This window comes from Desulfovibrionales bacterium, assembly GCA_028715605.1.
In the GTDB taxonomy this organism is placed as follows: Bacteria; Desulfobacterota; QYQD01; order QYQD01; family QYQD01; genus QYQD01.
Map to the genome: position 1 here is coordinate 1 of JAQURM010000001.1, position 57,671 is coordinate 57,671.

Here is a 57,671-nt window from a genome sequence, read left to right on the forward strand (position 1 = left end):
GCCACTTTGCCGGGGCTATAGGCTGGGATGCGGTTAACCTCTTCTTCGCTCCCTACCTGGTGGGCATGAGTGATAGAGAAGTCAAACAGATAGCCCAGATGCTGGTCTTTGAGTTTTCTCAGCAGGCCGTCGCCCGCGGAGGTCAGGCTATATTCTCGGACATCAACCTCTACTGGGAAGTCCCCAAGCACTTTGCGGACGTACCGGCCATCGGTCCAGAGGGGAAATATACCGGCAAGACCTATGGAGAATACGAACAAGAGGCCCAGCGTTTTGTCTGGACGATATTTGACGTCTATAAAGAAGGTGATGGGGCCGGACGTCCGTTCTTCTTCCCCAAACCCCTGGTACATATTACAGAGAAATTTTTCCAGACACCGGGACACATGGAGTTTCTGCATCATATCTGTGATGTGGCCTCAAGTATGGGAAATACGTATTTCGTCTTCGATCGAGGCGATACGGCCAAAATATCCGAGTGTTGCCGCCTCAGCTTCAAACTGGAGGCCACGGACCTTGAGGATGCCCGTGAGCCTTGGCGCATGCGTTATTGCGCCCTGCAAAATGTTACCATTAACCTGCCGCGTATTGCCTACGAGGCGAACGGTGATGATACTAAATTTTTCACGCTTCTGAACGAAAGGATGAAGCTCGCAGTAAATGCCCATCGCCAGAAAAAGGGTTTTATCGAAAAGCTCCTCTCATACGGGGAAAACGGTCCCCTGGCCCTTTTGATGATGGATCAGGACGGGTCCCCCTACCTCCGTCTGCAGCGGGCCACCTATCTTCTGGGCATGGTAGGACTCAATGAGATGATCCAGTATCATACGGGCGACGAGCTCCATCAGTCACCCGCAGCCATGAAGTTCGGCCTTAAAATCATCGCCCACATGAAGCTCCTGGCAGACAAGTTATCAAAGCAGCATAATATGCGGTTCGTTCTGGAGCAGACGCCGGCCGAGAGTACCTCTTACCGCTTTGCCAAACTGGATCAGCGTTATTATCCTTCGGCTGCACAGAAGGTAATCAAGGGAACCCTTGCCTATGGTGAGATTTATTATACCAACTCCACCCTGTTCAATGTCTCCCATCCTATGAATCCTATAGAACGCGTCCGGGCAGAGGGACTTTTCCATCCGCTCATCGAGGCCGGGTCGCTTACCCATATCTGGTTGGGCGAATCCCATCCTGATCCCAAGGCCCTAGCCGATTTTGTCATAAAAGTCTTCCGCTGGACACAGAATGATCAGATCACGTTTTCTCCTGAGTTTACTTCCTGCCGTGACTGCGGGAAGACCAGCCGGGGCCTCAAGGAAGCGTGTCCTTACTGTCAGTCGAAAAATGTGGATGGCATTACGCGCATCACCGGTTATTTCACCAAGGTATCCAGTTGGAATAAGGGCAAGCTGGGAGAACTTAAAGACCGTTACCGGAGTACGATGTAGGACAATTAATAATTTGAGATTTCAAATTTGAGATTTATTTAGGGAGGTATTCAGTATGACTCTCTTCACCAAGTCGGACTGTACCCGCTGTATGGAATTAAAAAATCAGTTTGACATGAGGGCCATGGGCATTAAGGTCGAGAAATTAGACTCTGATAATGCCGAGGCCTTGTCGCACCTGGCCTGGCACGGGCTGGTAGAGGCCGCCCGGAAGCATCTGCCGATACTTGTCCTCGATGATTGTTCTTCGCTGACCGACTATAACGAGATCCGCAATCACCTTACTCAGGAGGCCCAGAAAACCGGAATTGCCTGCGTCAACCTGTTCGTATAAGATCAAGGGGTTTATTGAGACCTCGTTTATCGATTGGCCGGGCCGGCTGACCGCCGTCCTGTTTCTACCGGGCTGTAATTTCAGGTGTCCTTATTGCCATAATGCCGACCTGGCCCTGGGCGGTCGAGGGCTTCCCACCTGGCCCATATCATCCATATTGGAGCGTCTCAAGCAGCTTCGGGGCTGGGTGGATGGCGTTTGTATAACTGGAGGGGAGCCTACCCTTCATTCCTGCCTTCCGGAGATCTTTGCCCTTCTTAAAAATCAGGGCCTTAAAACCAAGCTCGATACCAATGGCTCAAACCCTGAGATGCTGGAAGGGCTTATTGACGGAGGCCTGGTGGACTATGTGGCCATGGATGTCAAGGCCCCCCTCAACAGATTTGCCTATGCGCAGTGTACCGGTGTCTTACCCCCACTGGATAATATCCGGGAAAGCATCCATATCCTGATGAAAAAAGATATTCACCATCAGTTCCGTACGACCATTTTACCAAGACTGCACTCCATAGAAGATGTCCTGAGTTTAGCCTGTCAACTGCGCGGAGCTATGGATTACAAGCTTCAGAATTTCAATCCGGGAAATACCCTTGATCCTGCCTTTGAAAAAGAACCCCCTTATGACCATACGATCTTCCGCGAATTACAGCGAAGGTCTCAAGATATAATATCCCTCTCCGGCTTGTCACTGGCAGGCCGTGGCTTGGAGGCCAGCCTTCAGGCGTAGCGGAGGTCTTTGCATAATATCCACGCTGTCATTGCGCGAGGCAATCTCGTCCTCAGATTACTTCGTTCGCAATGACAATTTGGGAAAGGGTAACGCTTAAGCCCTAAATTTAGAAGCCCGGGGCCGTCGGCCCCATAACACCAACAAAAACAAGGAGGAAAAGGCATGGCTACTAAGACAACGACCAAAAAGACAACGACCAAAGCCAAAAGCACGACCAAAGCCAAAACCGCTGCTAAGCCCAAAGCCAAGAAGAAGTAATGCCAACCCCCGGAATCCCCCCTCCCTCGCCCGCCTCTGGCGGGACGAGGACGGAGGGGGGAGGGCCGGGGTAGGGGTGTACGCGCACTTAACGCCCCGCCGCCAAACCACAGCCTGCCCGCCAGGCCACGGCCCGCCGCAGGCAAAGTCAGCGTTTTTGTATATGCCTCAGACGAAGGGCCTGGACGGCTGTAGGCAGGGAAGGAGGATTCGAAGGGAAAACTTCAGGAGAAAATCTAAACAAGATTGGAAACGGGTAAATTATAACCCATTTAACGCAGTTAACTGTTTAATATGGAAACGGCTCCGGGCTTGATTAAATAATAAAACAGGATTCAGCGATCTGTAATCCGCACGGCAAAAGGTTTGTAGGATACAGTCAACATCCTGTATTTATTAGATTTAGTACTTAGATGCCATAAGATAATACCGCAATTAGGTAATAGGGAATGTCCGTGAACTAACTGAAATATTGACATTCTTTTGTTTTGTTACTGAATAGTGACCATGCTATGTAAAAGCATGTCAGGAGAATGGGAATTTTTGCTGTATCCTTACGTCACCGATAGAATGGTACATAGCGCCATTAGCGTATTAGGGTAACTTGTTAAAAATATCACTTTTCAACGGAATGCCTCGTTAAAACAATAAATTCCCCCTCCCCTTCATACCCCCCCGCCAGTGGAAGGGAGTTTCCGGATGGGGACTAACTGGTAACTATGTCTATGCCTACTTTTTGCGATGCCTTTTTCATTGACATATAAACGTCCTTATCCCTATACTCTCCAGCCAAAACCGAATCCTGTCACTTTAATATACAAATGAACTACACTGCACGCAGCAAGCTGCGAGGGATTATCCGGTTAAACTATACCTCAAAACAGGTTTGCCAGTAAAAACAAGCCCTTGTGCTTGTTCTGAGGGGAGCAAAATGAAGGTTGGTGTGGGATACTGCAACGAAGAAGACGCCAGTTTGTCGGGTAGGACAGTAGCGGAAAATGCAATAAAAAATGGCGACATCCATAGACCTGAGTTTGTGTTTGCCTTTTGCCATGGACAGCTTAATCATGATGAATTTTTTAGAGGGCTACAATCCGTTGTGGGGGATAAGGTCCCAATAATCGGCGGTTCGGCTATTGGTATAATCACTAATGATTGTCTGTCGTACGAGGGTTGTCCTGCAGGTGCTGCGGTATTCCAGTCAGAAACACTCCAATACAGGGTTGCTGCAGTAGGTGATCTTGATAAGGATGAAAGACTGGCCGGAATAAAATTAGGAAAAGAATTATCCGGCGAACCAGAAGGCAAGCTTTTATTTGTCTTATATGATTCGATAAAAATTCCTGCAACAGATGAGGCCCCGCCGCTTCTAAACGCCTCATCGCCCTTAATTGAAGGAATAGAACAAGGCCTCCCGTCAAGTGTGCCTATTCTAGGTGCTGGTGTGGTAGGAGATTATGCCCTTAGTAGTCCTACAAGACAGTTTTGCGGGAGTTATGTCGGTAAACAACATGTTGCAGGGATTATGCTAACCGGAGATTTCAAGCCCTATTTTCGAATTATGCATGGTTGTACCCCATTGGATGGCGTCTATCATCGAATTACAAAAATAGAAGGTCCGGTCATTTACGAAATTGACGGCAAGCCCATTGTGGAGATGATTGATGAGTTATATGGTAATCAGGATTGGCGACGTCAGCACCCTGTCAATCTTTTAACAATAGGTGTAAACCATGGAAGAAGGTTCGAGGAGCCTAAAGAAGGTAACTATGTCAATAGGCTGATTACCGGCGCTTTGCCGAATGGAGAAGGTATTGGTATTTTTGAACCAGACCTTGAACCGGGTACAGAGATACAATTTATGTTAAGAGATACGGCAAAGATGATAGAATCCGCAAAGAGAAATTCCGCAGAATTAATGGAGCAAATAAAAGCAGGTGGGAGAGAGTCTCTTTTTGGAATGTATATTGATTGTGCAGGACGGACAGCCACTTATTCAAATACCACAACCGAGGAAGCCTCAGTAGTCCAGGAAGTGTTTAACCAATATAATACTCCGTTATTAGGTTTTTATTCTGGAGTTGAAGTTGCCCCCCTCCTTCAAAAAAGCAGGGGACTAGATTGGACGGGGGTCTTGATTGTCTTAGCTAAGGAATGAGAATATGGCGGAAGAATATAAAACCCCGGAAGAAAGATGCGCTGAACTGGAAAGGCTGTTAGAGGAAGCAAGAGAAGAGGCCAGGTATTATCATAAGATCGCAGAGGACACGGGAAGGCGGCGTTTAAGGGAAATAGATCAGTTATCAAGACTCATCACCGAGCGCAAGCGGGTAGAGGAAGAAAAGAAGAGGCTTGAAGCTCAATTTCATCGCGCCCAGAAAATGGAGGCCATCGGTACTCTGGCTGCAGGTATTGCCCATGACTTTAATAATCTGCTTATGGGTGTCCAGGGTAATGTCTCATTGATGCTTTTGGACATCGATTCCTCACGCCCGCATTATAAAAAACTGCAAGACATCCAAAGACAAGTTCAAGGCGGGGCTAAGCTGACCGGGCAGCTTCTTGGATACGCCAGGAAGGGAAGATATGAGGTCAAGCCCATTGACTTAAACAGGTTAGTAAATGAGGTCTCCGAAACTTTTGGCAGAACCAGAAAGGAGATTAATATTCATTGCGAACTTGCGGAAGACCTTCTGGCCATAGAGGCAGATCAGGGGCAAATAGAGCAGGTACTATTAAATCTATTTGTGAATGCCGCGGATGCCATGCCCGGAGGTGGGGATCTTATTTTAAAAACTAGAAATACAACCTACGAGGAGATGAGAGGTAACCCATACGATCTAAAACCAGGCCATTATGTCCTGTTAACGGTTACCGACACAGGCATAGGGATGGACAAAAAGACCATGGAGCGCATTTTTGATCCCTTTTTTACGAGCAAGGAGTTAGGCCGGGGCACAGGTCTCGGATTGGCGTCTGTTTACGGCATCATAAAGGGCCATGACGGCTATATTGGCGTCGATTCCAATAAGGGGTACGGGACTACCTTCAGTATTTATATGTCTGCATCAGAAAAAGCGGTCCAGGAATCTGTCAAAACTACCGAGGATTTCGTTAAGAGAACTGGAACCATCCTCGTGGTAGACGATGAAGAGGTAATCCGAAAGATAGGCCAGGCTATGCTGCGGGCGACGGGCTACCGGGCACTCACAGCCAGAGACGGAATAGAGGCTGTCGAAGTTTATAAAAACCACCGGGATGACATAGACCTGGTCCTTTTAGACATGGTTATGCCCAACATGGGTGGCGGGAAAGCTTATGACACCCTTAAAGAAATTAATCCCGATATAAAGGTACTCCTTTCAAGTGGATACAGTATTGAGGGCCAGGCGACCGAGATATTGAATCGGGGTTGTAACGGCTTTATTCAGAAGCCGTTCACTATAAAGCAGTTGTCTAAAAAAATAGGAGAGATTCTGGGGAATGGATAGATTTGACTATATGAACATACGGAGGAACAGATGGAACTAAAAGGAAAGAAGGTCATCATCCTCGTGGAGGAGATGTTCAACGATCAGGAGTTCTGGTATCCCTATTACCGGCTTAAGGAGGCTGGAGTTGAAGTGGTGGTAGTTGGATCCGGCAGCGCCAAAGAATACACCGGAAAATCAGGAACGCAGACCAGGGTAGATGCTGATGCGGACAAGATTTCATCTTCAGAATTTGACGGCATCCTCATCCCCGGCGGATACGCGCCGGATCATATGCGCCGTTATCCAGCCATGGTCAGGTTGGTGAAGGACGTCTATAAAGCAGGAAACGTTGTAGCAGCCATCTGCCATGCCGGCTGGATGCTCGCTTCCGCTGGCATACTTAAGGGCCGCACTGTGACCTCATTTTTTGCCATTAAGGACGATCTCATTCATGCCGGCGCCAACTGGGTAGATCAAGAGGTAGTTGTGGATGGAAAACTGATCACCAGCCGGAAGCCGGACGATCTCCCGGCCTTTATGAAGGCCATTCTCCATGCCTTAACGTAGGTCGGTCTTTGCGGCCCATAGCCATGGCAACATTTCGCTCCGTCACCACAGGAAGGGCGACCAAACATCCCTGCCTTACTCTTTTAGGAATTTAAGCAACCAGCCTTCTTAATTTCTATCGGGCAAAATAATTAGTGCTCATCCGGAAACTACCGTTTCCGTCTTCATGCGATCAGCGATTAGCTGTCAGCGAAAACCTAAGACAAACGACATATTAAGCTGAACGCTGATAGCTCCATCCGGAATTTTTAGGCTTCCGGATGGAAACTAATTACCCAGGCAGAACTTCTTTAGCATATTTAACATATTGCCGATAGTACAATATGATGAGAACACTACTCTTAATCGAACCCGCCTAGGGATAAGGGGACTGAGATTGCGGTCTAATCCGGCTGGTAATGAAATGAAAGCTGAAGATAAGGCAAAAGAACGGCTGATAGATGAGTTGTTGGAATTGCGCCGGCAAATCGCTCGACTGGAGGCAGCACAGACCGGGCACAAGGAGACGGAAGAGGCGCTGCGGAAAAGCGAGGAGAGATATCGGCGCATCACCAGGGCAGTAACGGATTACATCTTCACAGTCCGTATCGAGGATGGGCGCCCGGTAGAGACCATTCATAGTCCTGCCTCTGTCGCTGTGACCGGCTATACCCCTGAGGAGTATGCTTCCAACCCCTACTTATGGTTTCGCATGGTACATGAAGAAGATCGCTCCGCCGTTCAGGATCAGGCCACACAAGTCCTTTTAGGGCAAGATACTCAGCCCATTGAGCACCGCATCTGGCGAAAGGATGGCATCCTCCGTTGGGTAAAAAACACGCTCGTTCCCCATTACGACGCACAGGGCAGGCTCTTATCCTACGATGGCCTGGTCAGCGATATCACCGAGCGTAAGCAGGCCGAGGAAGCTCTCCGCAAATCAGAAGCGCTCTTGCGTAATACCTTTGAGGCCATCCCCGACCTCCTGACCGTTCATGACAGAGATCTCCGCATTGTCTTAAGTAATTGGCATGGGCATGAATTCGTGCCCATGGAACAGCGCGATAAACGGCCGCATTGCTACCGGGCTTACGTGCACCGCGACACCCCCTGCGAGCCTTGCCACGCACTCGAAGTGTTTAAAACCGGCAAACCCAAGACGGTAGAATTCTTTAACCCGGAACCCGGGGTTGGATTTCTGGAAATCAACGTTTATCCTGTATTTGATGACCGTGGGAATGTCGTTATGGTAACAGAGTATGTCCGCAATATCACTGAGCACAAGCGGGCGGAGGAGGAAAAGAAGAAACTGGAAGCCCAGCTCCAGCGTGCCCAAAAGATGGAGGCCATCGGCACCCTGGCCGGAGGAATCGCCCATGATTTTAACAACCTGCTCATGAGCATCCAGGGCAATGTTTCTTTGATGCTTTTAGATATGGATCCCGAGCAGCCCCATTATGAAAGGCTGAAAAGGACTGAAGAGCAGGTGCAAAGTGGGGCGAGGCTGGCCAAACAGCTTCTCGGCTACGCCAGAAAGGGACGATATGAAGTCAGGCCAACCAGTTTAAACCAACTGATAGAAGAGACTGCGGAGACCTTTGCTATGACAAGAAAGGGAATCACTGTTTATAAAGAGCTTGCCGAGGGCTTATTTGATATAGAGATAGACCAGGGACAAATAGAGCAGGTCCTGTTGAATCTGTTTATCAATGCTGCTGATGCCATGCCTAAAGGTGGAAAGCTTATGTTAAGAACCAGAAATACGACCCACGAGGGTATAAAGAACATGGTATATGATGCCCGGCCAGGGAATTATGTCCTGTTAACAGTGACTGATACCGGCACGGGCATGGACAAAGAGACACAGGCACGCATCTTTGAGCCATTCTTTACCACCAAGGAGATGGGCCGGGGCACTGGTCTTGGCCTGGCCTCAGTCTATGGTATCATAAAAGCCCATGCAGGATATATCAACGTTGAGTCTGAAAAGGGGCATGGAACTATTTTCAGTATTTATCTGCCTGCATCAGAAAAAAAGGCCCAGAGGACGGTAAAAACGGTCGAACAATGCGTCAAAGGAACCGGAACCATCCTTATGGTGGACGATGAAGACGCGCTCCGGGAAGTAGGCCAGGAATTGTTAACGGCCATGGGCTATAGGGTACTGGTAGCCAGGGATGGAAAAGAGGCTGTCGAGGTGTATAGAAAAAATTGGCATAACATAGATCTGGTTCTTTTAGACATGATTATGCCCAACATGGGTGGTGGTGAGGCCTATGACTGCATGCAGGAGATCAATCCGGATATAAAAGTCTTGCTTTCCAGTGGTTATAGTGTTGCTGGCGAAGCCGGTGAGATATTAAAACGAGGATGCCACGGTTTTATTCAAAAGCCCTTCAAGGCCTCGGAACTCTCCAGAAAAATAGAGGAAATCCTCCAGATGTAGTTGACGTATCCGTTCACCGTCCATAAATAAACATTGACAGTCGGCTGCTGATTTATGTTATAAACTGGGCAATCACCATTTCGTCGGGTAACTTATCATCTATAAACAAAAGATCGAGGAAGGCTCCTTATGGGCGCGGAAGAACTCTTAGAGATAGTCGACAGACATGGCAATACCATAGACATTGCCCCCCGCTCTGTAATTCACGGGAATCCCTCATTGATACACAAGGTAGTCCACGTGCTGGTCTTTAACGAACGCGGCGAACTCCTCCTGCAAAAACGCTCCGCCAATAAAGACGTGGCCCCCGGGAAATGGGATACCTCCGTCGGCGGCCACGTAGCGCCGGCCGAGAGTTTGCTCGTAGCGGCCCGGCGGGAGATGCAGGAAGAAATCGGTATTATTACCGATAAAATAAGCCCCCTTTATTCCTACGTCCTTTCAAATTCCTATGAGACAGAGTTGGTCTATTCCTATGTGTGTATCCATAATGGGCCGTTTTCGTTTGACAGGGAAGAGATAGACGAAATCCGGTTCTGGGATATCCCGGAGATAAAAAAGGTAATCGGACAAAAAATCCTGAGTGATAACTTCGAGTTCGAAATAAACAGATGCCTTTCATTTTACCCTCATATTTCCTCTACTCCGGCTGGCGGGCCGATGCCGGACATCTTCAGGGGCACGCCTTTCCCGCAATCCAGATAGAAGACTGATCAGCTGTCAGCGCTCAGCTTTCAGATTTGAGCCTTCAGCCCCGAGCTTTGATGCCTCCCGATTTCTGCCATGAAAGACATAAAATTTAAAATCAGCAGGTTATGGAGTATTACTGATCACCAGCAAGATATTAGATGCAAGGCGCCGAGGAGCGACGACGGAGGCGTATGGAGCAATACGCCGCAAGGAGGAGCGATCGAAGGCAACGCCGCAGATGATGTCTTGATGGTGGATCAGGGCCCCGTGCTTGACAACGAATGGATAATAACATAGAATCAGCAGCTAAAAGTCTTTAAAAGAGGTTATTTCAGGTGGCCGGCGAGGGGAGGCTCAAAAAAATACGCAATATCGGCATCATTGCCCATATTGATGCCGGCAAGACAACGGTTACCGAGCGCATCCTCTTTTACACGGGCCGCATCCATAAGATGGGCGAGGTACATAATGGTCAGGCCGTGATGGACTGGATGCCCGAAGAACAAGAACGGGGTATCACCATCACCTCGGCCGTGACTACCTGTCATTGGCTGGGGCACGAGATACATATTATCGACACACCCGGACATGTCGATTTCACTATCGAGGTAGAACGTTCCTTGCGCGTATTGGACGGGGCCATCGGTGTTTTTTGTGCCGTCAGCGGCGTCGAGCCCCAGTCTGAGACGGTATGGCATCAGGCAGATAAATATAAAGTCCCCAAGATTGCCTTCATCAATAAGATGGACCGCATTGGCGCTAATTTCTCCGGCGCCGTGGAGATGATGCGGGAGCGGCTGGGAGTGAGGCCCGCATTACTCCAGTTACCGATAGGAGCGGAAGACAGTTTTCGCGGGATAATAGATATTATCGACCAAAAATCCCTCTACTGGGATGAGGGCACACAAGGCGCCGTCATCCGCCATGAAGAAATCCCCCCTGATTATCGGGAAGAGGCATTAAAGCAGCGCAACCAGCTCTTAGAAACCTTGTCCGAAATAGACGACGTCATCCTGGAAAAGTACCTGGATGATTCGGAAATAACCAGAGATGATATCCTTCGCGCGGTGCGTCAGGGGACCGTCTCCCTCAAAATCGTGCCCGTTTTGTGCGGCTCTGCCCTGAGAAATAAAGGGATACAATCTCTGCTGGATGCCATCGTGCAGTTTCTCCCCAGTCCTCTGGACATAAAGGCCATCACCGGGGTTAATCCGAAAACCGGTGAGACAGAGGAGCGACCCGGCCGCGACGACGCCCTCCTGGCGGCGCTGGCCTTCAAAATTATGATGGAGCAGGGACGAAAAAGGACCTACGTGCGCGTCTATTCCGGTGTGTTACGCGAAGGCGCCGAGGTTTATAATGCTACCAAGCAGATAAAACAAAGGGTAGCCCGCATACTGAACATCCATGCCAATAAGACAGAACGCCTGGATGAGGCGCGGGCGGGTAGTATTGTCGGAGTTATGGGCCTTAAGGATGCCTCTACAGGCGATACCTTATGCGATCCGGATCATCCCATTCTCCTCGAAAACATAGATACCTATGAGCCGGTCATATCTGTGGCCGTGGAGCCCAGAACGAGAGTCGATCAAGAAAAGGTGTCGGAGGCCTTGAATAAATTGGCGGATGAAGACCCCACATTTCGGGTGCGGGTTGACGATGACACCGGCCAGACCATTATAGCGGGCATGGGAGAGCTGCACTTAGAGGTATTGGTACACCGCATCCTGCGGGAATTTGGTGTGCCGGTAAACGTGGGCAAACCCCAGGTAGTCTATCGGGAGACCATCGAACATGAAGCCACGGCAACGGAGAAGTTTGACCGGGAGATAGGCGGAAGCCGCCAGACAGCAGACATAACCATAAAAGTCTCGCCGCGTCCCCGCGGCGCCGGCAACATCGTAGAAAATGGGCTTCCTGCGGATAAGATACCGCCGCAATTTGTACCGGCCATTGTGTCCAGTTTGAATGAATCCCTGGAAGGCGGCGTTATACAGGGTTATCCTCTATTGGATGTCGGTGTGATCTTACTTGATGCCTCTTATATCGAAAACAGTTCCACCGAACTGGCCTACCGGGCCGCGGCCTCCGTCGCCCTAAAAAGGGCTTGTAGCGCTGCCTCGCCGGTCCTGCTGGAGCCAATCATGCGGGTGGAGGTAACCACCCCGGAAGAGTTTATGGGAGAAGTCATCGGCGACCTGAATTCGCGCGGCGGCAAAATAGAGGCCATCACGCCCAAGGGGCGGGTACAGGTGATAAAGGTGGTTGTGCCCCTTTCCAGCATGTTCGGGTACTCGACGGCCTTACGCTCCGTTACGCAGGGACGGGCTACATTTAGCATGCACTTCTCCCGTTATGACCGGGTGGGTAAGGAGAAAAGGACGCCCTGATACCGTCTATTGCCCGGTGGAAAACGCCTCCGGTGATATTTGTCCCTTGCTTTAAAGCCTGCATTATGGTAGTTTCATAATGACATTACCATAAAGGGTCTGCCGAATGTCAAATCCGTTTTGTCTATACACTCTTCTGCCCGACGCCCCTTTTTGCAACAGAGAGCGGGAGATCAAAGACCTCTCGTCTTTTGCTGGGTCTGGAACTAATGTTGTTCTCTATTCTCCTCGCCGTTATGGAAAGACCTCTTTGGTGAAAAAAATACAATACAAATTAAAAAGGCAAGGCGCCATTACGGTGTTTGCGGATTTTTTTGGAGTTACTTCAATTGATGATATCGCCGCTCGCCTGGCCAAGGCAACCTTTTCCGTAACTCACAAAAACCGCTCCCTTTGGAAAACGGCGCTGCAAACCATAAAGTCATTTCGTCCCGTGCTCAAGCCTGATCCGCAAAGCGGCGTATCTCTTAGTGTGGAGCCGGCATCCGCCGGCACGCGGGGGATAGAACTCCTCAGCGAAACCATGGAATCGTTGGGGCAGTTTATTGAGGCCGGTGGTAAGCTGGTTCATATCGCTCTTGACGAGTTTCAGGAAATTGTCGAGCTGAAAGAGGCTTTGCAGATAGAAGCGACCATGCGAACCCATATTCAGCATCACAAGGGTTCCTATTTCTTCATCGGAAGCCGGCGCCGCGTTCTACTCGGGATATTCAACGAACGGCAGCGTCCTTTTTTCCAAAGCGCAATCAATTACGAACTGGAGCTTCTTCCCGTCGATGAGCTTACTTCCTTTGTAAAGGAGCAGTTTGAATCCGGCGGTCTGAAAAAATGTACGGCTGAAACAGCGCGCAAAATTGCCGTAAGCGTTTCCTGCCACCCCTATTATGTGCAAAAGCTTGGCCATTTTATTTTTGAACTATCGGGGGAAACAGTAACCGCAGACGACATTACAGCGGCGATGGCCAGAGTCCTTCTATCAGAAAAGCCGGTTTTCGAGGCCATACTCCAGGGTCTGTCCCTGCAACAAAAACTCGTTTTACGTACAATTGCTGTAGAACCCACCGCCACACCGCTGGCGCATGCCTATATTGCGAGGCATCGATTGGGATCGACCGGAGGGGTGCAACACTCGCTAAGGCAGCTAACGTTATTGGACGTAATCGAAAAAGAAAAGGAATGGCGGGTTGTAGATCCGGTTTTTGCCATGTTTCTAAAGATGCAGGGTGAGGATTATTTGCAGTAGTTTAGCCCCTTGGGAAGACCTGTGTTCCTGTATTAATGAAACAAAACGCAGTATTTTGTTTCACGTGGGCAGGAGAAAGGCAGGAAATTACCCTTCAATTATCCTCTTGGAAAGCCTAAAATGAAACACTTTTAAAAATCTGTTTCACGATGACAAACATGGCTCCAAAGAGAGTCAGCTTTAACTGCTTGCGAGATCGCCTTCTGCTGAACACAACAACTCATAAACTACAGAAGCTCCTGTGACGTTGGGATGGCGGGTGTAACCACGGATCATCCGGTTCTGGATGAAGTCCATGAGCGTCAGATTCTTCTCGATATGTATCTGCGTTAAAAACTCGATAGCTTCAGGCCGTTTTGCGTTTATATCTTTCCTGAGGGCCATAATCTTGGTCCTATCCCGGACGAACAGGTTAATCATGTCCTCTACTTGCTGGTGCCAAAGGAGGATTCCCCTGGTATCTTTCAGCATCAACTCCATAACCCCGGCAGTAGTTGACCGGCCCGAGTGAAAGCCGCCGATTATTTCTTCCGGCTTATGGGGATAAAGGTCCAAATAAAAGAGCGTCTCCTTAAAACTCCGGGGATAGTACTTTTCGATATAACGCGCAAAGGCGTTTCTTTCCCGAGTCCACTCAGCCACGAAGGATGGGTTTATTAGGGTCCCGTATATGAGTTTTATCTCGCTGGTTCTTTCCGTGTAAATGCAGTAACCATAAAATTCATTTCTTATAGCCCAGTCCAAGGCTTTTTCAGAGAAAAACCGCCGGAGCCAGGGCCTGCTGTTTGCGGGAAATATCTCCTCTTTAATAAAGCTCAAGGTCTGCCTGGAGATCGGGTGCTTTCCTTCATGTATATCCCCTGTAACGTCGTCGAAGTTCAAAATAGAGGCAAGGCCGCCACCTACGACAGTCCTCAAAAAATCCCTTCTGTCCAGCATCACAAAACCCTCCCTGGATATTTTGTCGGCGGTACTCACTATAACACAGGACATAGGACAGATAGCGTCCGAGGAGGAAATTGATTTAAGAAGGATGGGTTAAGATTAAGACGCTGAGTGGATCGACCCCTTTATCTTGGTAGCAAAATCCGGAAGGTCCCAGAGGGGCCCTTGTTCTTGGGTTGACCTGATACCTGAAGGATGAAGAAATGTTTTTCAGCTGGAGGTGAAGCAAGAAATTCGAGATACTGCGAGATATTACAAGTAAGCGCAGGACCTTTTTTGTGGGGTTTCGGTAGAGACGTTTGGAGCACTGTATGCCGGGAAAAATCCTGGCTTTAGTTATTGAGGCACGTCCTTCATGTCCTCCAGGATTCCCTGGATCTCTTTTCTATTTCCTGGAGATAGGGTCTTGTCCTGCAGGGCCTGTTTCAGGTGGGTTACGGCGCTCTGGTGTTCGCCTGTCAATTTGTAGTACATCCCCAGATTATACTGGGCCGGGCCGTTTTCCTTTCGCCCTCCATAGATGAGGCCGAGATGATAATAAGACTCCGCATAATCCGGGAAGTCCTGCACGATCCTTTCCAGGCTGCGCACGGCCTCTTCGACCTGCCCCAGCTCTTTATATGTCCTGGCCAGATATAGCCGGAATCGGGCCCTGGCCGGATCATCTTCCACGGATTGTTTAAGGAGGACCAGAGCCTCCGATAGCCTGCCCTCAGCAAAGGCGTTGATGCCTCTTTCGCCTTGCAGGACAGATCCGGAGACTCCCAGAGAAGCGGCCCGGTCGAGGTAGCTGTTGGCCTGTCCGTATTGCTTTTCAGCCTGGTAAGTAAGGGCTATGCCGTAGTAGCAATAGGAATCTTCAGGACTTTTCTTGAGTTCAGCCTCCCATTTTTCCCGAAGCCGGGCCGGGCTTTGCATAGCCAGGGAGAGGTACACCTGACAGCGGCGGAGTTCTGCCGTATCTCCTTTTACCACAGGAGTCGGTCGGGTCAAAATAAGGTCTTCCAGATAACCGATGCGTTCTTCCAGGGCCGGATGGGTGGTCATGTAAGATGGAATGGTGGGGGAACCCAGAAAGCGATAACGCCGGATCTTTTTAAAGGTGCTTATCATACCCCGCACGTCGTAACCCGCACTCTGAACCCACTTGAAGCCCATGCGGTCTGCCTCTTCCTCATCTTCGCGGCTGTATTTCAGGGAAAGGGCGCTAGTCGCAGCCAATGCACCGCTGGCCACGGCCTCGGCCCCCTTGCCGCCGCCCCCTAAAAAGACTCCAGCCAGGACTCCGACCATGGTGATAAGGCTTAATTTCTGCGTGCGCTCTATCCGGCGGGCGATGTGCCGGGCTACTACGTGGGCGACTTCATGGGCCAGGATACCGGCCAACTCACTCTCGTTATCCATGGCCTCCAGCATACCGCTGTGGACAAAGACCAGGCCCGAAGGCGCGGCAAAGGCATTTAAGGCCTCATCGCGGATGACATAAAACTTATAATCAAAGAACTGCGGCCCGGCCTGCGCCAATATCTTTCGTCCCACTCTTTCTACGTAAGATACCACGTCCGGGTCGGAGATTAACGGCAGCTGCGCTTCTACCATCAGCAGAAATTTTTTCCCCAAGGCCCTCTCTTCGTCAGGAGAGAAGCCGGCTGCATTAAAAACCCCGGCGTTGGCTGCGGCCGGCCACATAAGCGATTCCAAGATCAATACTACGACTGTGAGTATGGTAATAATGCGCAAGATATGGACCTGCTCCCGGGCGATTTTTTTGACAGGTGCTTCGTCTTGGGGGCTACGGGGCTGACAGGCGAGACGCCTGTCCTACTTATCACTCACCACTAAATTCTGACTTCTGTCTCCTGTATCCTGTCTTCCCACTCCTGTCATTCGACGAACAATGGCGTCCCGGTCATTTCCTCAGGAACAGGCAGCCCCTGAATGCTGAGAATAGTCGGTGCAATATCGGCCAGGATACCCCGGCGAAGGGGTTGCCCTGTCTTCTGCCCGTCGATAAGTATGAACGGCACCAGATTGGCGGTGTGGGCGGTATGCGGGCTTCCGTCTCCAGGATCGATCATCTCTTCGGCATTGCCATGATCCGCCGTGATAATCACCGCCCCGCCGCTTTCCTCCAAAAATGTGTTGACTACTTTTCCGAGGCAGAGATCAACCGCTTCACAGGCCCGGATGGCGGCCTTCAGTATGCCGGTATGTCCTACCATGTCCGGGTTGGCATAATTGAGTACGATTAAATCGTAGTCTCCGGTCTTGATACGCCTTATGACCTCTTCTGTTACCTGATGAGCGCTCATCTCCGGTTTAAAATCGTATGTAGGCACGTCTTTGGGAGAGGGAACAAGGCACCGGTCTTCGTTCTTAAACGGAGTCTCCTCCCCGCCGTTAAAAAAGTAGGTGACATGGGCATATTTTTCCGTCTCGGCTATGCGAAGCTGTTTAAGGCCATGCCGGCTTATTTCTTCGCCGAGAATGTGGAACAGGTGTTGTGGCGGGAAGGCCACGGGAAGTTGAAAATGGGCGTCATATTCGGTCATGGTCACATAGCCGGCCAGTTTGGGCCTGGCTTGCACATCAAAGGCCGAAAATGCCTTCTGGGTGAAGGCGCGGGTGATTTCCCTGGCCCGGTCGGCCCGGAAGTTGAAAAATATCACCCCGTCTCCCTCGCTGATGCGTGGGAGGGGCTTCCCACCATCGGCTATCACAATAGGACGGATAAACTCATCTGTCTCGCCCCGCTCATACGCCTCCGATACCGCCTGTACGGGATCATGGGCTATGGCGCCTTCGCCCCTGACCAGGGCCCGATAGGCCGTCTCCACCCGCTCCCAGCGATTGTCCCGGTCCATGGCATAGTACCGGCCGCAGATGGTGGCTATCTTACCTACTCCTGTGCGGGAAAGAAAGCCTGTTACCCGGACTATGTAGTCCTTACCGCTCTGGGGCGGGGTATCGCGGCCATCCATGAAGGCATGTAGATAGACGTCCTTCACTCCGTGTCTTTTGGCCATTTCTATCAGGGCAAAAAGATGCGGCAGATCGCTGTGCACACCCCCGTCAGAGACCAGGCCCAACAGATGCAAGGCCCCGGCATTTTTGCCCACTTTATCCATGAGGGTAATAAAAGGCTCAACCTTAAAGAAATCATTGGACGTTATGGCCCGGTTGATGCGTGTCAGATCCTGATAAACGATGCGGCCTGCGCCGATATTCAGGTGTCCTACCTCCGAGTTTCCCATCTGGCCTTCCGGCAATCCCACGGCCTCGCCGGAAGCCTTAAGGAATGTAAGGGGGTGCCTCCTTGACCAGTCATCCATGTTTGGAGTCCTGGCCAGATAGATGGCGTTGCCTTCTGTATGTGGGCTGTAGCCCCACCCGTCCAGAATTATCAGCAAGACCGGCCGCGGCCTCACTTCGCCTCCCCTACTTCTACGATTTTGGCCTCACTCCAGAGGCTTTCCAGGTCATAAAACTCCCTGATGGGTCCATAAAACACATGTATGACCACGTCATTATAGTCCATGAGCACCCACTGGCCCGGCCCCAGGCCTTCAATGCCCTTGGGATAAATCTTCTGAGGACGGAGAGATTCTTCAATGGCCTGCACAATGCCCTGGACATGACGCGTGGAATGGCCGCTGCAGATTATAAAATAATCGGAAAAAGAGGATACGATGCGGACGTCCAGAATCTGTAAATCCTCCGCCTTCTTGTCCAGGGCCGCCCGGGCACAGATCAGGGCCTTTTCTTTTGAGGCCATAGGGAGTTTCTTTTGCTTCTTACTTAGCATAAAGCCTTTCCTGATAAATGTATTTTTCTACTGCCGGGGGCGCCAGGAAACGAATGGAGTGTCCTTCTGCAACTGCCCGGCGGACAGCCGTAGATGAGATGCCAAAGAGTGTTGTTTTCCTATAAAAGACAGAATATTGTCCGGTGAGGAGATATTCTTTCCTGTTATCATCATAAGTATAACCGGGGAAACACTGATCCAGAACCGCTTCTAGTTCTGCCTTGCTGTAACCCGGCCTGTCCACCACTACAAAATTAGCATAGGATGGGAGTTGCCTGTATTCCTTCCACGTGGGCAGTTCAACAAAGGCGTCCAGGCCGATGATAAAGTAAAATCCTGTACCTGGCTCAAATGCGGCATGAAGACGGCGTAAGGTCTCTATCGAATAGGAATGACCCGGTATCTCCTTTTCGATATCCGAGACCACAAAATGGCCAACGCCATCTATGGCCAATTGAACCATCTTGATCCGGTGGGCAAACGAGGTTATCCTCCCGGCGGTCTTATGCGGAGGTGTGGCAGTAGGAAGGAAAAAAACCCTCTCTAAGGCCAGAGATTCATAGACCTCTTCTGCCACCCGCAGGTGGCCATAATGAATGGGGTCAAAGGCCCCTCCGAATATCCCGATCCGCATCTAGGTCCGAACCTGGCCATCTCCAAAGACAATGAATTTTGTGCCGGTCAACTCTTCCAGGCCCATCGGCCCAAAGGCATGCAGTTTAGAGGTGCTGATGCCTATTTCCGCCCCGAGACCCAACTGTCCGCCGTCGTTAAAGCGGGTCGAGGCGTTGACCAGAACTACGGAAGAATCTACATCGTTTAAAAACTTCCTGGCCCGGCCATAGTCCGAGGTTATTATGGCCTCGGTATGATTGGAGCCGTAACAGGCGATGTGCCGTATGGCCTCATCCATGCCCTTTACTACCCGGACGGCCAGTATCAAATCCAGGTACTCGGCCGGCCAATCCTCTTCCGTAGCAGGGACGGCCTGGGGCAATATCTTGCGGGTCTTTGGACAGCCGCGCAGCTCAACCCCGGCCCTGGCAAAGTCCCCGGCCATGGCCGGGAGAAAGTCCCGGGCTATTTTTTCATGGACCAGCATGGTCTCCATGGCGTTACAAACCCCGGGCCTCTGCACCTTGGCATTGTAGCATACTCGTCTGGCTATTTCGATGTCCGCACTCTCATCCACAAATATGTGACAGACGCCCTTGTAGTGTTTAAGCACCGGGATGCGGGAATTTTCAGCCACAAACCGAATAAGACTTTCACCGCCGCGTGGAATTATCAGATCAATATGTTGTTCCAGCAGCAGCATCTCTTTTACGGCTTCCCGGTCGGTGACCGGTATTACCTGAATGGCCTCCCCGGGGACTTTAAAATTCCCCAGCGACTTCTGTAACACCCCGGCCAGGACCAGATTGGAATAAATAGCCTCCGAACCGCCCCGCAGCAGGATGGCATTTCCTGCCTTCAGGCAAAGCGCCGCCGCATCCACAGTAACGTTCGGTCTGGATTCATAGATCATACCGATTACGCCCAGGGGTATGCGCATCCGCCCCACCTGAAGTCCGTTGGGGCGCCTCCACATCCTGAGCACCTCCCCGACCGGGTCCGGCAAGGCGGCCACTTCCGCCAGGCCTTCGGCCATGGCCTTTATGACCTTGTTTGTTAAGGTCAGCCGGTCGATAAAGGCGGCGGAAAGCCCTTTTTTCTTTGCCGCCCGGAAGTCCTTTTCGTTGGCTTTTTGTATCTCTTTGGTTTGTTTTGCTAACTCCTCAGCCATAGAGAGAAGGATATTATTTTTGGTATCTGTGGGCAGCTTGGCCACCACCCGGCCGGCATCTCTGGCCGCCTTGGCCATATCCAGCATCAGTTTTCTGATATCCAAGGTAACCTCTCCTTTCTATAAGCCATGAGCTATAAGCATGTTTGTTATCCGTTAACCGTTGTCCGACATTTTTTCGGTGAACGGTCAACAGTAAACCGGCTTCATACTGATAGCTGAGTGCTGACAGCTGATCTATATCAGCTCTGCGGCAAAATAACCAGGTTATCCCGGTGTATAACCTCATCGTAGTCCTTGTGCCCTAAGATAGCGGCAATTTCCTGGGTCTTATGCCCTTTAATCTTCTCAATCTCCGCAGAGGCATAATTTACCAGGCCGGCCGCAAAGGCCGTTCCGGTTTGATCCACACAGTGGATCGGGGCCCCCACGTCAAAATTACCCTTAATCTCTGTAATTCCCGATGGCAGCAGACTCTTGCCGTTTACCGTGATAGCCTTTTTGGCCCCGTCATCGACTACTAGAATCCCCTTGGGGTTAAGGGTAAAGGCTATCCAGTACTTGCGGCTGGTCATCCTCTGCCCGTGCGGTTGGAAGAGGGTGCCATAGTCCTCACCGGCGAATATCTTTTCCAGAATGTAGGGGACCTTGCCATTGGCGATAATAGTTGGAATACCCTGGGACGATACCATCTTTGCGGCCTTAACCTTGCTGAGCATTCCCCCGCGTCCCATAGACCCGGGGATACCGCTGGCCATTTTTTCAATCTGTCCGGTAATATTTTCTACCAGAGACAACCTTCGGGCGCCGGGATTAATGCGTGGGTCTGAGTCATACAGGGCGTCTATATCTGTAAGGCAGATCAAAAGGTCTGCCTCTACTAAACTGGCGATCAGGGCAGCCAGCATATCGTTATCACCAAATTTTATCTCCTCCACAGCCACCGTGTCATTCTCATTTATAATAGGAATTATACCCCAGTTCAGCAAAGTAAATATAGTATTTCTGGCGTTCAAGTACCTTCTCCGGCCGGATAAATCCTCTCGTGTCAACAGAATCTGCGCCACCTTTTCTCCATAGCGCTCAAAGGCCTCTTCATAGGCCAGGATCAGACTACTCTGGCCGACTGCCGCTATAGCCTGCTTCTCAGGTATTGATCGGGGCGGCAGGAAAAGGCCGATCTTTTTCAGGCCGGAGGCGATAGCCCCGGAAGAGACCAGGACAATGTCGAATTGTTCCCGTTTAAAACGGGAAAGTTCCGCGCTAAGATTTTCGATAATCTCCCGGTTCAATCCCTCTTCAGCGGTGAGGACAGCGCTGCCTGCCTTAACTACTATACGCCGGGCCCCCTTTAAAATAGCAAGCCTGATCTGGCGAATATCCGTATCAGTCTTTTCTTTCATATTCGTCTTGCTGTAGTCTTCTTGCCAGCGCCTCTTTCAATTCTTCTACTCCCTTACCGGTTGCAGCAGAGATAAAATAAACAGGGCATCCCTTCTCCAGAAAGGCCGCCTTGACGGCCTCAAGTTTATCATCTTCCATTATAAGGTCAATCTTATTTAAGGTTACCACCTGTGTTTTTTCGGCCAGGGCGGGCCCATACGCGCTTAACTCGGTGTTTATCTTCTGCCAGTTTTTAATGGTCTCCTCCGGACCAAGAGAGGCGTCGATAACATGCACCAACAGCCTGGTGCGTTCTATGTGGCGTAAGAAGCGCATACCAAGCCCCAACCCGGCATGGGCCCCCTCGATTAAACCGGGGATGTCGGCGACCACAAACGGATGATAGTCTTCGGGTTCGACCACACCCAGATTCGGTATAAGAGTAGTAAATGGATAATCCGCTATCTTGGGTTTAGCTGAGGTTAGTTTGGATAGAAGGGTGGATTTACCGGCGTTCGGCGCACCAATAAGCCCTACATCGGCCAGGAGCTTGAGGTCGAGGATAATTTGCTTTTCTTCGCCAGGCTGACCGGGCTGTGCATATCTGGGGGCTTGCCGGGTCGGCGAGGCAAAACGGGCATTTCCTAAACCCCCGATACCGCCACGGGCAACAATAAACCGTTCGCCGTCTGCTGTCAGATCGGCAAGAATCTCTCCCGTTTGCAGTTCTCTGAGGATTGTCCCCACGGGGACATAAGCCAGGCAATCCGCACCGTTTTTCCCGTGCTTATTACTGCCTTTGCCATGTTCCCCTTTTTCTGCCTTGAAATGTTGCTGGAATTTAAAATCAAGAAGGCTGTGCAGCCTGTTTGTGGCTATAAAGACGACGTCGCCGCCCTTGCCGCCGTCACCGCCGTTTGGACCGCCTCTAGGGACATACTTCTCACGCCGAAAACTTACGCAACCGCGGCCTCCATCCCCTGCTTTGATGAAGATTCTAGCCTCATCGACAAATTTCATTTAATGGGTGGTTTCTGGCAATGGATAGACGCTGACCTTTTTTTTAGTCTTGCCCAGCCGTTCAAAGGTCACCAGACCATCGATCAGGGCAAAAAGTGTATAGTCCTTGCCTGTGCCTACATTTTGTCCCGGATGGATCCTGGTGCCCAACTGGCGGACAATAATGTTGCCTGCCTTCACGACCTGACCGGCAAACCTTTTTACACCGCGCCTCTGACCGGCGCTATCACGTCCATTCCTGGAGCTTCCCCCTGCCTTTTTGTGTGCCATTGTCTCTACTCCTGATTAAAATTGAATATCTTCGATCTTCAGGGCCGTATAAGGCTGACGATGCCCTTGTTTTTTGCTGTAACCCTTGCGGCGCTTCTTCTTAAAAACCATTATCTTGTCGGCCCTGGCCTGATCGACGATCTTGCCCGTGACCTGTGCCCCGGCTACGGTTGGCTGTCCGATCTTTATATCACCTTCTTTAGCGACGAGAAGCACGTCCGAAAGGGTCACTGCATCTCCTACATTCCCGGCCAACTTTTCTACACGCACGGTATCGCCGGAACTGACCTTGTATTGCTTACCGCCCGTTTTTATTACTGCGTACATTAGCAGACCTCCAGTTACCTCGCAAAAGGTAAAATATGCCTCATACTTATACGAAGAGCGTTGAAATTTAACACGTTTTTATGTTGTGTCAAGAGAAAATCGGTCTGTGCAGCCCTGATGCATGAAACCCCCTCACACTAACCCTCTCCCACCAGGGGAAAGGGGATTAATTGGGTGATATCATTTATTCGTCCAACGTTGTCCGTAAAAAGCACGAAAACGTCTTTTTCGGTGAACGGCTACTAATTCAGATATAGGCTAAAGGGATAGCATACGGGATTACCCATAGGGGTTATCAATTTGACATATAGATTATATCTATTACAGTTGTGACAAAAAGCTGGCCGGGTTTCGGGGGCAATGGCGCCGGGCGCCCCACGGGCTGCAAACCCGTTGGCCTCATCTAAGAAATGAGGGGTGGGTTCGACCCCCACTTGCCCCCTCCAAAATATGTAATTATTGCGTTTTGGAGCCTCAAATCCACCGTCTAATTTGGATATCGAGATTAAAATCAGCAGGTTATGGAGTATTCCTGATCACCAGCAAGATATTAGATGCAAGGCGCCGAGGAGCGCCTACTGAGGCGTATGGAGCAATACGCCGCAAGGAGGAGCGATCGAAGGCAACGCTGCAGATGATGCCTTGATGGTGGATCAGGGGAGCTAGGCCTCGCGCAGGTACTGTGCGGCGTCCTCAGGGGGAACAATATTGATGTAAATACTCGTGCCTATCTCAAATCCGGCCGGGGTGGTGAGCCGCGGCGTTATCTCCAAGTACCAGTGAAAAGTATCCAGTGTGTCTGTATCATTCGGCGAGGTAATAATCATGTAGTTGTAAGGTGGATTATTGAGGCAGCGGTGAAGGCGACCCAGAACATCTTTTAATATCGCAGAAAATTGTTCTACCTCGAAACGGCTCATCCTGGCAAAACAGGAACGATGGTTTTTGGGAAGAATCCAGGTTTCAAAGGGAGAGCGGGAGGCAAAAGGGGCAATAGCTGTAAAACTTCCGTTTTCGCAGATCACGCGCTCCTGCAAATTCGTTTCCGTGGCGATGATATCGCAATAGACGCATTTATCTCTGTACTCCCGGTATTGTGTCACGCCACGGACTTTACCCCACACCTTTTGCGGGATTATTGGGGTCGCCACTATCTGTGAATGGGGATGCGCCAATGAACAGCCCGCTGTCACCCCGTGATTCCTGAAGACGAGAAAGTACTTAAGGCGGGTATCTTCGCGTAGCGCATTATAACGGTCAATATAAGACCACACTATGCGCTCGACCTGTTTGTCATCCATTGTGGCCAGGGATAGATTATGCTCCGGACATTCTATGACTACTTCATGGGCCCCCACCCCGTTCATATGATCATAAATATGATAGTTCTCTCTGTTTAAGTCTCCTTCGCTGATCAATGCCTGGTATTTATTGGGTGTCACTCTGAGCAGCCAGCCAGGGGAGTTCGGTCCAGAATTGACAGGACGATACGCCAGGACCTCCGGGGGTGTCTTGTCTTCATTTGCAGTGCAAAACGGGCAGCTCTTATCGTGTTCCGGTAGTTCTTCCAGGGCCTTCTTGGTATGAGCAAAGTCATGTGGCCTCTTGGCCCGTTCCTTGGATATGATAACCCATTCACGGGTTACTATGTCCTTGCGTAGCTCCGGCATCTCAGCGCTCCCTTATAACCAAAATGTTATCAACATCTGATTTTTATTTTCGGCATAATGAAAATTTTTCGTAAATCAGCGGTTGACGGCTTTGTAAAAAGTCAATTTCTCACGCAAAAGCGCAAAGACCGCGAAGACAACATATTGTTATCAAAGAAAAAACTTTGCGTCCTTGGCGGCTTTGCGTGATATTTTGGAATTTTTACGAGATCTTCAACGTTAGCGTCAGCTTTGAGCCTGAGCGCTGATAGTCGGCCCTTACTTTTTAATTGAAGATTTGCCGCCTTCATGTTAGTTTTGTACCCAAAAAGCGGGAAAGACAGATAAAATATGGTTGGATTTGAATCGGTCATGGGCCTGGAGGTGCATGCCCAACTCCTGACCGATAGCAAGATTTTTTGTAATTGCTCCACGGCGTTCGGGGCCCCGCCCAATACCCACACCTGCCCGGTGTGCCTGGGGATGCCCGGGGTTTTGCCGGTTCTGAATAAAAAAGTAGTTGACTACGCCATGAAAATGGCCCTGGCCACCCACTGCCGCGTGTCGCCCTTCAGCCGGTTTGCCCGCAAGAATTATTTTTATCCGGATCTCCCCAAGGGGTACCAGATCTCACAGTATGAGTTGCCCATTGCCGAACATGGCTATACAGATATTGGCCTGAACGGCCACACCAAACGCATCGGCATCACCCGTATCCACATGGAAGAGGACGCCGGCAAGCTGATCCATGACGCTACCGCGCCAATAAGTTACGTGGACTTTAACCGGACTGGCGTGCCGCTTATTGAAATTGTCAGCGAGCCGGATATTCGCACCCCGGAGGAGGCGGTCGAATACCTGAAAATCTTACGCAACATCCTGCGTTATCTAGGTATATGTGACGGCAATATGGAAGAGGGCAGTTTCCGCTGTGATGCCAATGTGTCTATGCGACCGGAAGGCACGGAGACCTTCGGCACCAGGACGGAGATTAAGAATATGAATTCGTTCCGGCATGTACAAAAGGCGCTGGAATACGAGATTCGCCGCCAGACCGCCTTGCTCCTGGACGGGAAGACAGTGATACAGGAAACACGTCTCTGGGATACAACAAAAGGTATTACCGTTTCTATGCGCGGCAAAGAAGAGGCCCATGATTACCGCTACTTTCCGGACCCGGATCTGGTGCCTCTGGTCATCGACGAAAAGTGGATCGAAGAAGTGCGTGCAGGCCTGCCGGAGCTCCCCGACGCCAAACAGCGCCGCTTCGTGGAAAAATATGGGCTGCCGGAGTATGACGCCGCAGTTCTCACGGTATCCAAATCCCTGGCCGACTATTTTGAAGACTGCGTGCGCCTCTACCAAAAACCAAAGGCCATAAGCAACTGGGTGATGTCTGAGTTGCTGCGAGAGTTAAAACGTGACGAACGGGAGATAGAAGAATGTCCGGTGCCGCCCGGACATCTGGCCGGAATGCTAAAGATGATGGATAACGGCGTCATCAGCGGCAAGATTGCAAAGACGGTCTTTGAAGAGATGTATGCAACGGGTAGGAATCCAGAGGTTATTGTCAAAGAAAAGGGCCTGGTCCAGGTTACAGATGCGGCCGAGATTGAGAAGGTGGTTGAAACCGTACTGGCGGCTCATCCGGAAGCGGTAGAGGATTATAAAAAAGGCAAGGTAAGGCTCCTCGGATTTTTCGTCGGGGAGGTAATGAAAAAGACCAAGGGCAAGGCCAATCCCGGGTTGGTAAATGAGCTGCTAACCGGGATGCTGCGCAAATAAAAGAGGGGATATGCCGGCGGAGATTAAGACCATAGCCTGGGAAGACGGCCGGGTGGTGATGATCGATCAGCGCAAACTTCCCCGGAGAGAAGCCTATGTAGTCTGCCGGGATTACAGGCAGGTCATAGCGGCCATTAAGAAGATGGTTATCCGTGGGGCCCCGGCTATAGGTATTGCCGCCGCCATGGGGCTGGCTTTAGGCGCCGGGAAATTGAGGGGGAAAGGACGTAAGGATTTCGGCCAAAAATGGGCCATCATGTGCCGGGAAATGGCCGCTGCCAGGCCTACCGCCGTCAATCTCTTTTGGGCCATCGAACGCATGAACGGCGTGGTTAAACAGTCGTCTTCTGCCGGCCCGGACGAACTGGCCGGGCCGCTCCAAAAGGAGGCAGAAGCCATATTGGCCGGGGACGTGGCCGCCAACCGGCGCATGGGGGCATTCGGGCAAAAGTTACTGGCAGATGGGGATGTGGTCCTTACGCATTGCAATGCCGGCGCACTGGCCACAGGCGGCTATGGGACGGCTTTAGGAGTGATCCGGGCCGCCCATGAAGCCGGAAAGAAGGTATCGGTCTTTGCGGATGAGACGCGCCCTTTTCTCCAGGGCGCCAGGCTTACGGCCTGGGAATTACAGAAATGTGATATCCCCGTGACGTTGATCAGTGATAACGCCGCAGGTCATCTCCTGAAAACGGGAAAGATTAACGCGGTTATTGTGGGCGCGGATCGCATTGCTGCTAACGGTGACGTGGCTAACAAAATCGGCACCTATTCTCTCTCCGTCCTGGCCAGGGAAAATGGCGTCCCTTTTTATGTGGCAGCCCCGGAGTCAACCATCGACCGCGCTTTATCCGAAGGTTATAAAATACCCATAGAGGAACGTTCGCCGGATGAGGTTACCCATTGCGGCGGCCGGAGGATAGCCCCGGAAGGGGTCTCTGCCCTTAACGTGGCCTTTGATGTCACACCCAACGCCTACGTTACGGCCATTATCACGGAAAAGGGGATTTATCGGGGACCCTATGAGCTATGAACCACGAACTATGAGCAATGTGCCAAATAACAAATAACTGATAACGCATAACGGATTCACAAGGAGCAACCAATGGTTCAGAAGGCGGGAAAGATCTGGTTAGACGGGAAATTTGTCAACTGGGACGAGGCCAATGTCCATATCCTTACCCATACCCTGCACTATGGTGTGGGAGTATTTGAGGGTATCCGCTGTTACCAATGCCACGATGGCTCATCGGCTGTATTCTGTCTTGATGAACATGTGGAACGACTCTTTGACTCGGCGCATATTCTCCAGCTTAACATGCCGTTTTCGCAGAGTGAAATTGCCCGGGCGATCAAAGATACGCTGAAGGTTAACGGCCAGAAAGAGTCTTATGTCCGGCCCATTGTTTTTATCGGGGATGGCGTGATGGGCGTCCACCCGCAGAACAACCCCATACGGGTGGCCATCATTACCTGGCCCTGGGGGGCCTATCTGGGTGAAGAAGGCCTTGCCAAAGGTATCCGGGTCAAGATATCCTCTTTTACGCGTCACCACGTCAATATCATGATGACCAAGGCCAAGACCGTCGGCAATTATGTCAATTCCGTACTGGCCAAGAGAGAGGCAGTTCATGATGGTTACGATGAGGCTATTCTTTTAGACCCGGAAGGCTACGTCTGCGAGGCCAGCGGTGAAAATATCTTCATCGTCAAACGGGGCATACTTAAGACACCGCCTCTTACTTCCATATTGCCGGGCGTTACGCGGCGTTGTGTGCTCACTATCGCGCGTGACCTTAATATCCCGGTGGTGGAAGAACGTTTCTCCCGGGATGAGCTTTATATTGCCGACGAGTCATTTTTCTCCGGCACTGCGGCTGAAATGACGCCTATCCGTGAGGTGGACAACCGGGTCATCGGCCAGGGTTCTCCCGGATCAATAACTCAGGCTATCCGCTCGGTCTTTTTCGACGCCATCCGCGGCAAGAGCAAAAAATATAAACAATGGTTGTCCTATGTGAGTAAAAAAGCGACAAGCTGAAAGCTCAAGGCTGTAGGCTGATTAACGCATCAAATATCGCCTCTGCATCCCGCACCGCTGCCGATTCGGATGGCAGATCCAGGAAGGACAGCTTCTTTAATTCGTAGGTGGCGAGAAGGGTATCCTGCCTGATGGTCCCGCCCAGAACCAATCCGGATTTATTGATCTCCTCCCGTAACACCGGATCCAATCCGTCCGGGGTGCGATTCACGATGAGGACCTTCTTGCCGACGTGCACGTCCAAGTGCGTAGTGAGATCCGCAATGCGTTTGGCCGTCATTATGCCGCGCGGCCCCGGATCGGATACAGAAATCAATACGTCAATCTCGCGCAGATTGAGGCGGCTTAGATGCTCCATACCGGCCTCGTTATCTACTATAACTATCCTGTAATTCCTGGTTAATATCTCAAGATACTTGGCCAGGAGATTGTTGGCCGCGCAATAACAGCCGGGTCCCTCAGGCTGTCCCATGATCAGAAGATCAAAGCCTTTTGACTCGATTAAAGCCTCTTGCATCTTGTATTCGATATAGGTCTCCTTCGTCATACCGATAGGAACAGCCGTCTTCATCTCATCTCTTACCTGTCCCAAAGTGCGTTCTACTTTCAGGCCGAGCAGTTCATTAAGATTGGCATTGGCGTCGGCGTCCACCACCAATACAGGCAGCAGATTTTTATTCAACAAATACCTTATCAGAAGGGCAGATATGGTGGTTTTACCCGTGCCGCCCTTACCCGCCATAGCTATGACGAAAGTCCGCAAGTTATCCATTTTGCGCACCCCAACAATTTATTCGTTTCCATACCAAGGGAAAGAGCTGACGATCGGTATGGGGCAGAAAGAGGGATGATATATAATGCTCCATAAAGCGGGGATTTTCGCTTAGTTCAAAGTTGGTCATCGTATTGGCTACTTTTTCACGCTCTTCCATGACGCCCACAGAACAAATAGCGGCCTTTACCCCGAGAAGAGAGCCATTGCCTACAAAATAGAAACAATCCCTGGGCAGATCCGGGAGAAGGCCGATGGTGATCGCCTGTTCGATATCCAGAAAACTGCCAAAGGCGCCGGCGATCAAAACGCGTTCTATGTCTGAAATAGACAGACCTACCGCCTCGGCGAGGGTAAGATAACCGGCAAACATGGCCCCCTTGGCCCGGATGAGATTTTCTATATCCACCTCGGTAAGGACTATATCTTCCCCGGTAGCCGTGTTTTCACCATACACGATCACGTATTCATAGCCATCCCGACCCTCGCGTATGCGTCCTGTACAGAGGCCACGGTTAAACTTGCCCTGTTGGTCAATTATACATCCTTCCATAAGGCTGGACACCAGGCTGATTAATCCTGTACCACAAATCCCTTTGGGCTTCGCCATACCGATAGCGACTATCATGGGCTCGCAGGTTTCCGGATGCACATGCACGGCCTCGATAGCGCCGGGCATGGCCCGTAGGCCGTGCCTGATGCCGCCTCCTTCGAAGGCCGGGCCGGCGGAGCAGGAGGCGCATACCAGCCATTCCCGGTTTCCCAGGACGATTTCCCCGTTCGTGCCGATATCAATATACAGGGTGAGTTCCGACCGTTCAAAGATCCTGGAAGCGATCACCCCGGCTACAATATCCCCGCCTACATAACTGGCGATAGAAGGAAATATATCCAGGGTAACGTAGGAAGGCACATCCAGGCCGATTTCCCTGGCCCGGAGGCGGGGATAGGTCCTGGCCACTGGTGTATAGGGGGCTTCCCGCAGGTATTTAGGATCCAGGCCCAGTAATAGATGGCTCATGGTCGTGTTACCGGCGGCGGAAATGTAGTATATGTTTTCTTTAGACACGCCTGCTTTGTTCACTAATTCCCGGATGAGAGCGTTTAGTTTTTCCACCACCCTGGCCTGAAGGACCTTAAGGCCGTCTCCTTTTTGCGAAAAGATAATCCGGGATATGACATCTTCGCCAAAACCGATCTGCGGGTTGTAATCTGACACCTCTGCGGCAACCTCCCCACTATTTGAGTCCACCAAATAAGTGCAAAGGGTGGTAGTGCCGACGTCTATGGCTACCGCGTAATCTTTGGCCCTGGTATCTCCGGGTTCTATCTCTATAATGAGCGCCGGCCGCGGCGGATCATAACGCAGAGTAGCCGTGACCGCCCAATCCTGCGCCCTTAATACATGGGGCAATCTGATAATAAGCGAGGGATCGATTTCTATCTCCTGCAGACCAAAACCGACCTTGAGTCCACGCTTAAGGCGGGACAAATCACTTATATTATCGCGGGATGTAGGAGGGGATAGCTGCAGAAACTTTTTTTGCGCTACCGGGGAAAAAGGTCTGGAGATGAGCAGCCCTTCACGGCCGGCATCTCTGGCCAGAGAGATACCTGTCGAAGGGATCTTGCGTGCCAACGCACCGCGATCGAGATGCGAAACGACAGGTATGGTTACCCCTACATCACCCTGCACAAAGGTCTTACAGGCCTGCCAGTACCCGGCTTCGTCCTGTTCACCCGTGACATTACCGTTTTCTATCTTGACCTTACACCGTCCGCAGACTCCGGCCCCGCCACAAGAGGCATTGATGTGCACGCCCGCCATCATGGCTGCCTTTAACAGATTTTCTCCCGCGTCAACAAATACCTCTTTATTATCCGGTAAAAAACGAACTCTGCTTTTTGCCATATCCCTTTCCCGCTGGTATTTATAGATGGGATATTATAACTGGAAATGTCTTGGGGTCAATGGAATAGATTTACGAGGAGCAACCGGACGACTTCAGACCTGCTTCATATTGAGGAAAAAATCCGTTTAGCGCCTGGAAAAACTCCAGGCGCTAAAACTAAACCGCTTTTTACCAGCCGTAAAAAGGCCTTAAATCAAAACGCTTATTTCTTTTTCTTGCTCGTTTTGGCCGCTGCTTTTTTGGTAGCAGTTTTAGTTGCAGAACCCTTCCTGGCTGCGGGTTTAGCCTTGGCCGCGGCCTTTTTTGCCGTTGCTTTCTTGGCAGCAGGCTTGGCCGGTTTATTCTTTTGTGCAGCTAATTTGCGGGCCTTGTTGGCAGCCAGCTTACCTTTGCCCATAGGCTTCTTGCAGCAAAGCATGCTCACATCGGCACAGCCACAGGGTTCGGCTACGGTCAGAATCAAGCCGCAAGCTTCACAACTCAAAAGATCACCCTTTTTCAATTTCGGCATGTCTAATTCCTCCTGGAACGAGATTTTAGGCGCCACGCAGTCTTGCGTTTATTGACGCCGCTTACAACCGCAATAACCATCGAAATCTTTTTATATAAATTACCTGCAAATTTCAATACATTATTTGCGGCTACGGACATTTATTGTTGTGTCTCTGTTCTTATCGGGCGTTTATGAAATCACTTAAATAGTCATTAGTTGTCAGCGATAAGTTGTAATATAAGGCTGATTAGCTATGAGACTGTAGGATGTTAAAAAGAGGATGGTTGATAAGGTGAGGTTTGCGGGTGGCGGGTTAGCTATACGATCTCATTTTGTTTTAAAGAAAATCCATTGATTGCCGCGGGTGTGGATGAGGGCATAACGGCCGATAAGCCTTTCGCCACGAAGGTGAAAAACGATCTTTCCTTCTTCCCGCGATTCCAAATCAAATTGACCCTTATCCCATACTGAGACAATGCCAGCTCCGTATTGAGCTTCTGGAATGGTGCCTTCAAAGTATATGTAGTCTAAAGGGTGATCTTCGGTCTGGACGGCCAGGCGTTTAACGCCCGCATCGGTTGGCGGCTCCTTGGGGATAGCCCAGCTCTTAAGCACACCGTCCAGCTCCAGGCGAAGGTCATAGTGCAGGTGCGTAGCCTGATGTTCCTGTATAGAAAAGCGTTGCGGGCTTGTTTTATAGATAGGCATCCAACAACCCATCCATAGAAGTTATTACCTCACGCAAAGGCGCAAAGGCGCCAATTTATTCTTTTAGGCCGTTTACGACCCTTGATATACCGTCGCGTAGCTCCGAGCTAAAATTTATCAAAAGGCCCAATCTTTTGTCAGCCAATCTCAGATAAGTCAGCAACTGCTTCTTATGTACAGGACTCACTGTTTCAACAGACTTAAGTTCTACAATAACTTTATCTTCTACAATCAAGTCTGCACGGAATCCCTCGTCGAACTTAACATCTTCATAAACAATGGCCACAGGTACCTGTCGTTCAACCGTCACCCCTCTTTTTTTCAGCTCATAGGCCAAAACAACTTCATATACTGTCTCCAAAAGCCCTGGGCCAAGCTTTCTGTGAACCTGATACGCAGCATCAACAACTTCCTTAGCTATCTCGTTTTCATTCATAATTTTTTCTATCTTTGCGTCTTAGCGCCTTTGCGTGAGATATTTAATCTGTGGATTCGTTTAGACCTCCTGCGGAGTGTATTCCGGGACGATCTCCTTCAGTTTTTGTTTAATGCCTGCCGCATCCCTGGCATCGGCCAGTTTCACAAGTTCCCGAATATTCTTTTCCAAATCATTTTTTGTAAGAAGGCCGGATCCGTTCTGTTTCAGGACGAGGATTTTATCATGGCCGGTGGGAGCAACCTCCTCACCGACAACTACCAGCTCTTCATGTAGTTTTTCACCCGGTCTGAGCCCTATAAACTCGATATCGATATCTTTTTCAGGCTCAAGTCCGGAAAGTTTGATTAAATCCCTGGCCATATCCACAATCTTAACCGGTGTCCCCATGTCCAGGATGAACACTTCGGCATCCTTTCCCATAGTCCCAGCCTGCAATATAAGTTGCACGGCCTCCGGTATAGTCATGAAATAGCGGGTCACTTCAGGGTGAGTTACGGTAACCGGTCCGCCCTGCTCAATCTGTTTTTTAAATAACGGAATTACACTGCCGGAACTCCCCACCACATTCCCGAACCGTACCGCCATAAACCTGGTAAGACCAGGATTGGCATGGGTCTGGACAAGCAGTTCGGTTACCCTCTTTGAGGCCCCCATAACATTAGTCGGATTAACGGCCTTGTCAGTTGAGACCAGAACAAACCGTTCTATGCCGGAATCACAGGCTACCTCTATAACATTCTTTGATCCCAGGATGTTGTTATATATAGCTTCCCAAGGATTAAGTTCTAACATGGGCACGTGCTTATATGCGGCGGCGTGGAACACTACTTCCGGGCGATATCTTTCAAAGATAGCCTTAATCTCGCCTTTATGGCGAATATCCCCCAAGACCGGAATGTATCTTATATACGAAAAGTTTCGCCACATATCCATTTCGATGTCGTAGAGATTCTTCTCCGTCCGGTCCAGCAGCATTAGGTGTGCCGGATTATACCGGGCAATTTGCCGGCACAATTCAGAACCAATGGAGCCTCCGGCGCCTGTGATCAAGATCCTTTTCCCTTGCAAGTATCGGCCAATCTTCTCTTTTTCTAAGTGTACAGGCTCCCGCCCCAAAAGGTCTTCATAGGATACATCTCGAATGGATTTTACACTCACCCGGCCATCGATCAATTCACCAATTCCGGGGATTGTCTTGTATTTAACTTTCGTCTGCTTACAAAGTTCAACTATCCTCTTCATCTGATTGCCGGTAGCAGAAGGGATGGCTATCAGGATTTCTTCTATCCTTTTTTTAATTACAAATTCTTTTAGTTCGTCTATGACGCCAAGAACAGGTACTCCATGTATAGACCTACCAACCTTATTTGAATCATCATCCAAAAAACCGATAACGTCATATTCCAAATGGGCGTTGTCCCTAATCTCGCGCAGCATTTTCTCCCCCGCGCTGCCAGCCCCGATAATAAGTAACCTTCGACCTTTTTGCTGCCCATTTCGTCTTATAATGGTCAAGGAATGGCCGTCAGTGACAAAAAGGAGGCGGACCGCCAAACGGAAACCCGAAATGAAGATAAGGGTCAGAATCGCATCAATCACAAAGACAGAACGCGGATAGCCTTGAAAACGGTGGAACATGAGGATAGAGACCATTACGACCATCGTACTAATAGAAACAGCCTTTATGATATTCAGGAGGTCGGCTATGCTTGTGTAACGCCACATGCCCCTATAAAGCTTAAACCAGTAAAAGAATAAGAGCTTACTTATTACAACCGGGATGATACTCTTTTTCAAAATAACCATGTAATCCTGTGGAATGTGGAATTCAAACCGGAGGGCATAGGCGAGGACGTAGGAGATTCCGAGTAAAGCAATATCCCCTGCCAACATCACCCAGAAATTTTTATTGCGTAGAAGGACTTTCATTGATTTCGCTAATATTTTAATAGCTCACCGCAGAGCACACAGAAAACGCAGAGTCTTAAAGATCATTATCTTTTAGGTCGTTCTTTGCGCCTTCGCGGTGAGACGAGCGGTTCCGCTTCGCAGACGAATGGTCAATAATACGAATCCCGCAAAATAAATCATTAAAAGCGGCAAAACCATGATACTACCAAACGGCCTTACCAGCAAGACACTTGTGCCTATTATCAGTTGGGACAAGCCATATGCAACCGAAACCTTCCAATGAGGCATTCCATATTCGTTTGCCAAAATCTGGTAGAGATGTCTGCGATGGGGACGGGTCAGGCTTTCTCTGTCGCGCAAACGTACATACATGGTGGTCAACTCATCTGCATAAAAAGGAAAAAGGAAGGCAGAGAGACATATAATATCGATAAGGCTTTTGGATAAATATACGACTATCGCTGCGAACACAAAGCCGAGCAAGATGCTGCCCACATCGCCCATAAAAACTCTAGCCTTTGGCATATTAAAAGGAAGGAAACCGAGACAGGAAAGAGCGAGGCAGATGGCCAGGATTACGAAAGAAGCGGCAGTTCCCGAAAGCGAGCCAAAAAGGGCTATGAGTCCAAACCCTGTTGCACCTGTGACCCCTGCGATGCCATTGATCCCATCCATAAAATTATAAAAATTCGCGGTACCTACGATGAATATAGCCAGGAGGAAAAGCGAGAAGGCTGAAGGCTGAAAGCTGAAAGCTGAGAGCTGGACAAGAAACAGGGCTGCTATGAACTGGATAGGCAAGCGGATTTTGGGCGAGAGTTCAAATTTGTCGCTAAAAAAACTGAACAAGGTAAGTAAGGCTGCGGGAAGCCAGAAAGTTAAGGGCATTTTAACGAATAAGGAAGCAAGGATAAAGGCAGCTAAAATGCCAACGCCCCCCCCTCTTGGCGTTGGTGTCGCATGGGAGCTCCGTTCATTTGGATGATCAACCAGGCCAACCCTGAAGGCAAAAAGAAAAATGATCCAAGCCCCGGCTCCACCCAGAATCAGACAAGTGGTATATAAAACAAATTTTTCCACAAAAATTATTGCCTCACGCCAAGGGCGCAACGTCGCCAAGTTATTCTTTTAGGTCGTTTACGACCCTTGATGTGCCGCGTCAACAATTTCCTTGGCTATTTTATTCTCAGCCATAATTTTCTATCTTTGCGTCTTCGCGCCTCTGCGTGAGATATTTAATCTGCGTTAATCTGTGGATTGAAAGATTGTCTGCAGGGAATGGCGCGGCCTGAAACCGGTTTTCAGCATTCTTTCATTATCAAAGACCAAACTTGAAGCCAGCTTGTCATAACAGGAATACAGCCATCTCTTTCTGTCAGGTAAAAGGCACCCTGCCATCCTGGTTGCAAACCGGACAACAGATAATGGCACCGAAATAACCGGCCGGTTGGGACGTGCGCCGGAGCTTTTAAAGACTTGGATAATAGTGTTAAATTCATAAGGCTCAGCATCACAAACGTTTAAGATATTCACTCCAGTATCTTTTTCTTTTTTACGTCCTATGTGTCTGTGTGCGTCCGTGGCTAATTTGCTTTTTATTAGAAATTCGACAAAATCAACCAAGTTCGGTCTGGCCAATGCAGACATCCTTTGCAGCCCTGAACCGAAACGGATATAGGTTATGGTCAGAGGTGCTAATACCCGGCGATTAAGGTTAAAACTCCATTCACGATCATACACAGGTGCCAGACGTAGGATGACTAGACCATTGAGTATGCCCTCATCAGCTAAAGCAACAAGACGCTTCTCGGCACCAAGCTTACTGCGGGCATAATCGCTTGAAGGCTGACATTTGCCATTCTCACTAATCCCATTATAATTCTTTCTTTTTTGCGCCGTTGCGTCTTTGCGTGAGGTAATCCCCGGCCCTTCACCATACACGGACACGGAAGACAAAAAAATAAAACGCACATCAGGATTAACTTGAGAAGCGGCCTTTGCCAGATTTCCCGTAGCCTCACTGTTCACACGCATGTAAGTGGGAGAATTTACTGATCCAATCTTCTGGTGTGCGATCCCCGCGCAATGAATAACCACATCGGGGGAATATTTTTCACAAACCGCGGCCACGGCACTTACATCGGTCAGGTCGGTTTGTTCCCAGGAAACATCTGCATAGTTAGCAGGCCCTTTTCTATAATAAACCCCGATCACTTTATTACCAGAGGCCAATCGCCTACACAAAGCGTTTCCGATAAATCCCGCTGCGCCAGTTATCAGAATGTTTTGCACTTGTTATTACCTTGGCAATTAAATACCTAAATACCGTCATGCCTGCCTGCCCGCCTGCGGCGGATAAACTTCAGCGGGAATCCAGCAAGGAACTGGATGCCGGATCAAGTCCGGCATGACACTTTTATATATTTACTTGCCGGATTAATAAATCCAACCTCAATAAAGTCGATAGCCCCAGCGAGCGAAATAACGATGTGCGCTTTTGATAAAATAATACGTGTATCTCCAGTCTTTATGAGCTGATCTTTCCCAAAAATGAGTAACGGACGCTTCCGGGTAATATACTGTTCGGTGTGTCCGCTGTATTCTGCGGCACAAATCTGCATCCTCAAAGTATAAAAAATAGCCGGAATCAAATCCACCGACACGCTTCAGTAGTTCAGCCCGGCAAAACATAAAGGCTCCGCTCAGAAATGGGACGTCATATACTGAATCATATCCGACATCTCTCATCTCATAATAAGCGATACGGCTTGAGAAATAATGCTGAAGACTTTTGGGCACAAAACGACGTATAAACAGGTCAGCGAGGGTGGGATAGCGCTTATTAAGACCTTGAATCGTGCCGTCCGGGTTAAGAATTCTCGGTGAGACAATCCCCGCGTCATCATTCTGGTCCATAAAGTTCTGCAGACGGAGAAATATATCCGGTTCCACCGTCATGTCCGAATTCATGATCACAAAATATTGCCCACGGGCCTTCTTAAGGTTTAAGTTGTGATTCTCGCCATATCCCGCTCTGTTCGGATTGGCCGAAACAATAATTTCCGGAAAGTTCTCTTGCACAAATTCGCCTGTTCCATCCGTGGATCGATTGTCCACAAGCAGAATTTCCGCCTGGACCGACTTGGCCACCGCCCGAAGGGAGGGCAATAACCGATCAAGGTCATGACGCTGATTGAAAGAAACTAACGAGATGGTTATATCTATCATAGGATAGAGCAATCAATATCTCATCCGTCACAATTCTGAAATGTATTCACGAAGCGGTGTGCATTAGGTGCGTTGAAATATCCCATAGATGCAGTATTGGCTTATATTCCTCTCCAGCCACAAGGATCTGAACGGCATATGCAGGATTTTGGTAATTTGAAAGCCGGTTCCCGCCAGTTTTTTGATCAACATATCCTCGTCATAGAACTGCTTATGATCAGGATCGGAAGAGTAGCCCCGCCGGCCGGGAACTCCCGCTACCAACGTACCACCAGGTTTTAGGACTCTGCGAATTTCAGATAGGGATGGAATAGGGTCTGATAGATGTTCCAAAACATTATCCAGAACTGCTCCGTCAAAGGTCGCGGTTGCAAAAGGATAATGTACTCCATCAATCTGGCAGGCTTCCAATCTGTTTTTACGGCAATAGGCCACGTTGTAGGGGTTGATATCAATACCGATGGTTTGTTCCCGATATTCTAAAAAATCCCCGATCCCGCAGCCAACATCCAATACCCTGCCCGCTAAAAATCGACTGATTCTTGGGTACAACCAATATCGGCGATAAAAGAATCCCAGCCAACCCCGTTGGAGGAGATAATTATAGTACTGTTCATATTCCATTCGGATCTCGAACAACTATCTCCAGGAAACGCCGCACATTGAAGTCCTGGCGAAAGGCCTCAGGCAGTAAGTTTTTTCTGTCCCCTGTCCTTTCCCTCGGTGTCGTTGCCATTTCAGCCATGATATTCACCAAATCTTCGTCGGTTTTGAAAAGCTCGCCATTCCAGCCTGGAATAACTACCTCACGGTTGGCATCCACGTCCCGGAGGATTACGGGTATTCCAAAAAAAAGGGCCTCCAAGGCCGCTCGCGAAATACCTTCAGTGCGAGAAGGCAGCACTAGACAGTCACACTGTTGTAACAATCTGTAGGGATTCGCCTGATGGCCATGAAAGATAACAAAGGAATCCAAATCCAATTTCTTGGCCAAACTCTCCAGCTCACCACGCATGGGACCGTCCCCGACGAATTCCAGAAGACAGTTGATGCCGCTCCTGCGTAAAGATGCAGCAGCCATGATTGGAAGCTCCGGGCACTTGAGTTGTGTAAGCCTTCCCACAAACACAAAACGAAAACTTGCGCCCACTTTTCCGCGCGGTTCTCTCTTACGCCCCAGTTTTTCCTCATCCACAAAATTCCCAATAGTGTCAATGCGCTTGATGCCGGCCTTGCGCAATTGTCCAGCCATCTCGGAGGACATGGCGACTACCCGGTCAAAGCGTTTCAGCATCCAGAAATGAAGAAGGGCAGCGCTTCGGCCCAAGAATCCAAATTCAATTGCATAGTTTCTAGGCAGGTTCCCGCGAACACCGCTCAAAATAGTGGCATAGGGTGCGAAAAAAAAATTGAAAGCGTCTCCGGAAAAACAAGAGGAAATAGAAATCAAATCCTTCCGCTCTCCGAAACTCCGGAGAATTCTTCGATACGTTCCGTATTTGTCAAACCAACTGCGTTTCTTCGCAAGGGAGATAACCGGCACCTTGGGATCGATTTCGAGGCCCGGGGCGACAACATCGTCTTTCAGAGCAACAAGCCTGACCGGTAGATAATTGACTAATCCATTGCACAGAGCTACAGCCCCTTTTACCGGAGCGGCCAGAATCAAAGACGGAATCACCACAAAAACCAGTTTTGTCTTATTCTGCACCGGCTTTCACCATCTGCTTTGCTCTTGTACTCCAGCTGTATTTCGACGTACACTCTTTGTAGGCGTTCTGTGCCAGCTTTTTCCCAAGTGACCTGTCTTTTTCCAGGTGATTCAAACAACTGGACCACTCGTCAATTCGATCCGGTTCAACCAAAAGGGAGTTTTCTCCCGAACGAAGTACCTCTTCCAAAACTGGTAATTTCGATGAAATAATTGGTACTCCAGAAGCCATGTACTCAAACATTTTCATCGGAGACATCCAGCGGGAAGTATCCATGGCTTTCAAGCCTATCGAAACACTCTTCTGGTAGGGCATGAGCAACACATCCATGGCAGCCATGTATTTGGAAACGAGAGCAGGCGCAATGTGCCCCATTATGAAGAGATTCTTCGATCCATTGCTTTCACGGGCGCTGTTAATATCCTTTTCGTTGCCGCCAAAGACCAGGAAGGCTGTGTTCTTGTGCTTTCCGGCCAATGCTTCAATGATGTCTATCCCTCTCCCGGCATAAAGATGTCCAAAGTAGCCTGCAAACATACTGTAGCCTGCAAATTGTTCCGCACCAAGCAATTCTTCTCGCAGAATCAGCTTCTCTGTGGGAGATAGGATCGGACCTGGATGGGGGGCAGCATCATGCAGCACCAAATATCTTGCAGGGAGGAATCCATGGTGCTGACCCAGAATTCCCAGTAGGGCCTCGGATATGGCTACCGTAGTCACCCACGGTCGTCGCATCAGCGCCCTCTGCAGGTACTTTCGCCAACCACCCTCAGGTTGGTGCGTTTCAAAAACCAATCTGCGCCGCAAAAGCACTCCGATAATAAAAGATGCACACAGATTCCTCGAGATCACCAGGTCGGGCCGGCAACCGACAACAGCATCGGCAAGATACTTTATCAAGGCGCGCACAGCAATGCGAGAGATCAACGCCTTGCTTATATGGATGTAGAAGGAAGTTACCTGCATCAGCCCGATATCATAGCCGTAAAACGACTCGAACTGGGCTTGGAATTCCTTCTTCCCCCGAATGGAACGGGCGACAAACAGGGTGACCTGATGCCCCGAATCTATCAAAGCCTGGCACATGCGCGCAACATGTATGGAATTTGCACTGCGAGACGGCATGACGGACGGAGATATATAATACACTCTCATAGAGGGCAGGACTTCATCGGGGTACTCGGCAGGCGGACCTCATTAACATGGGTATCCGTCCTGCTCCAAAGGCTTGTATATTCGCTTGCACATACCATTGGCTATGAGATCGTGGGGGAAATAATGTCCTATGGCGTAAGCCAGTTGCTCTATGTTTCTAACAACATAGAGGCTAGATCTCTTTTTGGGGCACGAATCCATACTTGCTTAGGAAATGATCCGGCGTTTTTACGGGAAAGAATTTTATGTGCTTGACAAAATGAGCCGAAATAAACTGGCATCATCGACATTTGGTCACCACAAGTCGCTAAGCCCCGTGGTAAAAACCAAGTCCCGGGTACGAAATAAAACCCCAGTTGCTCCGATTTCGGGTGTCTGTCGCGCAGCTGATCCTGGCCACTGCAAGCATACGAAACCACGAGTTCCAAAGATCGGACTCGCCCCATTCCCAAGGATAGCGACTCCAGTGAGTATGAATCCGGTTGTGCCGGGGCCTTTGCAGAGTGAGGCCATAACGCAAGCATTCGAATCTTGTCGACCTCTCAGCCACAGCGATATGCCTCAGGTTCGCCATCAGATTCCGCAGCGAACGGGGACGTATGTAGTGTGATTCGCCGAACCCGCCATCCGCATTCTGTTCTCTCAAAATGGAATGGAGTGTGCGTTGAAGCAGCTCCCTGCGTTTGTGCTCAAGCCAGCAGTGCCTTCCGGTGAGGATGCTCACCGCATCATAGTCGTAGCACCCGCCGCCGCCGGGATAAGGACCAAAATGCCCTTCCCTGTCCGCTAAATGCTCTACGCAGGCTGTAGCCTGCTCGGATTTTGGGTTTTCCACATTCAGGTATTCCAGAATTTCGTACTGGTGGTAACCGTTCTGAAACTCCAGGTACGTCATACCCGGGCTGTTACCCCAGAAACCCCTGGCATTCATAGCCTTGAGATGTAACTCAACCCATTCTTCTATTCGCGCCCCCGTGTCTATCCCCAAATAATCCCGAGCATGAATCAACAATATCGCCATAAACATGGCCATGTTTCCACTCTGTGGAATACCCCTGAGGGCCCCTGTCCTTTTCAGGTCTTCTGCAATATCATCCGGAAGCAATGGTACGATCAGCTCTTCCAATGGATCCTCTTGAAGCCTACCCAGCAGATAAAGGCCGCTCAATGTAAAGGCCAACAACTGCAAGAACGGTTTATCATTGCTGATGCTGTTACTTGGCTCCCGCTCTCTTTTATAATCGAAGAGATTACGTCTAAGTTGTTCCGCGAAATACTCCCCGTGCCGCTCCAGCTCCACGGACTCTTTGAGAAGCCAATACCCGAAGATAGCGAAACACAACGCAAAAGGTGTAACTTCGGATCGAGGTGTCAAGCGAACCTGCCCGTCCCCGGTCCTACAAGAGCGCATGAAAGCAGAGTATCCCGCCCTGGCACGATTGATTGCTGCAGACAACAAGTCTATGTCACCAAAATATGTAAACAATTTCACTCCGCTGCCGCAAGCGCTACAACACACTTTTTAGCTTCGTAAATAGGTCGCTCGGTGGCAGTATTGTAGGCCACTTGGTCAGAAAGGCTCTAACACAGACTTTTAGACCCAGGTCATATTTTAAAAAAGCAAGCACAAAATCGGAGAGCAATCCGGACACGAAAAACATGAGTGTACATCTCACAATTTTTAACAAAATCATAAAATTAGAATTCCAGCGAGATGTTCAACGGCCTCTAAATTGAATGTCAAGATTGAACTGTCATGGGTTGCGTTGCAGGGTCAAGAATGATGTATATATTTCTTTGGAGATAGGACATCGAAAACAGTTATCAGATTTCGCATAGTAAAAAAATAGTACGGCAAAAGAATACATCCAACTAAAACTGTTAATAAACGTCATAAATAATATAATTAAAGAGGATATAAATATCATACCTAAGTAATCTCCTGTCTCTTTTGTATATTTACCAATGACAAATATACAAAAGATGGCCAAGGGAAGGAATCCAACCATACCATAACTGGCAAGAATTAAAGGTGCAAGCGAGTGTATCCCGAATCCAGCAACATGTAAAGTATAAGCATTATGACTGCCTATTCCCAAAATCGGATGATAAATAAATGTAGAAATTCCCAACATGAAAGTACCTATCCTCGAAAATGCGCTAACCGTCTGTTCATTCATTTGTAAGGAATCGTCTGAAGAAAGCTCCCCGATATACCTTTCAATCTGTTTTGGCCTAGTTCCCAGCAAGTTAGAAAGATTACGGTAAAGTTTTCCAATTTGGATTTGCTCCTGATTCTTCATCGTTGCACTGAAACCTTTATTAACAACAAATGAATGAAAAGTAGTTATTCCTAAAGGAGCAACACCTTTTAAGGTCAAAAATGAAAAGAACAATAACGGCAACAAGGTCAACAATAGTATCTTTCGTTTTAAAATGAGTTGTCGATGAAAAGTTTCAATTAGAAAGAATATCGAAATAATAATAAATGTCAAAGATGCGCCTCTGCACTCAAAGAAGAACATCGGTAGTGCATTAACATAAATCAGCATATATTTTTTCCAGTCATCCAACGCATGAATGTAACCAAATAAAATCACAAAAATAATCGCCAAGGACTCATACGCTTGAGAAGAATTAAAAATTAGATTATTAATAAATAAAGGAATGACCTCTTCTTTCAGTAGCACTGCCATGAACATATAACCAATCGCTTTAAAAGAAATTATATAAATTAGGTGTACGATGAAGTATAGTTTATTAACGTTTTTAATAACTATTTCAATTATGAATATAATAAGCACACATACCAAAAAAGATGAAATTAGTTTTGAATAAAACAGATATTTAAATTGCTTAAACAGAGAATAATCATTGGGAAAATGAATTGTTTCGATCACCATAAATATTAAGGCAACAATCAACAACTTGAATGAAATCAATTTGGGAATATCATTAAGGGTTATCCTATCATGTGAAAGGAAATATATTAATGCTGCAAAAAATAATGTTACAAATGGTTGAGCATGATTAGCGAACAGATGTTTTAATACATAAGAATCTGATACCAGTAAGATAATGCCATTAAACCACCGAGAAGCATAAGCAATAGATACCCAAAAAAGGAAAAGAATTAATCTATTTCTAAGTACCATTGTCATTCTCACCCAATATCAATAAGTTGATAGGTTGATAAATGCACTTGCACAGCCTTTTCTGCTGTTGCACTATCCTTTTTTACACAATCTACTCATATAAAGGCTTTCAGATACTTCGAAATCAAAATCTGTATCAATATCCAAAGATTCTTCTATCGGCATTTTTATCAAAAATGGGTCATTAATTTCAAGATTCCATAATTTCCCGTTATTCTGAGAAAAATAATCTCTATTAGCGATGTAGAATGCATGCGTTACTCGAAAAAAAATGTTGCCGTCGCTTGTATTTTGGTATGTATCAGGATCAGTGTGTGTTATGGGCTTACCATCCTGGTCAAATATCCAATCTTTTGTCTCTACAGCAGATATATATGATCTATAATTTGTCCGCTGGAAGGTGTCGTACGCTGACTTAATTGTATCTAACGTCAAAAAAACTGAGCAGGAGTTAATTACAAAGAAATATTCGGTTGGCACCCTTGTGTAATGTTCAAAAGTAATAAGAGGATGATGAGGACCTGGCGCTACAGATTCTTTTTTTCTTTCGAGGATCTCAACATTTTTATATTTTTTAGCCTTTTCCATCAACTCTTCTTCAGCAACAGCCAAAAATCTATGACTAAAATAATCAAGTTTGTCCAGTTTCCCTAATGCAATTTCAAGCAGATCGGTGCCGCAAAATGGACGAATCATTTTACTTTGCATTCTTGAAGAACTGAGCCTGGCGTTTACAATTGCTGATATTTGTTTCATCGTTTTACCCTATATCCCATTAGCTCAACAGACCAGATTTAATGATGCTTTCGGCTATCACCAAATCATCAGGGCCGTCAACGTCCATCGCTCTAAGGCGAGAAATGGGAATCGGAATCGATTTTGCGCCAAATAAGTCACCAGAGTTGATTAACGAGGAGACTCTCATAACCCGCACATTCCCATGAATAAAAAATTCAGGTTTCATCTGTTTATTGATACACACCTTTCTTTCTTTCATAAACAGAAAATGTGATCCGTGGTCATCATGGTATCTCTGATTATATGCATGACTGTTTGAAGAAACAGGTGTAACTGTTTGAGCGGAATCAGCGCCGGGATCGTTTTTTAATGCATGTATGCACATTTCAATATCTCTTTCTGTTACAAAAGGAGAAGTAGGTTCAAGCAACACAAGAAATTCAGGCAGCCTTTCTTCTTTTTGCTTAATTGTCTCAAGGAAGTACATTATGACGTCAACGGTGGGAACATTGTCACGAGATAAGTGCGTGGGACGGGGTTGAACTTCTATTTTTCGCATTTGGCAATAATTGCTAATTTCCTCGCTGTCGGTTGAACATATCATACGAGTAATCATGGAAGCGGACATCCCTGCTTCAATAGCATAACTTATTAATGGTTTCCCATTTAAGTGGACCATGTTTTTCAAAGGTATGCTTTTTGAGCCTCCCCGGGCAGGAATAAATGCCCATGCTTCATTGTTGCATAATTGTATCCCATTACATTTTTGCTTCTTCGTTAACTTATCGATGATAGAATTTATTGTAAACCTTTCCGTTTCATACCAGGCATCATACGTTGATCCTCCAATATGAGGCGTTATAATAAGATTGGAATTGGCCTTTGCATATGCTAACAACGGATGATCCTTAAATGTTTTTTGAAATCCGGGAACAAACTCGCCATCAAAGACATCAAGAACCGCACCGGCAAGATGACCGCTTTTCAAATATTCCAGTAATGCGCTATGGTCAACCAACTCCCCTCGAGAGGTGTTGATAAAGTATGCCCCTTCCTTAAATTCAGAAAACACTCGAGCACTAAACATGCCTTCAGTTTCTTTTTCATGAGGGACATGCACGGTGACAACATCCACTTGAGCGACTAACCCTTCCAAGCTGCTACAGCTTACCAAACCTGGCAAGCCGGAAAAGACAAATGGGTCAAAATAGAAAACATCCATTCCAAAGGCCAGAGCATATTGAGCCACTTTGAAACCGAGCCTGCCCAGTCCCACCACACCAATCTTCATTCTGGAAAGCATCTTGGCGCCACCAAATGGTCGGCGGTCCCATTGTCCATCCAAAGCATATTTGTACGCAGGAATAAGATTGCGTGTAAGAGCAATCAACAATCCCCAAGTATGCTCGGCTGTCGGTGTAATAGAATCCAAGAATTCTTTTTGATTTTTAAGTGTTACAACTTCAATACCTTTCGAACAAGCATAATCGACATCGATGTGCGGATGGCCGGTGGTATTCGAACCAATAACCTTGAGATTTAAACACTTATCTATCTTGTTTTTATCTAAGTAATACCCCATGGGAGCCAAGAGTACATCAATAGTGCTTAAAATATCCTCATTATCAAAAGAAGGATTTGCGACTTCAACTACATCAAATTTATCATTTAACAATTTTAAATTGTCAGCCTGATACTTTAAAATGGAATAATACAATAGCTTAGGCTTGCTCATATTTCTCACTTTAAAATTATCTCATCGTATTTTTTGATTGTTTTCAAGAAACACCACAAATATTTTCTCTACACATTGTTCAGCCATCCAACTGTTCCTTGATAAACATGATTAAATCTGCTTTTCTTGTTTTTGTATCAATCAAATCGTAAAGTTTTGAGTCAAATTCAAGCGTACTATAATTCCCATGCACGTTTAAATATTTCATACTATACTTGTGCATCTTAGTATCGCTATAATATTTCTTATTTTCATCAATACAGTTATAAACTGGAATCTTATTAAAAAGACCATGCCATATACTATTACTTCTACCGGTTATCAATCCTTTTCTTACGTTTGGCAGAAACAGCTCAAGGTTCAGATTGTGAAGCTCTGTAATATCCCTGAAGCGAACAACTCGCCTCATTAATTTTACATACATTATTGCAATTGAGATATTTAAAAAAAAATCTGCTATCTTCGCATATCTTAATTTTGCGGCGATCTTCCTTGAAATTCCATCGATAAAGGAATAGAAGGGTGAAAAAATTTTGTTTCTTAATATTGAATAGATCCTTTCGTTAACTATATAATCAACTCGTTCATCGGCATTGTGAGGCTTTAACACTATCACATCATCAACATCGACTAATTTAATCAATGAAAAAACATTTTCTAAATATTCTAATCTGTCTTTAACGCAACAAAAACTGAACGGAGTGGGATTCGCCCATAGATAATCAATACCGTAATCAGGAAATATCGGATATTTCTTATAAGGAACGCCCATCTCAACAATATCTTCTTTACGAAATTTATGTCCGGCAGGCCTCTCATATTCATTAACTCTATAATTATAAAAATTCCGATCAATAACTAAAATTTTATCAATTTTTTTACCATACAGGTATTCATATTGGGCATTTCCCATGGCTAACCCTGATAGCCAAAATGTTTTTGTGCTTGCAATATTATTGTTGATATTATCAATAGTTTCTTTCGTGTAATTCGTTTGCGGTAATATTTCAATATTAGCCGTTATCTTCTCGTCATAAATGATGTCCGCCCCAAAAGATTCACACAATGCCAGGAACTCATCAATTGTCTTTTTTGTGCGAACATGTGTCTTTTCATCAACAGCTTGCGGACATATAGCTATCCTGTATTGGCTGGACAACTCTTTTACAATGGACAAATAAACGCAGCACCTCTGAAAACTAACAAACACTAAGGCTAAGTCGTAGTGAGACATACCAAAACACTTTCTCCTTTTATTTGAGATTGGTGGTCAATCCCTATTTAAAAGGAAAAGCGCCTTTTTTCTACCCCTTTCAGAATTTACACAAAAGATTTTACACTACCGTCATGGCACGACACTTCCGACCCACGTAGCAGGAAAACCGTTTCGTATAAAAGGGATTGTTTGCCAGCCAGGGGAGCTTCTCCCGCTTCACGTTCCCACACCTCTTGCACTGGACTCGCCGAACTTCCACTTCCAGGTATATCCGCGCATCCCCACAGGACAGGTCCCGTATCTGTCGTTTTGTCTTGTCGTAATAACTGCGATGGACGGTGCCGCAACAACCGCATGCTGTTTTTTTTGAGTCCTCTCAAGTCGGATAACACGAGCTTTCGGGTCTCCAAATATCCCCTGTATTCCCGATCGCGGTCGAAATCCGGGGAACTGATATTCGTCCAGTAATCGTCTCTTCTTTCCCATCCACAAATCATACAGATTTTCTCACTATCTTTAAACCTCATTTTTCCTTATCTGACGCGGTGTTATGCCGTTCTTATGTCCGTTTTTACCCACACTCTTACACGAAGACCCCGTTTTTGTTTGCTCATTGTCATCTCCTTGTTTGAGTGACTCAGAGCTTACACCATTGTCCAGTTTTTGGGGACCACCTCACAATATATATGTTTTTCATGGGGAGGCTAACCTTAATATATGGAACTTAATCCACGACAGGCCGCGTGCACTTCGAGACAATAGCGATAAGCCCGGTGGTGGCAAGCGCAACGAAATGTAATACAACTGCGGTAGCTACACCTTCTTCGAAGTTGATGCCATAGGCTTGGAGCGAAATTGCGAAAAAGGCCTCATAAACCCCCAAATTTCCAGGCGGGCCTCCAAGGAAAGTGGATAGATTCACCATCGCGAGGCACATCGGAGCAGCGCTCCAGTGAATATTTGGATAGCATGCCTTTAGGTAGACGAGGAAACCGATTGTTAAAAGGCCCCATACGAGCAGGGTGAGAATTTGAAATGACCAGAATGGGCGGCCGGCACTCGGTATCGGAACCGCCGAGAGCAAAAGGTCAAATCGGCTGCGCAAGCTTTGTTTGGTTACAGAACGATTCAGTCGGTCGGGAGTTCTCTGAGCGAGGAAGATCAGTATAAAATATCCAATTAATAAGAGTGCTGTTATTGCCGAGAAAGTTCCCTCTAGCGGTTTGGGGACTGTTTTGGCTAAAGCGACCAAGCCCAACAGCAACAGCAAAGCCGTAACATCCGCCAACTTTTCAGCCAGAAACGCTCCTGTTGCGAATGTTCCAGACCCCCCACGAGACTTTACCCAGCCGACTCGGAGTAATTCTCCCGCGCGCATCGGCGTGTAACCCCCGATAGCAAAGAACCAAACGTAGGCCTTAAGGGTAGTTGCAAAACGTTCATGCAACTGGCTGGACATCAAATAATGCCAACGTATTGCGCGCACAACGACGGCCGCGCAGAACAACATTGAAAAGCCTGTTAGTGCTGCCAATCGGGATGGATTCAAAACTGCTTGCCATACTGTTGCGCTCGGCCAGTGCCAGACAAGAAAGCCTAGGGCCGCAAAAACGGCGACAAGCGATATGAGACCACGGGCATGCCGCATACCATTCGCCGGAATCCTGGTCATGCTCCCGCTTTCAAGTCAATGATTAAACCTTCGATTGAGGAGACCGGGCAAGGAAAAACCTAGGCGTCTCGCTGCCCACACCGCGATAGGCAAAAACTCTTTAAGCCATAAGCGCCAGTGGCGAAAGGAAACTAAGCGCAGAGTGCGTGCAGCAAGGCCATAGAGGAGGAAAGCCAAAAGTTCCCGCACGTTGATTTGGCGTCCGGATATACAATAACCATTTGCAAGTAGAACATCACCGGCATAGTATTCGAACAAAGCTTGATCGCGCTCCGACATGGCGTGACGCCACTTCTCCTTGTTTCCTGGATCAAGCGGTTCCATCAGTTTGACGTGCGTATCTCCCTGGGCGAGAAGCTCTGCCATGCTGTTGTCACGATTATCAATCTCAGTCACCGGCAGACCTAGAAAATCTCCAACTCTAGCAAGCGTTGTGTCAGGAGCATCAAGCAAATCTTCGTAACGCAACTCAAGATAGCGATCAGGATTACGCATTCCCCAGCGCTGCTTATCCTGTACATGGTCACGCCACAACCAGGCGGCTTCAGCCAGAGATCTCGGACCAAACCAAGTCGCGCGCCAAGACAAACTGACGTCCCGTCCATCTCGTATTACGTGAATGATCTTCATACTGGAAAGTGCATTATCGAATTCTTCCAGTGGTATCGAGGCAAAAAATGCACTTTTATCTCCAGTCAGCCGGGCTTCGCGAAAATCGGCATATTCCCGGAACAAAGCTTCCACCATATCTGGGTAATTATCATTATCGGCAAGAATAGCTTTGGTCCGTGGTCGGGTCACCAAAAGACTATGCTGAACAATATCTTCCAAATCACGTCCCTGCCCGGAACGGAGCGTCCATATTTCCAGGAAATCGTAGATGCACTCAAGCAATAAGCTCCGGTTGGACTCGTTGCGCAAGTCACCCCACAATGGAAGGTACCTCTGAAACAGGGGAATGAAATGGGTCTCAATTGGAATCGCCATCGAGAATAGAGCATTCAACTTAGTAACAAGCAGATAGGTTCCCGAACGCGGCGCCCCAACAATGAGCACGACACCTGGAATCTGGCTATCTTTCAGATTCTCATGAAGTGCGCCCATTACGGCTCCTAATGCCGCCCACGTCGGATACTGTCGACAACGGCCCCCGGACGACAACGAGCCTCATCGAGAATCCGCCAGAGATATTCACCGACAATGCCTAGAGAAAACAGAATCATCCCTCCAAACATTGAAATCAACATTACGATGGTAGCCCAACCTGGCACTGCAATTCCCCATCCCAACCAACGAATGAAAACAACCATCGCATATAACACCGACAAGATCGAGGCAATGAGTCCGAGAATAGTAACGAATCTAACGGGGAGATAGGTGAAACTGATAAACGTATCAACAGTAATCTTAATTTTTTTAGATAATGTCCACTGTGATTTTCCGTTTGTTCTTATTCTTCGCCTGTATGGAATCACAGCATGATCGTAGCCCAACCAAAAGACCAAAGGGAATATTGGACTATTCTTTTCCGCGAGATTAACCAGATCATCTCTAATCTGCCGATCAAAAAGACAATAATCGAATCCTCCCTTGGGAAGTCCTGGTATTGCATATCGACTCACCATGCGCCAATACATGTTGGAAACAAACGAACCGAACGTTCTCTCCTCGCGGGACTCCCGCTCTGCCACCACCAACTTGGCACCCCGTTCCCAGCGCTCTATCATCTCCAAGAAGATTTCAGGAGGATCCTGCATGTCAGCGGAAATTATTCCAACGCAATCTCCCCTAACAACCTTCAGTCCTTCTCGAATTGCAGGATTCTGGCCGAAATTCCGCGTTAGCTTGACTACCGTAATCTGCTCGGTGTGCGCTTCCTGCCATTTGAGCAAGATATTATAAGATAAATCCGTTGAGCCGTCGTCAACAAACACCAGGTCTAGCTCGTATCCGGGAAGACGTTGCCCAAGTTGTAAGAGGGTTGGAATACTGTGGTTAAGGTTCAACTCATTTTGATAAACCGGAACCACGATGGAAAAGACTGCCTGTTCACTCATGAGTCATTGCCTCATACGAACCGTTAATGAATCCCGTCGAAATTACGCGACAACATTAGCGGTCCTGCTTGTGATGTAAGCTCGAGCCTCAGATCCACAATTGGCGATCAAGTCCAAGACAGTAACACCGCCCTCAAACTCCCCATGCAGCTGCGGGTATGATGGATAATCATAGCTCTTGTATTCAAGTGAAATACCGTGCTGGTCGAATAGATCTTTGTCAAGATAAGCCTTTGCGGCCGGCCCGGACAAATAGCAGGTAGCATTCGCTTCCGTCAGCAACTGGATCAATCGCTCAGTTTTCGTACCAGTCGCTTGAAAGTCACGAGACATTGCCATCTTCGTGGGAATATCCAGGTAGCTGCAAATCAGCTTGATCAGTCGAACATTCAAAGCACTAATCGTCTCATCTCGCGCGTCGAATGCTTCTCTTAATATCTGTAACGCATGATCCACATAGGGAGCCTGACGGTAGGCTACTTCAAACTTTTTAATATGCTCATCCTGCCATGTTCCCTTTCGGCCGATTCGTTCATAACCAATCAATGTATGTTCGATAAGTTGCCCTGTTTTCTTATAATTTACCGGCACGGTCAGCCACTCTAAGCCTTTTACTGATTTGATCTTATTTCGGTTACGCCAATCCTGCTTTGTGTACTGAATATTATCATGGAATATAAACAATTCGACATCGGAGATGAAGTCAAAATACCCTCTCCATGGGATATAGTTAGACTGTATAATCCCGACTTTCACCAATCCACCTCAATATAAGCTGATGGATTGCTATGCCAGGTAAACTTTTTAACTTTAGGATTGCTACTAAAATTCTCGCGGAAATACTCATCGACAGCCAGAGATTCACCTCCAAATGTCTCTACGGCATATTCATCAAGAATGATAATTCCACCCCGAACCATGCGAGGCACGAAGTGATCCAGTGCAACCTTAGTCGGCTCATACAAATCAGCATCCAGATTCAGCAAAGAGACTTTCAGACCATTTCCCTTTTCCGCCAGAAAGTTGGGAACAGTTTCCGCGACATCCCCCTTTATCAGCTCAATCCGGTCAATATGGCTAATATGCTTGTCGTGATTCATCGCAGCCTGCGCCAGCTGGAGATCCATTTCTACGGTTTGTCCTCCGTGATACCCACCCGAGTGAACACTCTGGGCCTCATTCTCCTTACCGTCTTCCTCTCGTATTTCTACAAATCCGGAAAAGGTATCAAATCCATACACTTTCTTCAGCACATCGGTTGCACAGTAAATCTCACACAACTTTGCCCATGTAAAAGTAGAGGCTCCACGATAGACCCCGATATCGATTATGCAACCCGGCAAATTTACTATTTTCTTGAACAGCTCGTAGTGTACCAGGAAGCGCGCCAAATTGAGCCTAGGGGTAAACACAGGAAAACAGCGAAACATCTCAAAAGTAGAGAGCACCGTGTTTTCATAAAGTTTTTCGAGTACTTCCCTCTGCAACCTTTCCGGCTCGTGGCGTAGCGATGTGTCAGACATTTAGAACATTCCCTATGATATATGGACTAGTCTTGTTCCAGCAAAGCGGGCAACGGCGGTTTCAAGTTGCAGGCGCACCACGCAGGGCCTCTGCAAAAACTTCATATAGAGCTTGATAGCCGAGGCATGTTCTAGGACACTGATTGATCTTCAAGACAATGGTCTTCATCGCCTGATCTGAGACTTTACTGAAGTCGTTTCCCTTGGGGAAGTAACGTCGCAGCAATCCACTGGTCTGCTCATTGGTGTCCCGCTGCCACGGTGAATAGGGAGCCGTGAAACAGGTCTTCAGATTTAATTTTAATGTCCCGCCCACAATCCTATCAGTTGCGCACTTAGAACTTGAGTTCGCCACTATTAAGCGCTCTTTGGAAGCGTTAATGTTGTAGATATATAAGGATGTAAAATGGATCCAGAACCTCATCAATCTTCCATGCCGGCAGAAACGGCATGTTTCATCAGATCAGTGTAGCTTCGCCCTTGCTCGGGCCAGCGAGTAGTACTCCAGTCCGGGCACTGACCACAGAACTTGTGACAACTAAAGTCATTTCTCAAATGAGCCTCTCGAAGATTTCGCATTGCTTCACCCTGCCATGTTTCCTTAATAGTGGTTTCCTGGTAATTGGCAATTTCTGAACCATGAACCCAGTCTTGAGGGCAATAATGCAACATTCCATCAGGACCTAAAGTGAGGCGTTCCCAAGGATAAAGACATGGATATCTCATACTTGGAGTACTGACTAGTCCAGGTTTCACACCTCCAGCGGAGTGTTGGCGCCGAATGACTACATAATTAACTCCGGCATTTTTCCAAAAAGCTTCAAACTGTTCTACTTCATCCGCATTCTGCGACTGTTCTACAAAACTGACTACCACCATTGTTCCATACCCTCCACGCAGCTTGAAATCTATCAGGCGCAATACGTTGCTGCGCGTCTTTTCCAGTTTGCCTTTTCTGCGCACCAGCGCATAGGTCGCATCGGTGAAAGCATCGATGCTGATATCGACCACGTGCACCCCGGTATCCAGCAACCGCCTCGCCTGTGTTTCTCCCAGCAGGGTACCGTTCGTGGTGACATTGATTGCGGTTCCCGCACGGTCAACTGCGTATCCCAGCATCTCGAACATATGGGGGTGCATCATGGTTTCCCCCTGCCCCGTATATCGAAGATAACGGCAGATGCCACGGCCATCCGCTGCCACCTCATCAACCATCTTGTTATGCAAAGCAACATCCAAGAAAACGTTACCCAACAACCCTTTGGCTGTAAAGTCCGCATGGGGGCAATGAATACATGCCAAATTACAGCGCTCGGTGGTATCGACCACGATCTGTGAAGGGAATTCGACGCTCAAATGTTTCTGAAATCCGTATGGCATCAATACCTCGACATCCTCATTCAAAAAAACGCTCAATTGCATCGCAGACACGATCGACATCGGCACTGGTCATGCGGTAATAAAGAGGCAACCGCAACAGTCGCTGGCTCTCTTTGGTGGTATACCGGTCTTCACCATGGAACACGCCAAATTTCCTGCCTGCCGGTGCGCTGTGCAACGGCACATAATGAAACGTCGCCCCGATGCCGTGTTCCTTGAGAAAACGCAGCAGACGTTCGCGCATGGCTTCATCCGCCACTTTCACATAAAAGATATGGGCATTATGGGAACAGTCGACGGGAACAACCGGCAACTCCACATTACCTTTCTGTTCCTGACCTGTCAAGCGCTGGCGATAATACTCCCAAACCCGCAACCGATCGGCAGTCACAGCTTCGAGCTGTTGCAGTTGGCCGTAAAGAAAAGCGGCTGGCAATTCACCCAACAGATGCGACGAACCGAGATCGACCCAATTGTACTTGGCCACTTCTCCCCGGAAAAATTGCGACCGGTTTGTGCCCTTTTCCCGAATGATCTCGGCACGGGCAAAGAAACTAGCATCGTTGACCAACAGGGCGCCGCCTTCCCCACACTGGAGATTCTTGGTTTCATGAAAACTGAAAGCCGCCAGATGGCCGAAGCTCCCTAGAGGACGCCCCTTGTAGCCGGAGCCGATCGCTTGGGCGGCATCTTCTACTATCCACAGGCCGTAGCGCCCTGCTACCGCCATCAGCGCATCCATCTCACAGGCCACGCCAGCATAGTGCATCGGCACGATTGCCTTGGTGCGCGAATTAATCGCCTCCTCGACCAAGGCCTCATCCAGGTTGAGCGTGTCCGGGCGAATGTCCACAAACACGATTCTCACTCCACGCAACACAAAGGCGTTGGCGGTGGAGGTGAAGGTGAACGAGGGCATGATGACCTCATCTCCCGGCCCCAACCCAAACAGGATCGCCGCCATCTCTAGGGCATGGGTGCACGATGGGGTCATCAAAGCACCAGCCACTCCTATCAGGTTACTTAGCAGACTCGAACAGCGACGGTTGAAATCGCCATCTCCAGCCATGCGACCAGTTCTTAGTGCTTGCGCCAAATATTTGCGTTCTTTCCCAACTTCTTTAGGATATGAAAATGGAACCTGATCTGCAGAGATTGTGGCCGACGGCCCACAGTCAGGACCACCAAGCGACGGTGCAGTGTCTGTGTCTGTCACCGCCAGTTCTTGCTGTGACTGCGTGGAGGATTGGATCTTTTTTCCCACCCATGGAGTCGATCTTTCATGGGGATGGACGCTGCAACTCATGCTTTGCGCTCCCATTCTATCTCATCAATCGTAACCTGTAGTGGCGATTGAATCGATAGCAGAACCCTGCCAGATAACTTGTGATGTATTACCGAACTTGAATTCATAATCTTTGGCAAAAAGAAGCAAAAGAGAAAACTCCTTATTAAGAGACGCTCTAGGACTCCAATTCCGACGAGTTATCACCACTAAATCGGATTTGCCCGCCAAACAACATAATCTGGGTGAATCTTCTTCTTAACCGGACTGTAGTTATTCTCCACCATAATACGACGTACATCCTTTGCGTTAGGAAAATTAAGATTTTGCATCAAATAATCCGGTCGGTGTTTATCTAAAAATCTCTTAAAAAATGCTAGTTCACCAGTTTCTTTGGAACCTCGATATAGGTATCGCTCCACCCGCTCGCGGTTCAAAACCTCTTTCTTCCAGTCACTGTCGTTGTTCATGTTATAAAGTACTCTAGGTTCCAGCAACAATTGCGGAAACTTCGTAGAACTAATAGTCAGTGGAACCGCGAAATATTCCGTATCAGCAACCATCGTTCCAGGCGGAAGATAAGCGTGGAGCCGCCTAACAACTTCTATAGCAACGGGAGTCAGTTTGTACCTAGGCCACTCTAGCGTCGTATATTTTCCTCCTGCGAAAATGGATGTTGGGGAAACCCATATCGCGAAAATCAGCAGCATCGACCCAATAGATAAATGCGCCAAAGAATAACTTTCTTTTCTAAAATACGCCAATACAGCGATTACAACGACTAACGGGAATGGAAGAAGATAAAACATTCGCCAATATATATTTTCTGTCGTCAACTTACTCATAATAAATCCTGAAACAATCGGATTCAATACGAAAGCAACTGTAACAAAAACCCATATAAGGAAAAATTTCCTATGTGGAGAAAATATTGCAATCACAACTAAACTAAGCCCTAAACAGACAGGTATGAGTAAACTATCACCCGTAATCAATTCCACCTGCCCCCAAAAGTCGGAGGGGAAATGGGACTTCCAATGTTCCTTAGGGTGAAGATTGAGCAAAGCGCGTTTATAACTCAATGCCTGAACCACTAGAGGCACGAGGGAAATCGCATATGTCGTGCCCTTTTTAAATGCCTCAAAAGAAACCAACTTACCTTGAGAGCCATAGAACGATATGAACAGAATTATAGATAGAAGCGGGATATAAGCGAAGGCGGTTGTACTTAGCGCGGCTAGAGCAACACAAACGACAACCAGTTTAAAGAAATTAGACCAATCATTATACTCCCAATACTTCAATGAAAAATATACCCAAGTGTAAAATCCCAAAAAGAGGAGCACACCCTTGCCTTGGTGAGCTCGAGCAAGCGTATATATGCCATACGAACGAGAGGTATCGCCGAATAACATAATTATAAGCACGAGAACAACACTACCAAGTAACCTTGCAGCTTTCCGCTTTTCAAACAATCCAAGCAACAAATAGATAGCAAGGAACGCAGCACTTCCAACCAGGAATGGAAAAACAATATGTGCTATTGTCAGCACCTTCAAACCAGCTAGCCACGCAATTGCAGCTTGAAATGTCTCGTAATATTGGAAACGAACAAAATCAGTGCCGGCAGGAATATCCGCAACCCAGGTGACCGCAAGGTTAATAATAGCGTCTGGGTGCTCTACGTAATAGACAGCTTTCGCAAGATAGAACCCGTCGTCGCCGCTATATCGGTGAATTGATGCCGTTAAGAGTCCAGAGCCTAAAGTGCAGAAAACAAGATAGAGAGAGTTAGGACTAGACCCCGATACAATATGCTCCAGTTTATTTTTCAAATTAAGTTTTATCGCCCCGAGCGCTACCGCTCCCACGACTCCTGCTCCTATAAGATAAGAGGCGACCGCAAAACTAAACGAAAAAAACAACCCCAACTTGAGCACTAAGAAGGCAAAAGCAACAGACGCAAAAATAAACAGCAAAAATGACTCGCTCAAATCATCCTCTCGCCTGCTA

The 57,671-nt window shown here is 48.2% G+C and carries 50 protein-coding genes, 1 tRNA gene and 1 pseudogene; 15 read left to right on the forward strand and 37 right to left on the reverse strand.

What is annotated here, in order from left to right:
- The 11 genes from nrdD to PHT49_00055 form a co-directional block, all read left to right on the forward strand.
- Positions 1 to 1,445: anaerobic ribonucleoside-triphosphate reductase (gene nrdD, locus PHT49_00005; GenBank protein MDD5450275.1), on the forward strand; the 1,445-nt coding region annotated here is incomplete at its 5' end.
- Positions 1,446 to 1,500: 55 nt separating this feature from the next.
- Positions 1,501 to 1,779 carry a hypothetical protein gene (locus PHT49_00010; GenBank protein ID MDD5450276.1) on the forward strand — a complete coding sequence of 93 codons (279 nt, stop codon included), beginning with the start codon at positions 1,501 to 1,503 and terminating at the stop codon, positions 1,777 to 1,779.
- Positions 1,754 to 2,506, forward strand: a complete 753-nt coding sequence (locus PHT49_00015) for an anaerobic ribonucleoside-triphosphate reductase activating protein (protein MDD5450277.1) — start codon at positions 1,754 to 1,756, stop codon at positions 2,504 to 2,506. The genes PHT49_00010 and PHT49_00015 overlap by 26 nt, the downstream gene beginning before the upstream one ends.
- 1,192 nt (positions 2,507 to 3,698) lie before the next feature.
- Entirely contained in the window at positions 3,699 to 4,925 is a 1,227-nt protein-coding gene (locus tag PHT49_00020; protein ID MDD5450278.1) for an FIST N-terminal domain-containing protein, read from the forward strand.
- 4 nt (positions 4,926 to 4,929) lie between these two features.
- On the forward strand, positions 4,930 to 6,258 hold the full coding sequence (locus PHT49_00025) for a response regulator (GenBank protein ID MDD5450279.1): 1,329 nt from the start codon (positions 4,930 to 4,932) through the stop codon (positions 6,256 to 6,258).
- Between the two features lie 30 nt (positions 6,259 to 6,288).
- Complete coding sequence (locus tag PHT49_00030) at positions 6,289 to 6,807, forward strand: type 1 glutamine amidotransferase (protein MDD5450280.1); 519 nt, start codon at positions 6,289 to 6,291, stop codon at positions 6,805 to 6,807.
- A 403-nt stretch (positions 6,808 to 7,210) separates the two neighbouring features.
- A complete protein-coding gene (locus PHT49_00035) occupies positions 7,211 to 9,232 on the forward strand; it encodes a PAS domain S-box protein (protein MDD5450281.1) in 2,022 nt (673 codons plus the stop codon).
- 129 nt (positions 9,233 to 9,361) lie between these two features.
- On the forward strand, positions 9,362 to 9,937 hold the full coding sequence (locus tag PHT49_00040) for an NUDIX domain-containing protein (GenBank protein MDD5450282.1): 576 nt from the start codon (positions 9,362 to 9,364) through the stop codon (positions 9,935 to 9,937).
- A gap of 78 nt (positions 9,938 to 10,015) precedes the next feature.
- Positions 10,016 to 10,219 carry a hypothetical protein gene (locus tag PHT49_00045; protein ID MDD5450283.1) on the forward strand — a complete coding sequence of 68 codons (204 nt, stop codon included), beginning with the start codon at positions 10,016 to 10,018 and terminating at the stop codon, positions 10,217 to 10,219.
- Between the two features lie 38 nt (positions 10,220 to 10,257).
- Complete coding sequence (gene fusA / locus PHT49_00050; GenBank protein MDD5450284.1) at positions 10,258 to 12,312, forward strand: elongation factor G; 2,055 nt, start codon at positions 10,258 to 10,260, stop codon at positions 12,310 to 12,312.
- A gap of 106 nt (positions 12,313 to 12,418) precedes the next feature.
- The gene (locus tag PHT49_00055) at positions 12,419 to 13,555 is read left to right on the forward strand and encodes an ATP-binding protein (GenBank protein MDD5450285.1); all 1,137 of its coding nucleotides are present in this window, start codon (positions 12,419 to 12,421) and stop codon (positions 13,553 to 13,555) included.
- Positions 13,556 to 13,735: 180 nt separating this feature from the next.
- On the opposite strand, the gene PHT49_00060 is transcribed toward PHT49_00055, so the two are convergent.
- The 10 genes from PHT49_00060 to rplU form a co-directional block, all read right to left on the reverse strand.
- A complete protein-coding gene (locus PHT49_00060; protein ID MDD5450286.1) occupies positions 13,736 to 14,494 on the reverse strand; it encodes a hypothetical protein in 759 nt (252 codons plus the stop codon).
- 342 nt (positions 14,495 to 14,836) lie between these two features.
- On the reverse strand, positions 14,837 to 16,240 hold the full coding sequence (locus PHT49_00065) for a M48 family metalloprotease (protein MDD5450287.1): 1,404 nt from the start codon (positions 16,238 to 16,240) through the stop codon (positions 14,837 to 14,839).
- 143 nt (positions 16,241 to 16,383) lie between these two features.
- Positions 16,384 to 17,928 carry a 2,3-bisphosphoglycerate-independent phosphoglycerate mutase gene (gene gpmI, locus PHT49_00070; protein ID MDD5450288.1) on the reverse strand — a complete coding sequence of 515 codons (1,545 nt, stop codon included), beginning with the start codon at positions 17,926 to 17,928 and terminating at the stop codon, positions 16,384 to 16,386.
- Complete coding sequence (gene rsfS / locus PHT49_00075; GenBank protein ID MDD5450289.1) at positions 17,925 to 18,305, reverse strand: ribosome silencing factor; 381 nt, start codon at positions 18,303 to 18,305, stop codon at positions 17,925 to 17,927. The genes gpmI and rsfS overlap by 4 nt, the downstream gene beginning before the upstream one ends.
- Positions 18,295 to 18,939 carry a nicotinate-nucleotide adenylyltransferase gene (gene nadD, locus PHT49_00080; GenBank protein ID MDD5450290.1) on the reverse strand — a complete coding sequence of 215 codons (645 nt, stop codon included), beginning with the start codon at positions 18,937 to 18,939 and terminating at the stop codon, positions 18,295 to 18,297. The genes rsfS and nadD overlap by 11 nt, the downstream gene beginning before the upstream one ends.
- Positions 18,940 to 20,196 (reverse strand): glutamate-5-semialdehyde dehydrogenase, encoded by a 1,257-nt coding sequence (locus tag PHT49_00085; protein MDD5450291.1) that lies wholly within the window; start codon positions 20,194 to 20,196, stop codon positions 18,940 to 18,942.
- A 137-nt stretch (positions 20,197 to 20,333) separates the two neighbouring features.
- Entirely contained in the window at positions 20,334 to 21,494 is a 1,161-nt protein-coding gene (gene proB / locus PHT49_00090) for a glutamate 5-kinase (protein ID MDD5450292.1), read from the reverse strand.
- Complete coding sequence (gene obgE / locus PHT49_00095) at positions 21,478 to 22,494, reverse strand: GTPase ObgE (protein ID MDD5450293.1); 1,017 nt, start codon at positions 22,492 to 22,494, stop codon at positions 21,478 to 21,480. Before obgE ends, proB begins: the two co-directional genes overlap by 17 nt.
- Positions 22,495 to 22,764, reverse strand: coding sequence for a 50S ribosomal protein L27 (rpmA, locus tag PHT49_00100; protein MDD5450294.1), 270 nt, complete (start codon positions 22,762 to 22,764; stop codon positions 22,495 to 22,497).
- Between the two features lie 15 nt (positions 22,765 to 22,779).
- On the reverse strand, positions 22,780 to 23,091 hold the full coding sequence (rplU, locus tag PHT49_00105; GenBank protein MDD5450295.1) for a 50S ribosomal protein L21: 312 nt from the start codon (positions 23,089 to 23,091) through the stop codon (positions 22,780 to 22,782).
- 354 nt (positions 23,092 to 23,445) lie between these two features.
- Between rplU and PHT49_00110 the strand changes: the two genes are divergently transcribed.
- A tRNA-Cys gene (locus tag PHT49_00110) sits at positions 23,446 to 23,533 on the forward strand.
- A 220-nt stretch (positions 23,534 to 23,753) separates the two neighbouring features.
- Here the strand turns inward: PHT49_00110 and galT are convergent.
- Positions 23,754 to 24,761: a galactose-1-phosphate uridylyltransferase gene (galT, locus tag PHT49_00115; protein ID MDD5450296.1), complete on the reverse strand. Its 1,008-nt coding sequence runs from the start codon at positions 24,759 to 24,761 to the stop codon at positions 23,754 to 23,756.
- 330 nt (positions 24,762 to 25,091) lie between these two features.
- On the opposite strand from galT, the gene gatB reads away from it, so the two are divergent.
- The 3 genes from gatB to PHT49_00130 all read left to right on the forward strand — a co-directional run bounded on the left by gatB (position 25,092) and on the right by PHT49_00130 (position 28,566).
- Positions 25,092 to 26,525, forward strand: coding sequence for an Asp-tRNA(Asn)/Glu-tRNA(Gln) amidotransferase subunit GatB (gene gatB, locus PHT49_00120; GenBank protein MDD5450297.1), 1,434 nt, complete (start codon positions 25,092 to 25,094; stop codon positions 26,523 to 26,525).
- Between the two features lie 10 nt (positions 26,526 to 26,535).
- Positions 26,536 to 27,558, forward strand: coding sequence for an S-methyl-5-thioribose-1-phosphate isomerase (gene mtnA, locus PHT49_00125; protein MDD5450298.1), 1,023 nt, complete (start codon positions 26,536 to 26,538; stop codon positions 27,556 to 27,558).
- 72 nt (positions 27,559 to 27,630) lie between these two features.
- A complete protein-coding gene (locus PHT49_00130) occupies positions 27,631 to 28,566 on the forward strand; it encodes a branched-chain amino acid transaminase (protein MDD5450299.1) in 936 nt (311 codons plus the stop codon).
- A 4-nt stretch (positions 28,567 to 28,570) separates the two neighbouring features.
- On the opposite strand, the gene PHT49_00135 is transcribed toward PHT49_00130, so the two are convergent.
- The 26 genes and pseudogenes from PHT49_00135 to PHT49_00260 all read right to left on the reverse strand — a co-directional run bounded on the left by PHT49_00135 (position 28,571) and on the right by PHT49_00260 (position 57,652).
- Positions 28,571 to 29,338 (reverse strand): AAA family ATPase, encoded by a 768-nt coding sequence (locus PHT49_00135; protein ID MDD5450300.1) that lies wholly within the window; start codon positions 29,336 to 29,338, stop codon positions 28,571 to 28,573.
- Positions 29,331 to 31,250 (reverse strand): ASKHA domain-containing protein, encoded by a 1,920-nt coding sequence (locus PHT49_00140; protein ID MDD5450301.1) that lies wholly within the window; start codon positions 31,248 to 31,250, stop codon positions 29,331 to 29,333. Before PHT49_00140 ends, PHT49_00135 begins: the two co-directional genes overlap by 8 nt.
- Before the next feature lie 203 nt (positions 31,251 to 31,453).
- On the reverse strand, positions 31,454 to 31,762 hold the full coding sequence (locus PHT49_00145) for a hypothetical protein (GenBank protein MDD5450302.1): 309 nt from the start codon (positions 31,760 to 31,762) through the stop codon (positions 31,454 to 31,456).
- Between the two features lie 309 nt (positions 31,763 to 32,071).
- A complete protein-coding gene (locus PHT49_00150) occupies positions 32,072 to 32,452 on the reverse strand; it encodes a DNA polymerase ligase N-terminal domain-containing protein (protein ID MDD5450303.1) in 381 nt (126 codons plus the stop codon).
- Positions 32,453 to 32,507: 55 nt separating this feature from the next.
- Entirely contained in the window at positions 32,508 to 32,888 is a 381-nt protein-coding gene (locus PHT49_00155; protein ID MDD5450304.1) for a GxxExxY protein, read from the reverse strand.
- Positions 32,889 to 32,948: 60 nt separating this feature from the next.
- On the reverse strand, positions 32,949 to 34,820 hold the full coding sequence (locus PHT49_00160) for a nucleoside-diphosphate sugar epimerase/dehydratase (protein MDD5450305.1): 1,872 nt from the start codon (positions 34,818 to 34,820) through the stop codon (positions 32,949 to 32,951).
- A 72-nt stretch (positions 34,821 to 34,892) separates the two neighbouring features.
- Complete coding sequence (locus PHT49_00165) at positions 34,893 to 35,882, reverse strand: glycosyltransferase family 4 protein (protein MDD5450306.1); 990 nt, start codon at positions 35,880 to 35,882, stop codon at positions 34,893 to 34,895.
- A gap of 165 nt (positions 35,883 to 36,047) precedes the next feature.
- Positions 36,048 to 37,094 (reverse strand): NAD-dependent epimerase/dehydratase family protein, encoded by a 1,047-nt coding sequence (locus PHT49_00170; GenBank protein ID MDD5450307.1) that lies wholly within the window; start codon positions 37,092 to 37,094, stop codon positions 36,048 to 36,050.
- A 159-nt stretch (positions 37,095 to 37,253) separates the two neighbouring features.
- Positions 37,254 to 38,030: a glycosyltransferase family 2 protein gene (locus PHT49_00175; protein ID MDD5450308.1), complete on the reverse strand. Its 777-nt coding sequence runs from the start codon at positions 38,028 to 38,030 to the stop codon at positions 37,254 to 37,256.
- 63 nt (positions 38,031 to 38,093) lie between these two features.
- On the reverse strand, positions 38,094 to 38,654 hold the full coding sequence (locus PHT49_00180; GenBank protein ID MDD5450309.1) for a class I SAM-dependent methyltransferase: 561 nt from the start codon (positions 38,652 to 38,654) through the stop codon (positions 38,094 to 38,096).
- Complete coding sequence (locus PHT49_00185) at positions 38,644 to 39,714, reverse strand: glycosyltransferase (protein MDD5450310.1); 1,071 nt, start codon at positions 39,712 to 39,714, stop codon at positions 38,644 to 38,646. The genes PHT49_00180 and PHT49_00185 overlap by 11 nt, the downstream gene beginning before the upstream one ends.
- A gap of 16 nt (positions 39,715 to 39,730) precedes the next feature.
- Entirely contained in the window at positions 39,731 to 40,867 is a 1,137-nt protein-coding gene (locus PHT49_00190; protein MDD5450311.1) for a glycosyltransferase family 4 protein, read from the reverse strand.
- A 337-nt stretch (positions 40,868 to 41,204) separates the two neighbouring features.
- Positions 41,205 to 42,308 (reverse strand): hypothetical protein, encoded by a 1,104-nt coding sequence (locus PHT49_00195; GenBank protein ID MDD5450312.1) that lies wholly within the window; start codon positions 42,306 to 42,308, stop codon positions 41,205 to 41,207.
- Between the two features lie 343 nt (positions 42,309 to 42,651).
- Positions 42,652 to 44,052, reverse strand: coding sequence for a hypothetical protein (locus PHT49_00200; GenBank protein MDD5450313.1), 1,401 nt, complete (start codon positions 44,050 to 44,052; stop codon positions 42,652 to 42,654).
- Positions 44,053 to 44,124: 72 nt separating this feature from the next.
- Positions 44,125 to 44,808 carry a hypothetical protein gene (locus tag PHT49_00205; GenBank protein MDD5450314.1) on the reverse strand — a complete coding sequence of 228 codons (684 nt, stop codon included), beginning with the start codon at positions 44,806 to 44,808 and terminating at the stop codon, positions 44,125 to 44,127.
- A gap of 19 nt (positions 44,809 to 44,827) precedes the next feature.
- On the reverse strand, positions 44,828 to 46,525 hold the full coding sequence (locus PHT49_00210; protein ID MDD5450315.1) for an NAD(P)-dependent oxidoreductase: 1,698 nt from the start codon (positions 46,523 to 46,525) through the stop codon (positions 44,828 to 44,830).
- Positions 46,526 to 46,604: 79 nt separating this feature from the next.
- Entirely contained in the window at positions 46,605 to 47,759 is a 1,155-nt protein-coding gene (locus PHT49_00215) for a hypothetical protein (GenBank protein MDD5450316.1), read from the reverse strand.
- Positions 47,760 to 48,465: 706 nt separating this feature from the next.
- Positions 48,466 to 49,413 carry a lysylphosphatidylglycerol synthase transmembrane domain-containing protein gene (locus PHT49_00220; GenBank protein MDD5450317.1) on the reverse strand — a complete coding sequence of 316 codons (948 nt, stop codon included), beginning with the start codon at positions 49,411 to 49,413 and terminating at the stop codon, positions 48,466 to 48,468.
- A 15-nt stretch (positions 49,414 to 49,428) separates the two neighbouring features.
- Positions 49,429 to 50,517, reverse strand: a complete 1,089-nt coding sequence (locus PHT49_00225; GenBank protein MDD5450318.1) for a sulfotransferase — start codon at positions 50,515 to 50,517, stop codon at positions 49,429 to 49,431.
- A gap of 8 nt (positions 50,518 to 50,525) precedes the next feature.
- Positions 50,526 to 51,470, reverse strand: coding sequence for a glycosyltransferase family 2 protein (locus PHT49_00230; GenBank protein MDD5450319.1), 945 nt, complete (start codon positions 51,468 to 51,470; stop codon positions 50,526 to 50,528).
- A gap of 42 nt (positions 51,471 to 51,512) precedes the next feature.
- Positions 51,513 to 52,226 (reverse strand): WbqC family protein, encoded by a 714-nt coding sequence (locus PHT49_00235; GenBank protein MDD5450320.1) that lies wholly within the window; start codon positions 52,224 to 52,226, stop codon positions 51,513 to 51,515.
- Positions 52,223 to 52,993: a macrocin O-methyltransferase gene (locus PHT49_00240; protein ID MDD5450321.1), complete on the reverse strand. Its 771-nt coding sequence runs from the start codon at positions 52,991 to 52,993 to the stop codon at positions 52,223 to 52,225. The genes PHT49_00235 and PHT49_00240 overlap by 4 nt, the downstream gene beginning before the upstream one ends.
- 61 nt (positions 52,994 to 53,054) lie before the next feature.
- A pseudogene (locus PHT49_00245) lies at positions 53,055 to 53,264 on the reverse strand (IS30 family transposase).
- A gap of 152 nt (positions 53,265 to 53,416) precedes the next feature.
- Positions 53,417 to 54,397, reverse strand: a complete 981-nt coding sequence (locus PHT49_00250) for a radical SAM protein (protein ID MDD5450322.1) — start codon at positions 54,395 to 54,397, stop codon at positions 53,417 to 53,419.
- Positions 54,390 to 55,679 (reverse strand): dTDP-4-amino-4,6-dideoxygalactose transaminase, encoded by a 1,290-nt coding sequence (rffA, locus tag PHT49_00255; protein MDD5450323.1) that lies wholly within the window; start codon positions 55,677 to 55,679, stop codon positions 54,390 to 54,392. Before rffA ends, PHT49_00250 begins: the two co-directional genes overlap by 8 nt.
- 188 nt (positions 55,680 to 55,867) lie before the next feature.
- Entirely contained in the window at positions 55,868 to 57,652 is a 1,785-nt protein-coding gene (locus PHT49_00260; GenBank protein ID MDD5450324.1) for a DUF6077 domain-containing protein, read from the reverse strand.
- Positions 57,653 to 57,671 lie beyond the last annotated feature (19 nt).

Excerpts from the sequence above, each read along its gene's own strand:
- PHT49_00220 (MDD5450317.1), bottom strand. The coding sequence starts at position 49,413 with ATGACCAGGATTCCGGCGAATGGTATGCGGCATGCCCGTGGTCTCATA.
- PHT49_00195 (MDD5450312.1), bottom strand. The coding sequence starts at position 42,308 with ATGCGCTCTTGTAGGACCGGGGACGGGCAGGTTCGCTTGACACCTCGA.
- PHT49_00180 (MDD5450309.1), bottom strand. The coding sequence starts at position 38,654 with ATGGAATATGAACAGTACTATAATTATCTCCTCCAACGGGGTTGGCTG.
- PHT49_00010 (MDD5450276.1), top strand. The coding sequence starts at position 1,501 with ATGACTCTCTTCACCAAGTCGGACTGTACCCGCTGTATGGAATTAAAA.
- rsfS (MDD5450289.1), bottom strand. The coding sequence starts at position 18,305 with ATGCTAAGTAAGAAGCAAAAGAAACTCCCTATGGCCTCAAAAGAAAAG.
- galT (MDD5450296.1), bottom strand. The coding sequence starts at position 24,761 with ATGCCGGAGCTACGCAAGGACATAGTAACCCGTGAATGGGTTATCATA.
- PHT49_00150 (MDD5450303.1), bottom strand. The coding sequence starts at position 32,452 with ATGCCTATCTATAAAACAAGCCCGCAACGCTTTTCTATACAGGAACAT.
- PHT49_00215 (MDD5450316.1), bottom strand. The coding sequence starts at position 47,759 with ATGTCTCACTACGACTTAGCCTTAGTGTTTGTTAGTTTTCAGAGGTGC.
- PHT49_00030 (MDD5450280.1), top strand. The coding sequence starts at position 6,289 with ATGGAACTAAAAGGAAAGAAGGTCATCATCCTCGTGGAGGAGATGTTC.
- rffA (MDD5450323.1), bottom strand. The coding sequence starts at position 55,679 with ATGAGTTGCAGCGTCCATCCCCATGAAAGATCGACTCCATGGGTGGGA.
- PHT49_00225 (MDD5450318.1), bottom strand. The coding sequence starts at position 50,517 with ATGGGCGCACTTCATGAGAATCTGAAAGATAGCCAGATTCCAGGTGTC.
- PHT49_00035 (MDD5450281.1), top strand. The coding sequence starts at position 7,211 with ATGAAAGCTGAAGATAAGGCAAAAGAACGGCTGATAGATGAGTTGTTG.
- PHT49_00130 (MDD5450299.1), top strand. The coding sequence starts at position 27,631 with ATGGTTCAGAAGGCGGGAAAGATCTGGTTAGACGGGAAATTTGTCAAC.
- PHT49_00160 (MDD5450305.1), bottom strand. The coding sequence starts at position 34,820 with ATGAAAGTCCTTCTACGCAATAAAAATTTCTGGGTGATGTTGGCAGGG.
- PHT49_00145 (MDD5450302.1), bottom strand. The coding sequence starts at position 31,762 with ATGCCGAAATTGAAAAAGGGTGATCTTTTGAGTTGTGAAGCTTGCGGC.
- PHT49_00060 (MDD5450286.1), bottom strand. The coding sequence starts at position 14,494 with ATGCTGGACAGAAGGGATTTTTTGAGGACTGTCGTAGGTGGCGGCCTT.
- PHT49_00020 (MDD5450278.1), top strand. The coding sequence starts at position 3,699 with ATGAAGGTTGGTGTGGGATACTGCAACGAAGAAGACGCCAGTTTGTCG.
- PHT49_00155 (MDD5450304.1), bottom strand. The coding sequence starts at position 32,888 with ATGAATGAAAACGAGATAGCTAAGGAAGTTGTTGATGCTGCGTATCAG.
- PHT49_00040 (MDD5450282.1), top strand. The coding sequence starts at position 9,362 with ATGGGCGCGGAAGAACTCTTAGAGATAGTCGACAGACATGGCAATACC.
- PHT49_00055 (MDD5450285.1), top strand. The coding sequence starts at position 12,419 with ATGTCAAATCCGTTTTGTCTATACACTCTTCTGCCCGACGCCCCTTTT.
- mtnA (MDD5450298.1), top strand. The coding sequence starts at position 26,536 with ATGCCGGCGGAGATTAAGACCATAGCCTGGGAAGACGGCCGGGTGGTG.
- proB (MDD5450292.1), bottom strand. The coding sequence starts at position 21,494 with ATGAAAGAAAAGACTGATACGGATATTCGCCAGATCAGGCTTGCTATT.
- PHT49_00230 (MDD5450319.1), bottom strand. The coding sequence starts at position 51,470 with ATGAGTGAACAGGCAGTCTTTTCCATCGTGGTTCCGGTTTATCAAAAT.
- PHT49_00240 (MDD5450321.1), bottom strand. The coding sequence starts at position 52,993 with ATGTCTGACACATCGCTACGCCACGAGCCGGAAAGGTTGCAGAGGGAA.
- PHT49_00210 (MDD5450315.1), bottom strand. The coding sequence starts at position 46,525 with ATGAGCAAGCCTAAGCTATTGTATTATTCCATTTTAAAGTATCAGGCT.
- PHT49_00045 (MDD5450283.1), top strand. The coding sequence starts at position 10,016 with ATGAAAGACATAAAATTTAAAATCAGCAGGTTATGGAGTATTACTGAT.
- PHT49_00200 (MDD5450313.1), bottom strand. The coding sequence starts at position 44,052 with ATGGTACTTAGAAATAGATTAATTCTTTTCCTTTTTTGGGTATCTATT.
- obgE (MDD5450293.1), bottom strand. The coding sequence starts at position 22,494 with ATGAAATTTGTCGATGAGGCTAGAATCTTCATCAAAGCAGGGGATGGA.
- PHT49_00190 (MDD5450311.1), bottom strand. The coding sequence starts at position 40,867 with ATGCCGTCTCGCAGTGCAAATTCCATACATGTTGCGCGCATGTGCCAG.
- gatB (MDD5450297.1), top strand. The coding sequence starts at position 25,092 with ATGGTTGGATTTGAATCGGTCATGGGCCTGGAGGTGCATGCCCAACTC.
- PHT49_00140 (MDD5450301.1), bottom strand. The coding sequence starts at position 31,250 with ATGGCAAAAAGCAGAGTTCGTTTTTTACCGGATAATAAAGAGGTATTT.
- PHT49_00135 (MDD5450300.1), bottom strand. The coding sequence starts at position 29,338 with ATGGATAACTTGCGGACTTTCGTCATAGCTATGGCGGGTAAGGGCGGC.
- PHT49_00205 (MDD5450314.1), bottom strand. The coding sequence starts at position 44,808 with ATGAAACAAATATCAGCAATTGTAAACGCCAGGCTCAGTTCTTCAAGA.
- PHT49_00175 (MDD5450308.1), bottom strand. The coding sequence starts at position 38,030 with ATGATAGATATAACCATCTCGTTAGTTTCTTTCAATCAGCGTCATGAC.
- rplU (MDD5450295.1), bottom strand. The coding sequence starts at position 23,091 with ATGTACGCAGTAATAAAAACGGGCGGTAAGCAATACAAGGTCAGTTCC.
- PHT49_00025 (MDD5450279.1), top strand. The coding sequence starts at position 4,930 with ATGGCGGAAGAATATAAAACCCCGGAAGAAAGATGCGCTGAACTGGAA.
- nadD (MDD5450290.1), bottom strand. The coding sequence starts at position 18,939 with ATGCGGATCGGGATATTCGGAGGGGCCTTTGACCCCATTCATTATGGC.
- rpmA (MDD5450294.1), bottom strand. The coding sequence starts at position 22,764 with ATGGCACACAAAAAGGCAGGGGGAAGCTCCAGGAATGGACGTGATAGC.